Genomic DNA, 57,671 nt, shown 5'->3' on the forward strand with positions numbered 1-57,671 from the left:
TGACCGTGAGATTTACGAAACCTACATCATCAATAAATTCAGAGCGAAATACAATGTAGACAAAGTGTTATTCACATAATATGGCAAAAAGGAGCAATAAGCGCTTGTCCATGAAGGACATCGTTTATTGCTCCTTTTTGCCTTAGGACAACCGGATGGAGCCCGTGCCCTCAATTCTCAACCACACTTCGCATGAGCAGTGCCTTCGCAGCGCTGCGTACATAAGCCGTGTCTTCAAGCTCGCGTTGAACGCTGTCCACCCATGCCTCATTCTGGATTAAGCTTGAAGCTTGAACCCCGTACCACTGTTCAACATCGCTCCGCGAAACCTTATAGGATGTCCCCATAAAATAAAAGTGGATGACTTCGAGGTTATCGATAAGGGCAAAACCGGCAGTCGCATTATAGATAAGCGCCCGATTCAGAAGCTCTGCTTTGATGCTCTCCTCTGTTGTTCTGTAGTGAAGCTCTGCCGTTAATAAGTCCGGGTACAGCTGGAAGGTAAATCTGATGTCGCTTAGAGGCAAGGATTGAAAGAGGTTCGCTAAATTACCGGCATTGCCCATATATTTATTCTTGAATCGCTTAGCAGATTCGATGTCATGTGTTAATGGATCCTGCTGAGCGGCGATATAGTTCAGCTCGTCTTGTTCTATCTTAGGCAGAATAACGCCATGCACGAGCCCAAACAAAATCATCCCGGCTGCCAGCAGCGCAAGGATGGCTTTATTTCTCGCTTTCATTGTGCATCACCTGCTTCATATTTGGGAGCAAGCCTCAAGGAAGCGTGGATCAGCAGCGGGATAATGATAGAGATAAAGGGCAAAGCATATCGAACGCCTACGATTGCGAATTGATAAGGGCCTGAGAGTGTCACCGGTCTTGAAAACCACAGGTTGCTTCCAAATTGGAGGGCTGTCGTATTAAGGGTCATAAGGATGACAAACAAACTCCACAGCAGCCAAGCCAGCCTCCTCAACCGGAGGGCACCCTTATAATGATAAGTCGTCAAGATACCGTGGGTAACCCATTTTTTATTGAATTGAAGGATGAGGAACAGTAGGCCGGCGATGATGACGATTACGAGCAGAAGGGTGTTCAGCACGATCCCTTTACCAAGCATTGCAAGTGGAATGGTGATGACCCAAGCAACCAGAACGTATAACAATGCAATTTGCAGCAATTCAAGGCTGTAAGGGAGCAATCGGATTCTTTTGCGGCCGTCCATCAGAAAATCCACATGATCTATACTTGCGATGGACTTACGGATCGCTTCTGTGTGCGGCATGCCAGTGGATATAAGATCAGCAGCCTTAGCTTCCAGATTGCTCAAGATCTCCTCCTTTAGCTCCGCAATTTGCTTCGTCTGCTTGTAACCCCTGAATAGCTGGTCCACATGACTATGTAACTGGCTCATGATGGCTCCTCCTGTTTCTCAATTAATCTGCCGATTAATTCACGGGCGGTGGTCCAATCGGCAAGATTACTATGATAGGCGTCAATGCCCGCGGGCGTCACCTTATAATACTTCCGTCTGCCGCCCTGGCTCTCATCGCCCCAATAAGACTGAATGAGCTTCTGGGCTTCTAGCCTCTTCAAGCTTGTATAGAGGGAAGGTTCCTTTAATTCATATCGACCGCTGCTCTTCTTGGATATGGCTTTAATGATTTCGTAGCCATAATTGTCCCCGTCGCATAATACACGAAGAATGATGGTATCGATATTGCCTCGTATCAAATCGCTGCTGATACTGCTTTCCTTCATGAATGGTTCACCCCGTCTATACATTATCACGAGTATTACTATGTATGTCAATGTACTATTGATGACATATTAATAAATCGCGAGCCGACGGTCTGCTTATTATTGTGAATTTTATATAGGAATAAGGAGGATGGCTGTTGCCGGCGCTCTATTATTCACGAAATGGAAGCTATAGTCACCTTGCTTTACCTCTATAATTTTGGGACAATAACAGCAGGATAATTGCTTCGGCCCATTCAAACGATGTGGAATGCAGGTTGAAGTTTTGAAAAGAGGATATGCGACATGAATAGACAATCCATCTATGGATTAACCTTTGATCAGCTGGCGGCATGGCTGCTGGAGCACGGGCATCGAAAGTTCCGGGCCTCGCAGGTTTGGGATTGGCTGTACCGGAAGCGGGTAACCGACTTCTCCGAAATGGTGGATGTCAATCCGGCATGTATTCAACTGCTGGCCGACCATTATGTCATCCAGACCTTGACCGAGCACGTCAAGCAAGAATCGACGGACGGAACGATCAAATTCTTGTTCAAGCTGACCGATGGGAATCTCATTGAAACGGTATTAATGAGACATAAATACGGCTTATCGGTCTGTGTCACAACTCAAGTAGGCTGCAATATCGGGTGCAGCTTCTGTGCGAGCGGGTTGTTAACGAAGAGCCGCGATCTATCCAGTGGTGAAATTGTCGAGCAAATTATGAAGGTTCAGCTTCATCTGGACCAAGCGCAACAGGGCGAGAAGGTCAGCCATGTGGTCGTGATGGGAATTGGCGAGCCGTTCGATAACTTTGACAACCTGGTCGATTTTCTGCGCGTGATTATCGATCACAAGGGACTCGCTATTGGATCCAGACATATCACGGTATCAACCAGCGGAATTCCGGACAAAATCCGAGCCTTCGCAGATACCCGGCTGCAGATTAATCTGGCGGTCTCCATACATGCGCCTAATAATGAGCTTCGTGAGCGGATTATGAAAATTAACCGTGCCTTTCCAATCGAGAAATTGATGCCGGCTATCGATTACTACCTCGAGAATACGAATCGCCGAATTACAATGAGCTATATTTTGCTCAGGAACGTCAATGATCAACGCGAGCATGCTCTTGAGCTTGCTGAGCTAATCGGTACTCAGCGTCTCGCCAATGTGAATCTAATCCCGTACAATCCGGTAGATGAGCTCGATCAATATCAGCGGAGCGATCAGGATACCGTGAGCGCATTCTACGATACGCTGAAGAAGCAGGGGATTAGCTGCAGTGTTCGTCTGGAGCACGGAACAGATATCGATGCTGCTTGCGGTCAGCTGCGAAGCAAGCAAATCAAGAAGTCGGCGATGTGAATCAGGAAGACCAACGTTAAGCCGGATAAAAAAGGGTACCGTCAACAGCTTGAATCGCTGTTAGCGGTACCCTTTCTCGTTAGCATGCTTAGGCTGTAATATAAAGTGTGAACTCCGGTCCGTCTTTAACAGGCTCTTGGGCCATCGTATAGCCATGCTTAACGACTTCCTCCGGTACATTGCGGAAGGCTGCCGCGCAGTCGGAGATGACTTGAAGCAGCTGGCCTTTCTTCATATCGCGCAAGGTTTCCAGTGTATAAATGACCGGATAAGGACAAGATTCTCCTCTAAGATCTAACGTGTAATCAACCGACATGTTTGACGTCCCCTTTCTTGAATCCAACTCCGAATCTGTACTTTCTCTGCCAGAATACCGCAATCGCAAATCCTGCCCCCAGCAGTGCAAGCGTCGCGATCAGCGCACCTGCCGGCCCCATCACTTCAATGAGATTAACAGGCGAACCGCTCTTCACGAGAAGGTTATAGACGCCCATGTGATCCCATGCATAGGCAAGGACAGTGGCGCCAATGATGTTGCCGATGAATACCGGCAGGAAGACGACCTGTCCTTCCATCAGCCGGTACATCATGCCAGTCTCGCAGCCGGCAGCCATGACGATCCCAATACCAAACAGAATACCGCCGACAAACGTACTAGGAGCGGCGATTTTCGTAATCGGGTCCAGGCCGTATGCCAAAATAATAATCAAGGTGATAACCGAGCTTAAGGCCATCCCAAAGGTGATCGCTTTCGTCATCAAGGCCCGGCCACTGATCCATAGATCACGGAACGCAGAGGTGAAACAGATCTGCCCTCTTTCAATCAGAATGCCGAAGGCTGCCCCGAATATAGCGGCTACGCCGAGCATGGTCTTGCCTGACAGGAAGAAATATAGGATGAGAGCTGCATAGGCCACTGCGAGCACAGCCCCTATATAAGGCTGGATTTTTCTGCGCTCTTGGATCTGGGGAGCGGTATTCCCCTTCCGTAGAACGGGCTTGCCTTTCCACCATCTGGTGCTCACGACTTTGACGCCCAGATACGTACCGATTGCTGTCGCAACAATGAATATCCAGGCATGAAATGAAAATTGCGGTACGCCTGTGAAGAAGGCGGCGAGGTTGCAGCCGAGCGCCAATCGAGCGCCGAACCCGGCGATGATTCCGCCAATGAACCCTTGAATCAACCGGCGTTTTTGCTTGGGCACTCTTATTTTGAAATTGTTGGCGAGCAGAATAGTAATCAGTGCGCCGATAAACATTCCCCATACGATCCAGCCATCTGTTCGAGTGAACGTAGATCCATCCATGTGGATCAATTTAAAATAAGCCCAATCGGAGATATCGACTCCGAAGAGCTGTAGAATATGCCCGCCAAGACGCGTGAACTCACCTGTCACCGCCCATACGGTTTTGGTAATTCCAAAGTATAGCGCACTTAGAATGCCCGCAATACCGATTGCGACATAAGGGCTCCAATACTGATTAAACACTTTATTCCAAATCAGTTTCATTCAAACGTGATCCTCTCCGTAGCAATTCTCATCGATCTCTCATTCCTATGTGCCCACGTTGTCCGTATGTTTATCGATTAGATGAGTGCCATCTTATTTTACTACATGCGGATAAAATGAGGGGAGATTGTTTTTATTTTTTTGCAGTTCCCTTGAATGGGGTATAATGGAGGGATGCATGCAGCGAATGGGTTGTATAAGCATCTATCCCTATGAGTATGTAAAATAGCATAAAGTAGAAGAGGTATTCGATGAGCGAGAAACGGTTTGGAGATTATACATTAAGTGAGGACATCGTAAGAGCGCTGGATAGCTTAGGATATGCGTCGCCTACGGAGGTTCAACGCGAGGTGCTTCCGGTCGCGCTGGACAAGCGCGATCTTGTCGTGAAGTCGCAGACGGGCAGCGGCAAGACGGCTGCATTCGGCATTCCGATCTGCGATCAGATCGATTGGAATGAAAATAAACCGCAAGCGCTGATCCTGACGCCAACGCGGGAGCTAGCTCTTCAAGTGAAAGAGGATATAACCAATATCGGACGCTATAAGCGGATTAAAGCGACCGCCCTTTATGGAAAGCAGCCCTTTGCCCTGCAAACGACGGAGTTGAAGCAGAAGACTCATGTTATTGTAGGCACGCCGGGACGTGTGCTTGACCATATCAAGCGAGGCACGCTTACGTTGAAGCGCTTGAAATACCTCGTTATTGATGAAGCGGATGAAATGTTGAATATGGGCTTTATCGAGCAAGTGGAAGCCATCATACAGGAGCTGCCGACCGATCGCATCACCATGCTGTTCTCGGCGACCTTGCCCAAGGACATCGAGAACCTAAGCCTTACCTACATGAAGGATCCCGTCCATATTGAGATAAAGGCAGCAGGAATGACGACGGACCGTATCGAGCATTCGCTCATTGAAGTAAAAGAAGCGAATAAATTTTCGCTTCTGCGAGATGTCACCATCGTGGAGCAGCCCGACAGCTGTATCATTTTTTGCCGGACGCAGGAGCAGGTGAATCAGGTGTTTGTGAAATTAGCCGAATTGGAATATTCCTGTGACAGGCTGCACGGAGGCATGGAGCAGGACAATCGATTCGAAGTCATGAAGGCTTTCCGCAGAGGCCAATTCCGTTACTTGGTTGCGACGGATGTAGCGGCAAGAGGGATTGATATCGAGAATATTACGCATGTGATTAATTATGATCTGCCCTTAGAGAAGGAAAGCTACGTACACCGTACAGGGAGAACAGGCCGCGCGGGCAGAGCGGGAAAAGCCATCACATTCGCAACTCCCCATGAGGGCAAATTTGTAGCGGAGATTGAACAATATATCGGGTTTACCATCCCTGTTGCAGAAGCACCGTCCAAAGAGCTGGTGGCTCAGAGTCAAGCCGCCTTCGAGGAGAAATCGGATGCGCAAGCCATCTTCAAGAAGGATAAGAATGCAGAGCTGAACAAAGAAATTATGAAGCTGTACTTCAACGGGGGCAAGAAAAAGAAGCTGCGCGCCGTGGATTTTGTCGGTACGATTGCCAAGATTGAAGGGGTGACGGTGGAGGACATCGGCATTATTGCGATTCAAGATAATGTTTCGTATGTAGATATCTTGAATGGGAAGGGCCAGCTTGTACTGCAAGCGATGAAGAATACAACCGTTAAAGGGAAATTGCTCAAGGTGTATAAGGCCAACCAACAATAGGTTCGTATCGTCTGTGTGATTCGTCGTTAATGAAAGCCATTATAACAGAGGAGATGACATGTTGCTGACAATCAAGGAATACACCGTTGAATCCATTCGGGATCCATACGGCATATTATCGGGTCAACGATATGAATTTAGGTTTGATCTGGACGTTCCCGAGGAGGACGAGCTGTACGTGGAGAACGGCGTATATGTGAAAACGGTCTTTATGGTGGATGGGGAGCAGTCGCGGATTCTCTCCTATCATTTCTATGAGGCTTCGACCGATCGATATCTCGACTTTGATATGGAACCGGAAGAAGAAGAGGCGTTAGCTGCTTTTTGTAAAGAGCATTTGGCGGAGGATTAAAAATAGTAGAAAAAGAGCCGCTCGAATGATGGATCATTCGGTCGGCTCTTTGGCTGTAAGAACTTATTAAGGAATCACTACATCTGAAACTGTAGCTTCAACTTCTTTTACAACGCTTTTGAAGCCAGCATTGTTAGTTACAACGATCTGGGCTACATAAGTTGCAGGCGTAGTCCAGTCGATGTCTACGTAGTTCATGTCTCCGTCTACACCGTGGTGAGCTTGCTTAACTAGAGTACCTAGTTGAGCATTCGCTGGAATCACATTGAGGTAAGTGCTATTTGGATCGTTCCCTTTGGAATAGTTAGTATTTGTAACCATATCGTACAAATAACCATCCCATGACTTGTCCTTGATTAGATCCAAATCAGTAGTCGTATTCAACAGTGGCTGCAAACCCGAGCCGGTTTTTTTGAAATATTTGATCACTACATTCGCTTGGGTAGCAAAGTCGATTTCTTCATTGGCGCTGAATAGCAATGTTAGCCCTTGGTCGTCTACTGACAGAGATGCATTGCTAATAACTGGACCTGGTACCGCAGCTTCAACTTCTTCAACAACACTTTCGTGACCCGCATTGTCGGTTACGATGATTTGGGCTACATAGGTAGCGGCTGTATGCCAGTCAATGGTGACGTAATCCATATCAGTAGAGTCGGTGTGATATCCTTGCTTTACCAACGTTCCCAGCTTGGTTTCTGCCGGAATAATATTGAGATATTGACTGTTCAACTTGAGACCTTTGGAATAATTTTTACCAGTCTCCATTCCGTACAAGTAGCCGTCCCAATCTTTGTTCTTCACGAGGGCACCGCCTGCAATCGAATTGCTGATCGGGTGCAGATCATCGTTAGCATCCTTCGTGAAATACTTGATTTCCACATTTGCGTCGGTATCGAAATCAATTGACTCATTGATGTCGAATTGAAGCAGCAATCCTGTTTCTGGGGATACGGATAACGTTGCATTGTTAATGACAGGAGCAACTTCGTCATCAATAACCGGAACCGTAGCCGTAACTTCCTTCACTGCACTTCTGTTGCCGACATTATCGGTTACGACGATTTGAGCAACATAAGTAGCAGGTGCATTCCAGTCAATGGTTACATAGTCCATGTCTCCATCCACACCATGATGTCCTTGTTTAACCAATGAACCCAATTTTGTGTTTGCTGAAATGACATTTTGATTGGCGGCAATGTTCGCGGTCCCTTTGGAATAGCTAACGCCATTTTCCATACCGTACAAGTAACCGTCCCATGTTTTGTTCTTAACAAGATCCGTTCCAGCAGTCTTATTCTTGAGTGGCAATAGACCTGCGTGGGTTTGTTGGAAATATTTGATTTCTACATTGGCACTTGTACCAAGGTCGATTTGTTCATTGAAGCTGAAAAGTAACGTTAGTCCTTGGTTGTCCACAGTCATTTCAGCGTCATTGCTAATAACAGGAGCCTGTTGATCAGTTGGTGGCGTGGTTGTACCGCCGCCGCCGCCCCAGCCACCGCCACCTGTTACTGGTGGAGTAGTAGGAGTTGCACCTTCAAGTTTCGAAGGCTTCGTTTCAAAGGTCGTATCTTTAGCCAATTCGCTCAGAGTAGCGGAATCAATGGTGCCTGCACCTAGGAATTTCGCTGCTGCTTCAAGAATTAGGCTAATAATTTTAGCTTCTTTGCTAAGGTTTACAGATACTCCCTCGGCAGAAGCAGCTACCGTTGCTTTATCTACGCTGCCGCTAGGAATGTCGACTTTGATTTGAGCGCCAACAATATTCAGGCTTTCAAACGAACCGATCAAAGTTACGAGGGAATCCTTCGGAAGCAGCTTGGACAATTCAACTGCTGTAAAACCGGTTCCGGTGAGGTCGGCTTCTTCAAGCGTTGCAGGTGATTGAACAACCACACTAGCGATGGTCGTTGTACCTTCTGCTACGATTCGAACCGTACCGGTTGCTTTGTCGACAATAACCGTAAGGAGGATGGAGTCTTCGAAGTGGATACTGTTCGCTCCGCCGCCTTTAACGGTGGTGTTGCCCTTAACCGTTACATTCTTCAAGAAGGCATCGCCTTCGCCAATCCCTTTATCCAGTACCAGGTCACCGTTGATAACCGTATTCTGCAAGGTTACGCCTGCTGCAGTAATGGTTACATTGCCGTTGATGACTTGGCTGCCTGTTTCTGGACCATACGTGCCTTCTTTATCGAAGGTTGTGGTCGTCACTCTTAATTTGCCGGCGTTATCCAAAACGACCAATGCTTCAGCGCGAGTCGCCGAATGAGTCGGATTAAAGGCTTGGTTGTATCCGCTCATGATCTTGTTCTCTGCAACTGCCGCAACGGCTGGCTTGCTCCAAGCTGCAATAGTTGCTTCATCCTTGAAGCTGCTCGTGTAGGAGCTCGATGCTTTAAGGTTAAGCAGCTTGGTAACGATAGCCGCGATTTGTTCACGAGTGATCTCGTCATTCGGACCGAATGTGTTGTTCGTATAGCCCGTAATATAACCGGCTTTCACTGCAATTTGCACTTCGCTGTAAGACCAGTTGCTTTCCTTCATGTCGGTGAAGGTAACTTCTGTCTTCTCTGTAAAACCAAAAGAACGGTTAACAAGCGCAACAAATTCTGCACGGGAGATCGTTTTGTTCGGTTTGAACGTGCCATCCTCGAATCCTTTAACGAAACCTTGCTCCAGCCAGCTGTTAATTTGGTTCTCTGCCCAGTGTCCCTTAATATCTGAAGCGGCAGCTGCCCCAAAGGCTGTGCCAATGGAAGAGAGTACCAAGCCTACAGCGAGCAGCAAGCTCAGTACTCTGCGATTTGTTTTCTTAATAGACATTTGTTCCTCCTCATGATTCTCAATAGTAATGGTCTTCTGAATAAGGATAATGTAGTTCCGCAATCGAAAAAATGGTTCATAGATTAACGGTATGTATCGCCTCCTGCATGGACACAGTCCATTTTGCCTAGTGAATATCCATATAGTAAATATGACCCATGTCATAGGAGATGGGTCACCCTATCAATCTAGCACTATTTTACAAATAAGGCAATTGTTTTTGGAGATTTCGTAGAATTAATTCGAAGTCAAATCGCAGAATCGACATTATTCAACCAAAAAACACCAAGTTAGTTTCACAGCTAATTTATATATACTAAATAAAGAGGAGGGAAAGACGCGATGATTCACTTATTGCCTTTGATGCTGGAGCGGGTCGGTCTTCTATTGATCGTCGTCTTTTTGCTCTCCAGGCTGAGAACCTTTCGGAAAATTATTCATAATGAACATGGGTATAAAGAAAAGCTGCTGTTAATTGCCGTATTCGGTGTCTTCGGGATCATTAGTAACTATACCGGCATAGAAGTATACGACGGTCAAATATTGTCGCAGGTTTGGCAGACGGATGTCGATTATGGCAGCGCGATAGCCAATACGAGGGTGCTTGGTGTTGTGCTCGGCGGCTTGCTCGGCGGCCCCCTTGTCGGCACAGGCGCCGGTCTGATTGCGGGGATCCACCGATTCACGCTGGGTGGGTATACAGCCGTTGCATGCGGCTTCTCGACGATATTTGCAGGAATTGCTACCGGCTATATCGGTAACTACCTGCGGAGGAATGGGATCAATACGCCTTGGCGGGCGGTCGCCATCGGTATCATTATGGAGTGCATCCAGATGGGAATCATACTCCTCGTGGCCAAGCCGTTCGATGCAGCACTAGAGCTCGTTCGAGTCATCGGCATGCCGATGATTCTCATCAACGGCTTCGGAACGCTGCTATTCATGCTGATCATTCAATCCATTGTGCAGGAAGAAGAACGGACACGTGCGCTGCAGAGGCATAAAGCGCTGCAGATCGCGGATCAGACGCTCCCTTTCTTCCGGCAAGGCTTAAACCCGGACTCATGCCGGGAGGTGGCTGCCATTATTCTGAGAGGGACTCATGCCGATGCGATCTCGATTACAGACCGGCATCGGGTATTGGCGCATATTGGCGCAGGCTCCGACCATCATATTCCGATGCAGAGCCTCTCTACCCAATTGACGAAGAATGTGCTCGAGCAAGGGCGTATTCTGAAGGCCAAGTCGAGAGCGGAGATCCAATGCTTCGACCCTAATTGCGTCTTACAGGCAGCCGTTGTGCTCCCGCTTAAGGTTCACCGGAAGACGGTTGGAACCTTAAAGCTCTATTTTACGAATGCCAGTCATATGAATCAGGTCGAGCAGGAGCTCGCGGAGGGTCTGGGTAACTTATTCTCGACCCAGCTGGAATTAGCTGAAGCCGAGCTGCAGAGCAAGCTCCTGAAGGATGCGGAGATTAAGGCGCTGCAGGCTCAAATCCATCCTCATTTCTTATTTAATGCCTTCAATACGATTTCGGCGCTTTGCCGAACCGACCCGGAGCAAGCGAGGAAGCTGCTGCTGCAGATGAGTGTATTTTTTCGCAGCAATCTACAGGGCGCGCGTCAAATACTCATTCCGCTGCATAAGGAACTGGAGCATTTAGAAGCCTATTTATCATTGGAGAAGGCACGTTTCCCAGGCAAATACAAGGTCAGTCTCCATATCGAGCCTTCTCTGGAGAAAGTCATGATTCCGCCGTTCACGCTCCAGCCGCTTGTCGAAAACGCCGTTCGGCACGCGTTTACGAAATCGGGTGCCAAGCGCCAAGGGCATATAACGGTCCGCGCCTATCAAGAGGGAGAGCATATGGTGCTCATTACCGAGGATAATGGAAACGGAATCCCTCCAGAGTTAATCGGGCCTCTGGGAAAACAAGCGGTATTGTCCAAAGAAGGTACAGGAACCGCCCTCTATAATATTTGCAAACGAATTGAAGAAATCTATGGCGGTGAGGCTGGTTTTGAGATTGAAAGCGAGTGGATGGTTGGTACCAAGGTAGTGATTAAATTGCCATTGAAGCATAGTTGGGGGGAGCAGCATGTTGAAAGCCTACATCGTGGATGACGAGATGCTGGCTAGAGATGAATTGACGTATATTTTGCGCCGCACGAAACGGGTAGAGGTCGTGGGTGAGGCGGAGTGCATTGAGCAGGCAATCGCACAGATTCATGAATTGCAGCCCGATGTCGTCTTCTTAGATATTCAGCTGGCGGAAGACAACGGTCTTGAATTGGCGCGTCAGCTCTTAGAAACGGCCAATCGGCCAGAGATTGTCTTTGCGACGGCTTATGACGAATATGCGTTGAAGGCATTCGAGCTGAATGCCATTGATTATATTCTGAAGCCCTTCGACGAGAGCCGCATCCATCAAACGGTGGAGAAGCTGATCAAGCTGCATGAGGCCAGAGACAGCAAGCTGCCCGCCCACCCGAAATCCGCTCCGGTGGAACGACCCGAGAAATTGGCGATAAACGTCGAAGAACGCATTCTATTGGTGCAAGTAAGTAAAATTCTGTATATCAGCTCGGAGGAAGGGAAAACTGTAATCGTTGCGGACGATCATCAGCAGTATAAAGTGAACGAACCGCTCGTCACGTTCGAGCAGAAGCTGCAGCACACGTCGATAGTTCGCGTTCATCGCGCTTTTCTCGTGAATGTGGACGGTATCGTTGAGATTCAGCCTTGGTTTCATTCCACCTATAATTTAATTATGAAGGATGGGTCCAAGGTACCCGTCAGCCGAACATATATGAAGGAGCTGAAGCAGCTTATCGGGTTCTAGAGGATTTTCACTTTCCCCATCAACTGCATTCCAGCCCCGGTTTACGGTCTTTCACTCTCCAACTTTGGCGTCTTGTCCTGAAAACGGCCGATTGTTGATTACATCGCGTATGATGGAAAAACAGTAAAGACACCTGGGGAGGTCATAAATAATGAATGCGGTTTCAATCGTTATTGGATCGATTTGTATTCTTATGATTGCGTACCGGATATACGGTACGTTCATGGCGGCAAAAGTATTGAAGCTCAACGACTCCTCGCCGACACCGGCGCATACATTGAACGATGGTAAGGATTATGTTCCAACGAACAAGTGGGTCACTTTCGGCCATCACTTCGCTGCCATCGCGGCGGCGGGTCCGCTCGTCGGTCCGATTCTGGCTGCGCAATTCGGTTATTTGCCGGGCCTGCTCTGGCTGTTGATCGGGGCCGTTATCGGGGGTGCCGTGCATGATGCCGTTGTCTTGTTCGCTTCGATGCGAAAGAACGGAAAATCCTTATCCGAGGTTGCCAAGGACGAGCTTGGACCGGTTGCAGGCTTCTGTACCGGCCTTGCCATGCTGTTCATCATTACGATTACGATGGCAGGTTTGTCGATGGTTGTCCTGCATGCCTTGGAGAATAACCCTTGGGGAACGTTCGCCGTCGGAATAACCATTCCGATCGCAATGGGTGTAGGTCTTTTCTATAAGAAGACCGGCAATTTGAAGCTGGCGTCAACGATCGGATTTATTCTTCTCATGGTCGGCGTCTTCATGGGTCCGTCCATTCAAGATACGGTTATTGGCGAGTGGTTGTCGTTTGATACCCATACACTCGCGATTATATTGCCTGTCTATGCGTTCTTTGCGGCGGCACTGCCCGTCTGGCTGCTGCTTGCGCCGCGTGACTATCTGAGCAGCTTTATGAAGATCGGCGTATTTATCGCCCTTATTATCGGGGTTTTCATTATTAATCCGGCGATTCCATTCCCGGCCGTTACCGAGTTCATTCACGGGGGCGGACCGATACTGCCGGGTCCTGTCTGGCCGTTCATCTCCATTACGATCGCCTGCGGAGCCATCTCCGGGTTCCACGCCTTCGTCGGATCCGGTACGACGCCGAAGATGATCAACCGCTGGAGCGACATTAAAGCAATCGGCTTCGGTGCCATGCTGGTGGAATGCTTGGTTGGGATCATGGCCCTTATTGCCGCTACTGCTCTGCAGCCGGCCGATTATTTCGCCATCAACTCGACTCCGGAGGTTTTCAAAACCTTAGGCATGAATGTGGTCAACCTGCCGCAGCTCAGTGAGGAGATTGGTCTGAACTTGGAGGGGAGAACAGGCGGAGCCGTCACTTTGGCCGTCGGGATGACCTATATTTTCACGAAAATTCCATGGTTCAGCAATCTGGCGCCTTACTTCTTCCAGTTCGTTATCATGTTCGAAGCTGTGTTCATTCTAACGGCTATCGATGCAGGTACGCGGGTTTCCCGTTACCTTATTCAGGATTTCTTCGGTGAGCTGTACAAGCCGCTGAAGCGGGTAGATTGGGTACCCGGCACGATCTTCGCAAGTGCGCTTGCCTGCTTCTTATGGGGCTACCTGCTGTTCTCGGGCGATATCGGCTCCGTATGGGCATTGTTCGGCGTGTCGAACCAATTGATGGCTTCCATCGGGCTGATCATCGGCGCAACCGTCATTCTGAAAATTGCCGACAAACGCCGCTATATGCTCACCTGTCTCATTCCGCTCGCTTATCTGTTCGTTACGGTCAATTATGCGGGTTATTGGATGGTCAAGAACGTCTACCTTAATCCGGAAGCTTCCGGATACAGCGTCTTGAATGCATCGCTATCCATTATTATGCTTGTGCTGGGCGTGATCATCATGGTCGCAGCGATCAAAAAGTGGATCGAGCTCTTTAACTCTCCGCGTGCTAAGCTGGAGGCCGTGTCCTCTTAGACAGAAGAACATCTAAACTCAACGGATTTTCTCACTGGATTAATTCTCTCACTGGTTTGTTCTCTCGCGTGAATATGCAACCCATTCCAACCACTCCATAACAGGAGTGGTTTTTTTCTATTGGATTTGGATGCGAAGGGCAGCCAGCCATAAAATAGATTTTGACATCCTGTTCGCTATATGTTCTTATTGGTAGACTGGTGCGGATAAAATGTAAGCATACTGTAAATGAAGAGATTAATTGGAGGATTGGGAAAGTGGAAGTAACCTTGCAACAAGGCAATCATCGTGAAAGTGATCGTGAAAGTAAGAGTAAGCAATACAAAGTATTACCGATCATGATTTCGCTCTTGATTAGCGGATTTATCGGTATGTTCAGTGAAACGGCATTGAATATCGCAATCAGCGATCTGATGCAGGTGCTGCATATTACAGCTCCAACCGCACAATGGCTGACGACCGGCTATTTGCTGACATTGGGTATCCTCGTCCCGGTATCGGGTCTGCTTCTGCAGTGGTTCACGACAAGGCAGCTGTTTATTGCATCACTGTCCTTCTCGATTGTAGGCACGCTAGTTGCCGCAATGGCGCCGAGCTTCGAGGTGCTGCTTATCGCGCGCGTATTCCAGGCGGCTGGAACGGGTCTGCTGCTGCCGCTTATGTTCAATACAATTCTGATCATCTTTCCTCCGGACAAAAGAGGAGCGGCAATGGGGATCATCGGTCTTGTCATCATGTTCGCCCCTGCGATCGGGCCGACTATCGCCGGCTTGTTGATCGAGCATCTGACCTGGCATTGGATTTTCTGGCTGTCGCTGCCGTTTCTATTGCTGGCCTTGGTGTTCGGCATCCTGTTCATGCAGAATGTCTCTACCCTCACGAAGCCGAGAATCGACATGCTGTCGATTCTGCTGTCCACTGTTGGCTTCGGCGGCATCGTATTCGGATTCAGCAAAGCGGGCGAAGGAACGGAAGGCTGGGGCAATCCCATCGTGATTGCCGCCATCGCCATAGGTCTAATCTCGTTATTGATCTTCTCTTTGCGTCAGCTAAGAATGAAGCAGCCGATGATGAACCTGCGCGTGTTCAAATATCCCATGTTCGTAATCGGCCTGCTTATGGTGTTCTTCTGTATGATGATCATTCTATCCTCTATGCTGATCTTACCGCTCTACCTGCAGAATGGCATGGGATTGTCTGCCTTTACGGCAGGGCTGCTGCTGCTGCCCGGCGGCATTCTCAACGGGTTCATGTCACCGCTCATGGGCTCCCTGTTCGATAAATATGGACCGAGATGGCTCGTCATTCCCGGCTTGGTTCTTGTGGCCGCCGCACTATGGTTCTTATCCGGCATTACAACGGCATCCACGCTGGCATTGATCATTTCGCTTCACTCCTGCATGATGGTCGGCATATCCATGGTTTGGATGCCGGCGCAGACGAACGGGCTTAACCAGCTTCCGCCGGATCTCTACCCAGACGGAACGGCTGTCATGAACACCCTTCAACAGGTAGCGGGAGCGATCGGTACTGCTGTTGCGGTCAGTATCTTGTCGAATGGAATGAGCGATTACCTGGGCAGCTCCGCCAATCCGCTCGATCCGGCCGAGGTGACCAGCGCGATGACGATCGGTTCGCAGAACGCCTTTTTGTTCGCGATGATCGTAACGCTGGCCGGACTTGCCGTTGCCTTCTTTATCCGGCGCGTTATCGTGAGCAAGTCTGCCAGCCGGGCATCGATGCACTGAGGTCAGGCAATTAACACGCACGTCATAGACAAACGATAATGTGGCGCGAGAACGATCCTTTTCTCGCGACCGCATGGTCTGCAATCGTGAATCCGGCACTTGTCAGCATCTCGTCCATCGGTTCATTCGCGATTACGACCACCTTGCTTGCAATTCGGCGTGCATGCTGGAGAATGGAGAACTGCCCCTCGGATGTAATTCTTGAGAAATGATTGTAGGGCATGTCGATAATGGCGGCATCGTAAGTCTCCGTGATATCGGCAATAGATCCCAAGGCAACCTCACAATCATACCCGAAGTGGGCAATGTTCTCGCGCGCTCCACGGGCGATGAACGGATTGATATCACGTCCGACAATGTCGATGCCCATCGAGAGGGCCTCCACCAGCACCGTTCCGATGCCGCAGCAGGGGTCAATCGCCTTGACGCCGTCCGGATGGGGCACTGCAATATTAGCGGCGGCTCTGGCTACACGCGTAGGAAGCGCAATGGAATAACTGCGCGGCTTCTTCTGATGCTGCAGCCAGACCGTTTTGCTTTTGCGATAGTTCCCGAAATACCATCTCCCGCCCAAGGTTACAATGCCGAATACATAATCCGGTTTACGGACGTCGGCCTCCCCGTTAATATGCCAGCCCAGCTCGCGCTCAATGACACGCGCTTCATCGAACTCGATCTTCTGGGACGGCTCCAAATCATTCGTCTTTACATAGATGACTTTGAACGTCATGTCATGCGTCTGGATCTGATCGACCTGTTCCACGATTTCCGCGACACTATCCCCTTCATAAATCACTTCAATCCGCTCCCGGATAAACGGACTTCGGCTGGGATCAATTCCGATCTTACTTCTAAAGAGGTTTGGTGGAGCATCTGCTCCGAAGAAGGAGCGCATCTCCAACTGGCACAAGGAAATCTCTTCATCAGGACTTGCATACGTGTATATGAATGAAGGACGCTGATCATGTTTATATTCCAATGTCGTACCCGCCTTTGTATCTTATAAAATTTCAGTATGTCTCAAACCATATACGTAAAAGACTAGAAAAGCAATTATCGATCATGTGCAGTTCCATTCTTACCTCAAAAGTTTGACAGGTCAAAGAAAGTGAATGCGGTTACAATAAGAGAAGAAGAATAGGCCCGTTGGAGGGGGATGAATGGCGCCTGCACCGGAGCATGAAACGAAAGGATGTAGCCCGTGAAAATTGTCATTGCACCGGATTCATTCAAGGGGAGTCTGTCGGCGGTTGGAGTAGGGAGTGCAATAGAAAGAGGAATCAAGCGGGCTTCGCATAATAGCGTGACTAAAGTGATCCCGATGGCCGATGGGGGCGAAGGCACGGTCGATTGCTTAGTTCATGCCACCAAGGGACGGATGGTTCAAGTGCCTGTCAGCAACCCGCTGGGGCGTGAGATCGATGCTGGATTCGGCATCCTGGGAGATGGGACGACCTGCGTAATCGAAATGGCAATGGCCTCCGGGCTGTACCTGATTGATGCGCATGAACGGAATCCGTTGCATACAACGACCTATGGCGTGGGCCAGCTCATCAAGGCTGCGCTCGATCAAGGCTGCCGCAAATTCATTCTTGGCGTAGGAGGAAGTGCAACGAATGACGGAGGAGCGGGCATGCTGCAGGCTTTGGGGGTCAGGCTGCTCGATGAGCATGGTGAAACGGTCGGCTTCGGCGGAGGGGAATTGTGCAGAATAGCGGAGATCCAGATCGAGGCACTTGATCCGCGAATAGCGGATTGCGAAATCGCCGTCGCTTGCGACGTGGACAATCCTTATGTGGGTCCTAAGGGAGCTTCAGCGGTATTTGGGCCTCAGAAGGGCGCTACGCCGCCCATGGTCGAGCAGCTTGACCAGGGCTTGCGCCACTTTGCCGATCTCATTGAACGGACCTTGGGAATCGCGATTCATGATATACCCGGAACGGGGGCCGCGGGTGGTTTGTCTGGAGGGATTATGGCCTTCTTGAACGGAAAGCTGGAATCCGGCGTATCGGTTGTCGCAAGGGTAATGGAGCTGGAATCAGCGGTTCAAGATGCGGATCTGGTCATTACGGGGGAGGGACAGGTGGATTATCAAACGGCTTCCGGCAAGACGCCCTACGGTGTCGCGCAGGTCGCGAAGAAGCATCGCGTGCCGGTCATCGTCATCGCGGGCTCCGTCGGGGAAGGAATCGACACGCTATACGAGCATGGGGTCTCGGCAGTCGTCAGTATTGTGAACCGGCCGATGACGCTTGATGACGCGATGGTTAGGGCGGAAAAGCTGCTCGAAGAGGCCGCTGAGCAAATCATTCGCATCTATCAGCTTCATTAGGAGGCATTACCTAAAGCAGAACGTCCTTCCCCGCTTATCCACGGCGGGTATAGGACGTTCTGTAATTTGGTCGTTTAACGTTCGGTCATTTTGTTCAGATCCGTCGTCAGCTTGTCCAGATGCAGAAAGCTCTCTACGATTGCTTGAATGCTGCTATCTTGGATATTCATGTTATCGGCCATTTCTTTAATGGAAGCCAGGTTCTCTTCGGTAATTCCCGCGATCGTGATGATCTCATCCGTTATCTTGGTGTATTGGTGGTGCAGATCATCGGCGGAGCGCTGTACTTGATCGGATTGCTCTTCCACTATGCTTGAATTGGCAGCGAGCATTCGCATGGCTTCCGCAACCTGCTTGGCCGCATAGCTGCTTTCTATGACGTTCTGCTGGCCAAGTGTAATCTGCTCGGAAGCCTGGTCGGTCTTCGTTCGAATGGTTTCTAAGATTGTGCCGATTTCTTCGGTTGACTGCCGGGAAGACTCGGCCAGCTTGCGAATCTCACTTGATACGACTGCGAAGCCTTTGCCGTGTTCGCCTGCGCGAGCTGCTTCGATCGCCGCATTAAGGGCAAGCAGATTCGTTTGTGTAGATATATGGTTAATCGTCGCAACAATATCGCTAATCCGTTTGTTCTGCTCATTCAGCTCATTCATCAGCGCCACGGATGCGTCGATTGAGACGTGAACGGAATCCATTTGCTTCTCCAGGGATGCCGCCTCCGTGCTCCCCTTGCTGGTGAGGGTGACAGAGCTTTCCGATAATGACTTCATTTCAGTGGAACGGCTAGCGAGCGACTCCACCGCTTGTTCAATAATCCGAATCGATTCGCTGATATCGGAAATACTGGCCGTCTGCGTCTCCGTACTCGACGAAATCTCCGAGAATGCGGAGGTGACCTCAACGGATATCGTGCTTGTCGAGGTGATGTTCTGCTTAAGCTTCGAGCTGAAATCGTTCAGGAGCTGGAGTGAAGCCGTCACGTTCTCAACAATCGCCTGCGAGTGATTGCGTTCAGCCGTGGCGGTTTCCCGCTGCGCATTCGCTTCCGCTTGGATGCGCTCGCTGAATCTGGCGGAGGCAAGCAGCGGAATCGCGATCATCGCCAAGTACATCAGGATGGTAAGGGGGGCATTATCGCCGAACATCTCGGTCTTATAGGGACTCGCAAACAAATACAAGGTCAGACCGACGCCCAGGAAGCTGGAGAATGCGATGGCCCGGAAATTATTGTAAAGCATCATGATGGCAAGATTCACGAATACGAGGAAATAGGTCGTTAAGACGGGTCCGGTCATGATCAATAGCAAGGTGAGAACCGTTACGATGGAGGCGATAAAATACATCACATATTCGGCCAGCCATCGTTTATAAGTTAATATTGTCGCAGCTCCACAAGTAATCATGCCTACAATAATCAGAACGACTATCGAGCTTTGGGACGCATCCGTCAGCAGATCGACGACAATTCCCAGCACTAACATTCCCCAGATAATGTTGACTAACAATTTGTTTCTACGATGCAATGTGTCTGCCTGCTTCACGTATAAAGTCCACCTTCCAACTAGTTCTTATGTCACATGAAAATAATACCACGTCATGCATGTTGTGCAAGTCATATCCGACTAAAGTTGGTTATCAATCATAATGATTTATCGGTCCTTCTTGCGCTATGATGAAGAGGCGGTCATGAACCGCGCGGAAGAATCCAGATCAGCATGCATGGAACCAAAGGACATTTGAACATGTCCAATCAAACAGCAGGAGGCTTAAGGAGTCTGATGAATCCATTCACGCTTCGAGTCATTGAAATCATAAAGGCCATACCGGAAGGATCCGTCATGACCTACGGACAAATTGCCGCATTGGCGGGCAGTCCGCGGGGAGCCAGACAGGTGGTGCGGATCCTGCATGCGATGAGCAAGGCGCATAAGCTCCCTTGGCATAGGGTCGTTAACGTCAAAGGGGAAATCGCGATTCAAGAGGAGGAGTCCCGGTTGAAGCAGATTCTCTATTTGAACAGCGAAGGGGTGATTGCAGACGAGGAGGGGCGGATTGAGCTAGCCAGATACCAGTTCATTCCCGGGTCTTCTGAGTAGAGGGGAGTAGACACATTCCATCCAACTGCAGGCAGGGAAATTCAACGGCCGGTTGAGCATGTTGAGCACGGCTCCATGCCGCAATTGTCCCCTGCATCTTATACTATAGCCGAGGGAAGGAATCGGAACCGTTTCGAACCCGACCACTCAACAAGATCATGAAAAGGGGTGCTGCAGATGTCTATAATGCAGGAGGCAGGTAAGCGGATCGCTCTGCTTCGGTATCGCAAAGGATTGACGCAGGAGCAGTTAGGGCAGCAGTTGAACGTGTCCGGCCAAGCGGTATCGAAGTGGGAGAACGGGGATTCGCTGCCCGATACAAAACTATTAGTACATCTCGCGCGAACGTTAGAGTGTACAATTGATCATTTGCTGGGCGCGGATCGCAATGGCGGAATCAACCGACTTCTGCCGACAATCGAGGCTGAAATGAGGGGCATGGCGCCCAGCCAGAGAATGGATATGGCGTTCAGAATGTGCCATATGATCGATGAAGCGTCCTATGCTCATGTGAAGTCTGCAAGGACGGAGAAGGACGTATTCGAGCAGGATCTCCCGTTTGTACATGCCGGTCCTGAAGGAATCACGGTCTGGTGGAAAGGAAAGCTGCACTGCAGTGTTACCGTTGAGGCATTAAAAGAAACGGAGAGCATCTGGAAGGACGGTCATCTGCCATTCGATCTTTTTCCCGCACAGTGGAATGCCTTACTGCCTGTACTTCTTTCGCAGAAGAACTATTTCAATGCCAATGTGCCGATCGCGGCAGCCGCACCTCAGGAAGATGACTCGATCAAGGATCATGCTGCCTCAACCGTCGGTGAATGGATGAACGCAGGGTTGTTAGAGCAAGTAAGGGGCGGATACAAGATGGGCATACAAGCAGAAGTGCTGCTTCGGCTGCTCGCCGTTCATCTTCATGCGGTCGGCAAGCCCGGCTGCATCTCCCATACATCGGCTTAGGCAGTATGGCGTACCATATGGTACAATAGCATACGATCACAATATAGGAGATGAACAACCGATGAGCGAGCAGATCAATGAGCAAGAGATGGTTCAATATATAGCCGGCAAGACAAAAGCAAGCGCGGCAAGCATCCAGCTGGTGCTGAAGCATGAATTGAGCTTCATCAACAACGCGAAAGCGGACGCAAAGGGCGAGATCGATATCGACAGCGACGAGCTCGTCGATTATGTGCTGAGCAGACCGGACGTCAAGCTGGACGAGCTGACCGTCGAGACGATCCTGGATGCCGAGATGGAATATCTGATGGATAAGGGACTGGCAGGTTACGTGGATTAAACGCCAGAGCCGTTATACCGCAGAAAGCCGGAAGCAGATGCTTCCGGCTTTCTCTATAGTTTAAACCAAATATCAGGACTCTTTAACTGCTTCGGCGAGCAGTTGATAAGACCGAAGACGGGCCTGATGATCATAGATTTGAGCAGTCACAATGAGTTCATCCGCCTGCGTCTCTTGAAGGACCTGCTTCAAGCGCGAGCGAACGGTATCCTTGCTGCCGGCAGCGGAATAGCTGTGCTTACCCTGGACCAATGCTTGCTCCTGGGGGCTCCACAGTCCGTCCATGCTTGGCACGGGGGGATTAAGCTTGCCGGGCCGGCCGCGAATGAGGTTCAGGAACTGCTGCTGCTGGGAGGTTGCCAGCATTCGCGCCTCTTCATCCGTGTCCGCCACAACGACGTTCAGGCCAACCATGGCATAAGGCTGGTCCAGTACTTCCGAAGGGCGGAAGCTATTGCGATACAGCTCGAGAGCTGGCAGCAGGTACTCCGGCGCAAAGTGGCTGGCGAATGAGAAGGGAAGACCGAGCATCCCAGCCAGCTGAGCACTGAATCCGCTGGATCCGAGCAGCCAAATCGGAATATGGAGACCCTCGCCGGGAGTGGCTCGAAGCCCGGTGACACCCGATTCGCTTGCCGGCTTCAGATAGGAACGCAGCTCGCTTAACTGTTCCGGGAAATTCTGGCCGTCGCTGTCAAGGCCGCGGCGAAGTGCTCGAGCAGTCAGTTGATCAGAGCCGGGAGCTCTTCCCAACCCCAAGTCGATCCGTCCCGGATACATCGATTCCAATGTGCCGAACTGCTCGGCAATGACCAGCGGAGCATGGTTGGGCAGCATGATCCCGCCGGATCCTACGCGGATCCGCTGTGTACCGGCTGCAACATAGCCAATCACGACAGAGGTAGCCGAGCTCGCTATCCCCGGCATATTGTGATGCTCGGCTAGCCAAAAACGATTATAGCCTAATTTCTCCACGTGACGGGCTAGATCCAGCGTATTCCGGAAGGAATCGGCGGGCGTCCCGCCCTCGATAACGGGAGCAAGGTCCAAGACGGATAAGGGGATCTCATGAAGCTCCTTGATTGGTTTCGATTGTTCGTTAGCCATCTACTATACCTCCTTAGTACGCGCCTGAAGGTTATTGCGGGTTCGTCGACCAAATACCGGCTGTTTTAATAAACACGCGCTGCGGCAGCTTCAAGGTGGCCAGAATCAGATCCGACACATCCTCCGGCTGCATCATGCGATCCTCGGTGCCGATCGAAAGCCCTGCATTAACCGCCAGTTCCGTATTGACGGTGCTCGGTGTAAGTGCGGTGACGCGGATATTGAATTTGCGGACCTCTTGAAGAACGGATTCCGTTAGACCGAGAACGCCGAACTTGGAGGCGCAGTAGGCGGAGCCGGTAGCAAATCCCCGTTCGCCGGCGGTGGAGGCTACATTAATAATGCTCCCGCTGTTCTGTTCGATCATCGTTGGCAGTACGGCGCGAGTGACATAATACGTTCCCATAAGGTTTGTTTGAATGATCTGCTCCCATTGGCCTGGCTCCATGTCGATTAGCGTGCCAAACTGAGCAATGCCGGCATTGTTCAGCAGAATATCGATGGATCCGAGCTTGGTGGCTAGTGTATGGATGGCGGTATCGACTTCCTCTTTATTCGATACATCGGCCGAAGCATAATAAACGTTGATTCCGTATGTGTTCGTCAGATCCGTCTGAAGGGCTTCCAGATCGGCGCTGCTTCTGGCAAGCAGACCAAGATTGACACCTTCCTTGGCTAGAGCGATCGCTGCTGCTTTCCCTATGCCCTTGCCGGCTCCGGTTATAATGGCTGTCTTATTCCTCAGTTCCATGAACATCTCTCCTATCGATATCTCTAGATCCATCCTGACGTATTGTTCCCCTAGAGCTAGAACATTTACCCTTGCGATAAGAGCTTCAATTAGGGTGAATGCATTCATTATCGTGCTGTAATAAGTATAGTAACACCAAAAGAGGAAGTCAACCGTACACGTTTTGGTTACAGTTATAAGAGAGGGGAAAACCCCGGGATAGCCAAGAAAAATTTATTGACAGAAAATTCTAACGATTATAAACTGGAAAGAAATTTAGATCAAATATGCGATGAAGAGGACATATCGGTCCTACGTAAGCTGTGCAGAGAGCTGCAGGTTGGTGCGAAGCAGACAGCGGCGGGATCCGAACAATCACCTCGGAGCAGGTCCTCGAAATCAGAAGTAGACGGACCCGGAATCCTGCCGTTACATGAGGAGCATCATCGATGGATGATGGCAGAGCGGGTATACGAATGGATGTACGCCAATGAGGGTGGTAACGCGGATCTAATCCGTCCTTTGTGAATGGGATGGATTTTTTTGCGTTCTTTTTTATGTTGAGGAGGGAAAGCATGTTAGAGAAACTGGTTCCACATGACACTGTATTTGCACAAGGCCCGTTCATGAGCCACGAAGCCCGGTATAATCTGATTCATCTTATTGGCGAGAGGCAGGAGGGAGCAACCTGCTTTAAAACGGTAGATGGGAGGATGATCTATGCGCAATCGCATGGGCATCCGGCATGGCTGTGGTTGTCTGACGATGTTCGAAGCGAGGAGAGATGCATGATCATGAAGGAACTCGCACATCGTATTCAAAGAACCGTTCTGCCGGGTATAACAGGAGATCCCAAGACGGTAAAGATGTTTGCAGAGATCTACTCGGAGGCTAGCGGCCTTCCTTATCATACTCGCATGATGATGGAAGCTTATGTCTGCCCAGAGGTGAACAGACCTGTTGGTGTGCAAGGGAGCCTTCGTCTTGCATCGAGACAGGATATAGAAGTTATCGCAGCGTTTCTCGCGGGCTTCTCGGAAGGGGCTTATGGTGTGGTTGTGGATCCAGCCAGCCAAGTACCAGCGGCAGAGCAGATGGTTGAAGCAGGGGGGTTATATGTGTGGATGGTTCCAGGGAAGCCTGTGTCGATGGCGAATATCGCGCATCGTTCACCGCGGCATGCACGCATTAATGCAGTGTATACCCCGCCTGAGGAGCGCCATAAGGGATTCGCAAGCGCGCTTGTAGCCGAAATGTGCGCCGTCGTGATGAGAGAGAACCTCGAGCCTATGCTGTATGAAGACTTGATGAATCCCGCCTCCAATAAGGTATATAAAAACATCGGTTTCGTGGAATGCGGAACGATTGCAGCTATCGGATTCGGGCAGAGCTAAATAGGTGTTCTTTAACAGTTAGTGGAGCTTGACTCGCGATGCAAGGGTGAGTAAGATAGAAGTGTAATTAGTTCAATGATATTAACTATTTCAAGATTTAAATGATTAACAAATCGATTACCGTTAGAGGTGATGTACGCTGGATAAGAAGGATCGGTTGTCCTTGATGGTTTCCAGCCAGATGACACAGTTTGTGGTCGGTTATTCCAAAATCTTAGAGAACGATTTGACTCCACCTCAGTATTTGATTATTCAGATCCTTGCCGTGGAAGAGAAACAGAATTGTTCCGAGCTTGCGATCGCACTCGATATTACGCTGTCGGCTGTCACGAATTTAACGAATAAGCTGGTTTCCAAAGGGTATATTGAACGGATGACTTCAGAAACCGACCGGAGAAACGTGTACCTGCGCATTACGGATAAGGGCAGGGACGTCGAGAATCGAATGTTAGACAAGTATAAAGAGATGACTGAGATTCTGTGGGAAGGCTTCACAGATGAAGAGATGGATTTGCTGCTTGCATCCTACGAGAAAATGTTAAGCAATATTCAGAAGCAAAACTAACAGGGAACAGGACGGCAGTTATTCTGCCGGACTGTGGACCCGCTAATGGAGGTTTCATCATGAGATTAGCAAACAAAGTGGCCATTGTTACAGGTGCAGCCGGCGGTATGGGTAAAGCGGACGCGGTTCTTTTTGCAAAAGAAGGAGCGAAGGTTGTTATTACGGACCTTCAAGAGGAGAAGCTGAACGAAGCCGTTCAAGAGATCGTAGACAATGGCGGCGAAGCGATTGGCATCAAGCATAATGTGACTTCAGAGGAAGATTGGATCCGTGTAGTGGAAGAAACCATCTCCCGTTTCGGGAAGATTGACATTCTCGTCAATAATGCCGGTATTTCGAATGCAACGCCGATGCTGGAGATGACGGTAGAGCAATGGGACAAGACGATGTCAATCAACGTGACAGGCACCTTCCTGGGGCAAAAGCATGTCATTCCGCACATGATTAACAATGGCGGGGGCTCCATTGTCAACATCTCATCCATTGCCGGATTGACCGGCGGCAGCGGCGCGGGCGCGTATACCGCCAGCAAAGGAGCTGTCCGTCTGCTGACCAAGGCGACGGCGGTCGATTTCGCGAAGCATAATATCCGCGTGAATTCGGTGCATCCGGGCTATATCAAGACACCAATGACCGTTGAATTGATGGCCGATGAAAAAATGAAGGCATGGTTCCTCTCCCAATCCCCGCTGCCGCGTCTTGGCGAAGCAGAGGATATCGCGAAGGGTGTCTTGTTCCTGGCTTCCGATGAGTCTTCCTATATTACGGGAATTGAGCTTCCAATTGACGGAGGCTACTACGCGAAATAAGCGGCGGCATATATCCGGTTAATTGATTGAGCCGGACTAGATAAATACACGGATCCAAGCAGATGATTCCAACTACCATAGAGGAGCGTGTTCTGATATGTCTGAATCCAAGCAGATTGCCATCGTTACCGGAGCCGGGAGCGGGATCGGAAGGGCGAGCAGTCTGAAGCTGGCCGAGAATGGCGCGGCAGTCGTACTGGTCGATTTCAACAAGGAGACCGGTGAAGAAACGCTGCAGCTGATTAAAGAGCGCGGCGGAGACGGAATTTTCGTACAAGCTAACGTAGCCAACAGTGAAGAGGTCCAGAATTACGTCAATAAGGCAGTGGAGGCCTATGGGAAGATCGACTTCTTCTTCAATAACGCCGGCATTGTCCAGAAGTTTGCCAGATTGGCCGATATAGACGAATCCGAATTCGATCGGCTGATGTCGATCAATATCAAAGGCGTCTTTCTCGGGATGAAATACGTTCTACAGGTGATGGACAAGCAAGGAAACGGGCATATTCTGAATACCGCTTCGACGGCGGGCATCCGCAGTGAGCACAGTGCCAGTGTGTACTCGGCGACGAAGCATGCCGTAGTCGGGTTAACCAAATCGGCGGCGCTGGAATATGTCGGCAAGGGAATCCGCGTCAATGCGATTTGCCCGGGAGCGGTGCAAACGGCACTGACAGAGGGCGTGGCAAAATCGTTCGCATCAGGCGGTTATGTGCCGGAGGAAATTTCGAAGGTCAGAATGGGACGTCCGGCCCAGCCCGACGAAATTGCGGGCGTCGTTGCATTCATGGCCTCGCAGGCATCCAGCTACATGACAGGCTCCTTGGTCACGGTGGACGGCGGCTTGACGCTGTAATAATTGAATTCATTGATCACTGGGAAGCCGTATCTCGATTAGGTGAAATAAATCCTAATCAGATGCGGCTTTTTGTATAGGAGGTGAGCGGCTATCGGGGGTGCTACCCAGATGCGCTGGCGAGGAAAACAAGCTGGAACCAAAAAAAGTGGTTGTAATGTTACTACATTATGATTATATTATAAATAAACATACAAAGTGGAAGCCAGCAGATGATTCCGCGGAGGTGTTTGGATGTGAAGAGTTGGAGAGGACGCTGCAGTATCCTGAGTAGAGCGGCTTGGCGGCATGCTGTTGAAAGCGCATACTGGACTGTTTATTGAAATGAGGCGGCTCATTCATCCCATAAGGATTGCTCCTGAACCTCATAATGTTATATCATCAATACAAATGCATGATTACGAGGATGGTATAACGGCTGGCTTTAGGAACCATTCAGAAAGGGAAAGCAACTTATGAACAAAAATATATCGGCTTTTCAAAAGCGTGCGGTCGACTTCAACAGCGGTATTCCCTTACACCTGCAAATTAGGGATATTATTCGTTATGAGGCGTTGCATGACGATCTGGGTGATGCTAATGGAAAGATGCCGACGGAGCACGAGCTGATCAAGCGGTTCGGCGTCAGCCGGGTAACGGTTCGCAATGCCCTTCAAAGCTTGGTTGAAGAGGGATTGCTGGTTCGAGAGAGAGGACGCGGGACGTTCATTAAGACGAATCAGGCTGAGCAGTGGGTCGGTCAGCTGATGGGCTTTACTGAAACGATCAAGGAAGCGGGCTTTGTGCCGGGAGCTAAGATTCTCAGTCAAGGGATGACCAATAAGCTTCCCTCGGAGGTCAAGTCCAGTCTCAATCTTCGCGCAGCGTGGGAGCTGAGGCGTCTTCGTTTGGCAGATGATACGCCGATTGCAATCGAACATGCGTATTTCCCGCCGGAGATCGGGATTGAGCTGGAGAAATACGATCTGTTAACGGTTGCGATGTACAAGCTTCTAGAAGAAGACCTGCAGATTCCGCTGAAGGAAGCCAAGCAAATGATTAGCGCGGTAAACGCCGGTGCGGAGGAATCGGAGAAGCTGGAAGTCGAAGCCGACGAGGCGCTGCTGTATATCGAGCGGGTCACGTTCTCGCATGACCAAACGCCGGTCGAATTTCTGAAGGCGGTGTACCGCCCGGATTATTTTCAATATTTGGTCCAATTATCGCGAAGAAGCCGATTATAACCGAATTGAAATCGAAAGCGAACTCATCATCAACTCACAACCGGGTGGCTGCGGATGCGCTTGTGACGAAGCCTCTGCTAGTGACGCATCGGCTTTCGATTTCAATTCTGCAGCATTTCCCGCCGCCAATAATTGTTATGACAATATAACTAATAATAGAACAATTATTAAGTTATGCATGATTTTGGAAACAGTCCTAGCAGAGAAGGAGAGAACGCGGCAATGACTAACAAACAGAACGTTATTCTTATCTTAAATGACGATATGGGATATTCCGACATCGGCTGCTACGGCGGCGAAGTGGAAACTCCGAACCTCGACAAGCTTGCAGAGGGCGGCATTCGGCTAACCCAGTTTTATAATACGGCAAGATGCAGTCCCTCCCGAGCATCGCTGTTAACCGGCCTTCACCCTCATCAGACGGGGATCGGTATTCTCACTTACGATACGGGACTCGAGGGTTATCCCGGCGACCTGAACAAAGAATGCGTGACGATTGCTGAGGTGTTGAAAGAGAGCGGTTACAGAACGTATATGAGCGGTAAATGGCATATAGCCAAGAGCTTGCTCGAGCCGTCGGACAATTGGCCGATGCAGCGCGGATTCGATGAATTCTACGGTACGATTATTGGTGCGGGCAGCTTCTACAACCCGAACACATTGACGCGCGGCAATGAAAATATTGAGAAGGAAGCGATTGAAGACGACCAGTTCTTCTATACCGATGCGATTAGCGATCAGGCGGTTTCCTTCATTCACAGCCATGCGGAAGAGCATCCGGACAAGCCATTCTTCCAATATGTCGCATACACAGCGCCACATTGGCCGCTTCATGCACATGAGGAGGATATCGCGAAGTATAAGGGCCGGTTCGATAAAGGCTGGGATAAGCTAAGAGAGGAACGGCTGTCGCGCATGGTCGAGAAAGGCATTCTAAATCCGTCTTGGAAGCTGAGCGAGCGGGATGCGGATGAACCGGAATGGGAGTCCGCGGAGAATAAAGAATGGCTCCTCCGCTGCATGGAGGTTTACGCCGCACAAATCGACCGCATGGACCAGGGGATAGGGCGAATCATCCGCTCCTTGGAAGAGACGGGGCAGCTTGAGGACACAGTTATTATTTTCTTATCCGACAATGGCGCCTGCGCGGAGGATATTCCGCCGAACGTACGGGGTGAGGATTTGGCCAACGAGCTTCTTATTGCCAAGCTGCATACCCGTAAGGGTGAGGATGTTACATTCGGCAACCACCCGGATCTGATGCCGGGAGCGGAGAATACGTACCAAAGTTACGGTAAGGCTTGGGCGAACCTGTCCAACACCCCTTTCCGCCTTTATAAACACTGGGTCCATGAAGGAGGAATCGCAACGCCGTTCATTGTGCACTGGCCTAAGGGCGTACAGGAAAAGAATGCGATCCGGCATACCCCTGCACAGCTGCCGGATGTTATGGCGACGATTCTGGATATAACCGGGGCAGCTTATCCGGACAGCTACAAGGGGCATTCGATTCTGCCACTAGAGGGCAGCAGTATGGTTCCGGTATTGACTGGTGATGCAACGGATCGCGGGCCGCTGTACTTCGAGCATGAAGGGAATGCATGTATCCGTGAAGGGAATTGGAAGCTGGTGCGTAACTATCCGGGTCCTTGGGAACTCTACGATATGGAAGAGGACCGTACAGAATTGAACAATCTGGCGTCCGACAACCCTGAACGCGTCAAGGAAATGAGCGATAAGTATGAGGCATGGGCACAGCGGTCTCGCGTTGTACCTAGGGAAAAGATATTGGAGATCATGAAGCAGTCCGAGACTGTCGCTTTCTGGGAAGAAGATAAATAAGGGCTGGCGGCAGGAAGCTATTAAGCGGTGAAGGCTTGTACGTTGCGGCAGAGGATTTCTGCCGCATATGCCTTGTCTTCCCTAGCGGGCTTCCCGGCCACGAGCATTGAAAGCGGTTTCGATTAGTAGAGAGAGAAATTCGGGCTAATTGGAGTAACAAGAGGGGTAAGCATACAATTACTCACTTACAGGGGGATTGAACATGAGTCAAGTATCCATGAAAAGAGTTGCCGGTGCCAGCTTTATTGGGGCATTGGTAGAGTGGTACGATTTCTTCCTTTATGGAACGGCCGCCGCACTTATCTTTAACAAATTATTTTTTCCGAACCTTGACCCGTTGATGGGTACGCTTGTCGCTTTCGCTACGTTCGGCGCCGGGTTCGTTGCAAGACCGATTGGCGGTCTCATATTTGGACATTACGGAGATAAGATCGGCCGCAAAACGATTCTCATCCTTACCCTGCTGTTAATGGGCGGAGCGACATTCCTGATCGGTGTTCTGCCCACCTACAATTCCATCGGAATTTGGGCGCCCATCATCCTCGTTACGCTGCGTCTTCTCCAAGGCCTGGGGATCGGCGGAGAGTACGGTGGCGCTGCGCTGCTGACGATTGAGCATTCGCCGAGGGAGAAGAGGGGGTTCTGGGGCGGAGTCGTGCAATCCGCGACATCCGGCGGTCTTCTGCTTGCCTCCGGCGTGTTCAGCTTAACGACATTGCTCTCTGAAGAACAATTTATGTCGTGGGGCTGGCGGCTTCCGTTCTTGTTTAGTATCGTCCTGCTTGGCGTAGGAACGTTCATTCGATTGAAAATTTCCGAAACACCCGCATTCCAGGAAGTGAAGGATAACAATGAAGTCGCGAAATTCCCAGTCATGGAGCTGTTTCGTAAATATCCCAAGAATGTGCTCGTGAGCATGGGCGCGCGTGTTGCGGAATCCGTGTCCGCGAATGTCACGAATGCGTTTGCTATCACCTATGTAACGACGAAGCTTGGGCTTCCCAAGCAAGAAGCGCTGACAGGGATTCTTATTGCTGCTGCTGTCGCCATTATTATTAGTCCGTTATTCGGCGGCTTGTCGGACCGGATCGGACGGCGCCCAGTCTACTTGGGCGGAGCGATATTCCTGGCCTTGTTCACGTTCCCATACTTCTTTATGCTCAATACGGGATCGACTACAATCGTCTGGCTGGCGCTCATTATTGGTTATGCATTCGGCTCGACTTTAATGCTGAGCGTCCAATCGGTGTACTTAACCGAGATGTTCGGCGTCCGGGTGAGATACAGCGCCTTGTCGGTCGTGTATCAGGTTTCTTCGATTCTCGGCGGCTTCACCCCGCTGATTGCCACCTACTTGCTTGATCGCAATGGCGGCAATCCGTGGTATGTAGCAACGTTCATGTTCATAACGGCTCTCATTACCATTGCCTCGGTTTACTTCTCGAAGGAAACCTTCAAGAAAGACGTGGCGGAGCAAGAAGCGCTGTCTTCATAATGAGAGGATTGCTTTTGCTTAAATGAATGCTCCCTTCCTGAAGGGGCAGATGAAGAAGCTCGAACAGCCTGTAACAGAAGCTGTTTGAGCTTCTTTATCGTTTGCTGCCGCAAAGAAGGGAAGAAGCGGTTGATGAACTGCGTAGGCGGAATACGTGCTTGACATATACAAACAAATGAAGTATCTTAATATTAAGAAATAACAAAAAGAGCGATCGATGTGATCGGGAAAGGGGAGAGCTGGGATGGGATTTTCCAGAAATGAGTCATTGGATCTCTTCATCGCCTTGTCTAGAGCCAGTCAATGGGTCAATGCTCATGCGGATCGGGATATCCGGGGGCATGGCTTGAACCGGACCGAATTCGGCGTTCTCGAGCTGCTGTACCATAAGGGAGCGCAGCCCATTCAGCAGATCGGCGGAAAAGTGCTGATGAGCAGCGGGAATATCACGTATGTCGTCGATAAGCTCGAGCAGAAGAATTTCGTGAAGCGCAGAGCTTCCACTGAGGACCGGCGTCTCATCTTCGCGGAGATTACCGAGCAGGGCAAACAATTCATTGAAGATGTGTTTCCTGGACATACTGAAATTATCGAGAAGGCCGTAGAAGGGCTTTCGGCGGAAGAGCAGCTGGCCGCAGCGAAGCTGTTAAAGAAGCTTGGCAAATACGCTCAGGACAGCTTCAAGTAGTTATATTCGTATAAGGGATTAACTGCTTTTAATTCCTATCATATATCTTAAATTTAAGAAGCTTAATTTTGACTTATGAAAAGGAGAGGATCAGGATGAACCAACAGACAGCTGGTATTCACCACATTACAGCGTTTGTACGGAATGCGCAGGACAATGTTGATTTTTATGCGGGGGTATTGGGTCTCCGACTGGTCAAGAAAACGATCAATTTTGACGCACCAGAAGTATACCATCTTTACTTTGGCGACCAAATCGGAAGCCCGGGCACGATCATCACCTTCTTTCCGTGGGCAGATTCGCGGAAGGGAACCATTGGCGGCGGTCAAGTTGGCATTACCACTTATGTGGTTCCTGCGGGCACGCTAGACTTCTGGGAGGAGAGGCTGGGGCGCCTGAATGTTCCGGTTACGAAGACGACTCGATTCTCGGAGAGCTATTTGCAATTTACCGATACAGACGGATTGCAGCTCGAGCTGGTAGCACGCGAGGAGGGCGCCGCAAGCGAGTGGTCATTCGGCGGCGTTCCTGCAGACAAGGCGATTAAGGGCTTCGGCGGCGCTGTGCTCTACAGTACGGCGCCTGCGCATACCGGAAATCTGCTCGAGCGGGTGATGGGCCTGCAGAAGATCGGTCAGGAGGGGGATTATACCCGTTACCGAGCGACAGGCGATCTGGGGAATATCATTGATGTGAATATAACCCCTATGCCGTACGGTGCAGGTGGAGCGGGTACGGTTCATCATATTGCATGGCGTGCCAAAGATCATGAGGAGCACGAGCTCTGGAGAAGCCATATTGCGGAGAACGGCTTCTCCCCTACGCCGATCATCGATAGACAATATTTCAACGCGATTTATTTCAGGGAGGCTGGCGGGATTCTGTTCGAGATTGCAACGGATCCACCGGGGTTCGCACGCGACGAGCATCAAGATGAGCTGGGCGAAAAATTAATGCTTCCGGAGTGGTTTGAACCAAGCCGCCGCACAATCGAAGCGAACCTCGTTCCGATTGAAGTACGCGTACTAGAGGGGGATAAATAAATGAAACATATCTACCTTGAAGGGACGGATTCAAGCGCTCCAGTACTTGTACTCTTCCATGGAACGGGAGGAACGGAGCGCGACCTGCTGCCGCTGGCGGAGCAGATTTCTCCAGCCTCGCCGGTACTCAGCGTGAGAGGCAATGTGCTGGAGAACGGAATGCCGCGGTTCTTTCGCCGCTTGGCAGAGGGCGTCTTCGACGAGGAGGATCTGATCTTCCGGACGAAGGAATTGAACGGCTTTCTTGATCAGGCAGCATCGGAATACGGGTTCGACCGCAGTAATCTCATAGCCGTCGGTTATTCCAACGGGGCCAATATTGCAGCAAGCCTGTTGTTTCATGATAAGGACGCGCTGCGGGGTGCAATTCTACATCATCCGATGGTGCCGCTTCGCGGAGTGGCGCTGCCCGATCTATCGGGAGTCCACTGTTATATTGGCGCCGGAACGAATGACCCCATATGCGCTCCTGAAGAAACGGAGGAGCTGGCGAAGCTGCTTATGGGTGCAGGCGCATCTGTTGAAGTAGGTTGGGAAGCCATGGGTCATCGGCTAACCAGCTCAGAGGTGGCAGCCGCAGCGGCATGGTATCGAAATCAGGAATGGACTGCGCGCTAACGCAGCGAATTCGTATCGCCGGGCAGCGGTTACCCGAGGGTTAATCGTGATGAACGAAGAAACCAGCCTTGTCGTATATGCGACAGGGCTGGTTTCTAAGTTTTTAGGGCTTAATCAGAGTGAGGCTCAGAAGGGAGTTAGCCAACACATCTTTCTTATTAAGCGGTAACAGCTGCAGCAGTGCAGTTCAAGCGATTAAAGAATCCCTTCTTTTTTCAAAAAATCAAGAATCTCAGATGGTATTAAGCTTTTCAGATCAGACAACTCCTGTTTAATTACAGGCTGCTGGGCTATCTTTTCAACCATCTCCACGAGCTGCTTGACCGTAAGCATATACGATGGATCAACTGCTTCCAACAACGCTTTTTTATCCATGGCTAGTCCCTCCTTCATATGATTTATATTAATATATAATCTATGAATGATATGCGTGGACAAACATATAGAATAGATGAGCCCGATTTTGAATTTTGCCACCTTTTACTGTCCCGGAACAGAGTTTACAATCTTGTTTTAGATATATTGGCAGTCGTGGTATTATGATTTATTAATGGCATCACAACGCTTGGTAATCTTCAAGTGTAGTCGCCGAATCATCCTTGTTAAGGTAGGGAAGGAACACTGAATAAGACATGCGAATGCAAATTACTCCAAAAATCGGCCTTGCCGGCGTGCAATGGATGTTTTTTATACTCACGAATACGATTGTCGTACCGCTTACCATCGGCAAGGCTTTCCACCTGCCCTCCGGTCAAATCGCGTACGCTCTGCAAATTTCATTCATTCTAACGGGCATCGTCTGCATGCTGCAGGCCTTAATCGGACACCGTTACGCAATTATGGATGGCCCGGCTGGACTTTGGTGGGGAATTACGCTCAGTCTTGCGGCATCGGGGGCGTCCGGAGGAACGAGCCTTGCTGCCATTGGGGGCGGATTGGCTGTAGGTTATATGCTCGCTGGATTGATGATGGTCGTCTTAGGATGGCTGGGTTTCGTCAAAATTTTGATGAAGCTGTTTAATCCCATCGTAATTAGCGTTTCCTTGTTTCTATTGACGGTTCAATTGATGATGAATTTCTTCACGGGTATGCTGGGCATTCAGGAGAACGGGCAGCTGAGCCCGTCCGTGGCTGCACTTTCAATCGGCATCGCACTTTTTGTCGGCATTGTTTATTTGAAGGGGCGCGGCTGGATCGGAAATTTTGCCATGCTTTTTGGCATTATGCTCGGTTGGTTCGTATATGAACTGTGCTTTCCGGGATCCGGCGGAGGTGAGCCGCATGCTGCAGGGGCGGGGATGTTGAAGCTGTTCCCTTGGGGAGCGCCCAGAATTGATTATGGCATTCTCCTCACCTCCTTCATAGTCGGGTTAATTAACATGTCCAACACCATAACCGCTTTGAGTGCTGCGGAGAAGCTGTACGGGCAGACGACAACAGAAGGGCAGTACCGCCGATCCTTCTTAATCACGGGGCTGTTCACCATGATTGCGCCTGTGTTTGGGATCATTCCATTCGGGACGTTCGCCTCCTCGCTTGGACTGCTGGAGAGTACCAAGATATTGCATAGAGAAGCGCTTGTCATTGGCGGTGGATTATTTCTGGTGCTCGGCCTTATACCCCCGCTTGGCCACTGGTTCTCGAATTTGCCTCTAAGCGTCGGAAGCGCGGTGCTTTTCGTGGCTTATTTGCAAATGTTCGGTACAGCGGTTCGTACCATTAAAGGGAGAACCTTTGATTCGAAAAGCATCTATCGTCTCGCCCTGCCCATACTGCTGGGAATCAGCATCATGTCGATCTCTCCGCTTGTGTTCGCCGGCTTGCCTGCCTATATTCGTCCACTGGCGGGCAATGGTTTGGTTATCGGAATCATTGTGTCTATTCTCTTGGAGACATGTGTGAACTGGACCCGTTTAGAAGGGCAGGCTAGAGAACGACAATAACGTGATTGGGTCATACTCGGTAAGGTGGTGCCGCGCCAGCCAAGGACAGGGCAACGGGAATATGCAAAGCCCAGGCGGTGCAGCATATGTTAGTGAAAAAACGGCCTGATGTCGCTCGCGATTATTGCCTTGTAATCGAGCACTTTCTGCTATAATCGGAATTGGGTGAATGCCAATGCAAGGCTTTCATATTTGGACAGCTTGTTGTGGGGGAGTCAACCTGCGGTTTTTCGAAAGGCGGTGTTATCCGACCAGCACTTCTCCCGGGTACTGGATTATATCCATGGCCATTACACGGAGCAGATGAGTGTCGATAAGCTATCTTCAATCGCACTGCAAAGCCGCTACCATTTTATACGGACGTTTAGGACATTGACAGGCCTGACACCGTATCAATACGTGCTGCAGCTGCGCATCGAGAAAGCAAAGGATCAGCTTGGGAGTACGGCCACCACGGTGGAGGAGATCAGCTACAATCTGGGATTCTCCAGCGCCAGCCAGTTTTACCGGGCATTCTTGAAGTCGACGGGATGACACCGGAGACATTCCGGAGCATCATCAGATGAAGAAAATATGAGGGAGGTAACAACCGATGAATGTTCATTTTCTAGGCACGGCCGCTTTCGAAGGAATTCCGTCCTTATTCTGTCAATGCGATACGTGCAAGCAAGCTCAGGCGAAGGGCGGAAAAAACATCCGCACGCGTACCTCCGTTATGATCGACGGCGAGCTCAAGATCGATTTTCCACCGGATACCTGCCATCATGCGATACGCGATAATATCGATATGGATAAAGTGAAGGACTTGATCTTCACGCACTCGCATTCTGATCATCTGTATGCGGAGGACATGCTGATTCGGATGTCGGGATATGCGAAATCGGGGGATCGCCCCATTCATGTATATGGACATGATCTGCCTATTCGCAGCTGCATCGATAAGCTGGGCATGCAGCAGGATAAATACCGGTTCCACGTCATACGGCCGTTTGAGCCGGTACAGACGCAAACCGCAACCATCGTGCCGCTGATCGCGGATCATGATCGAACCGAGACCTGCTTGGTGTATTATATCGAGAAGGATGGCAAGACGATCTTCTACGGCCATGACAGCGGCTGGTTCCCGGAGCAAACCTGGGAGTGGCTGAAGGGGAAGAAGCTGGATTTGGCTATTCTGGAATGCACCACAGGCAGAGTGGGCGGCCGCATCAACCATATGAACGTGGATTGCGTGCTTGAGACGAAGGAGTGGCTGATCGCTAACGACATTATGAATCCGGGCGGCAAGTTCGCCGTAACCCATTTCTCGCACAACGCACATCTGCTGCATGAGGATTTGATGGAGATCTTCGAACCGAACGGCATTACGGTCGCTTACGATGGCATGCGATTAGAGCTGTAATTGCTTAATTACATACTTTGGATATGATTTATGGGCATCCTGCAGAGGATGCCCTTATTTTGCGTATTGAATGTAAGGCCCGGCGCAGCACCCCACTGAATAACAAATAGCACCCTCAGCCGAATCATGCGTAGAATACGGGTTTCTGGGCAGAATATGGCCATACCATGAAACGAATGGATAGATGGGGTGCTGCCATGATTCAGTTCAAACAAGTCACGAAAAAATATAACGACGGTACGATGGCGTTAAAGGGGATCGACCTGGAAATTAAGGCAGGCGAGCTAGTTACCTTGATCGGACCGAGCGGCTGCGGCAAAACGACAACCATGAAAATGATCAATCGGCTGGCTGAGCCTACATCCGGTCAAATTTTAGTCGACGGCAAGGACATTTCCCAAATGAATCCCGTCCTCCTGCGAAGAAATATAGGCTATGTCATTCAGCAAATCGGCCTATTCCCGCACATGAAAATTAAGGATAACATCGCGGTTGTGCCAAGACTCAAGAAGATGGATAAGAACGACTACGAAAAAAGAATCGACGAATTGATGGATATGGTCGGTCTGAATCCCGATCAATATCGGGACCGGTATCCCGCTGAATTAAGCGGGGGCCAGCAGCAGCGAATTGGCGTCATACGGGCGATGGCCGCAGAACCCTCGATTATTCTTATGGACGAGCCATTCAGTGCGCTTGATCCAATCAGCCGGGAGCAGCTGCAGGATGAGCTGGTCCGTCTCCAAGAAGAGGTGAAGAAGACCATCGTATTCGTATCCCATGACATGGACGAAGCGCTCAAGATCGCCGATCGTATTGTCCTGATGAAGGATGGGGAGATTGTTCAAGCGGATACCCCGGATCGGATCTTGAGGCGTCCGAAGAATGACTTTGTACGCACGTTTATTGGCGAGAATCGGCTTCACGAGTCCGAGAATCTCATGGTGGAGGACGTCATGATTCACAATCCGGTAACGGTCTTCCTATCGCGCGGCTTGGCGCATGGAGCGAAGCTGATGAAGCATTACCGCGTGAACAGCTTGCTTGTGACGGATAAATACCGCAATCTCAAGGGAATCGTGACCAAAGAGATGCTTGAAGAACACTATCATCAAGAAGACTTGTCGCTGCAGGAAATTATGAAATCGGATATCCCGTCCGTACCTGTCGGGACAGGGGTAAGCGAGGCCGTAGATATTATGAAGCAGCAAGGTCTCAGCAGTCTCCCCATTGTCCATAGCAATGGGCATTTAGCGGGACTTGTGACCAATTCCAGTCTAATCGACGCGCTGTTGAAGCAGATCTAACAGGGGAGGCCGCCATGAATCTTTGGGATGTATTCGTGAATAGACAAGACGATATTATTCGCGCCACGATGGAACATATTCAAATATCGTTCATCGCACTGGTCATTGCGATCGTCATATCGATCCCGACCGGGCTTGCGCTCACCCGCTTTCCAAGATTGGCCGCTCCTATCATCGGAGTAGCCTCGCTATTCCAGACGATTCCAAGCTTAGCCTTGCTGGGCTTTATGATTCCTCTGCTCGGCATTGGGATGGTTCCCGCTATTGTAGCCTTAACGGTATACGCCTTGCTGCCGATCATGAGGAATACCTACACCGGCATCATGAATGTAGACAAACCGATTAAAGAAGCCGGTACCGGGATGGGAATGACCAGTCTGCAGGTCATGACCAAGATCGAGCTGCCCTTGGCCTTGAATGTTATTATGGCGGGGATCCGGACGGCGACCGTCATGCTTATCGGGGTAGCTACCTTGGCCTCGCTCATCGGGGCTGGCGGACTGGGTGACTTGATCTTCAGAGGCATTTCGACGGTCAATACGGAATTGATTCTGGCGGGTACGATCCCCGCCGCGCTGCTTGCGCTGCTATTTGATTTCATGCTCGAGCGGATGGAGCGGGCCGTAACCCCAAAGGGCATACGCACGCGAACAAGAAAGACGAACAAGGTTGTACGGGGGCTGGAAATCGTGATCGGTGCGGCGTTGATCGTGCTGATCGCTGCCGGTATCCTCTCGAAGGTTGGGGGGATTGGCTCGGATTCGATCGTTGTGGGCGGGAAGAACTTCACCGAGCAGGATATTCTGGTCCATATGATGGCGTCCTTAATCGAGGCCAAGACCGATTTGAAGGTCATTCGCAAGCCGTTTCTAGGTGGGTCCTCCGTAACGCACAGTGCTCTGGTTAGCGGCGATATCGATATGTATCCGGAGTATACCGGAACGGGATGGACCTCTGTGCTGAAGGAAAAACCGATCAGCGGTGATCCGGAGATTACCTATCAGAAGGTAAAGGCCGCATATGAGGAGAAATTTAGCGTGGCCTGGTTAAAGCCGATCGGCTTTAATAACACGTACACAATATCCATGAGAAGGGATAGTGCGGAGAAGCTGGGGATCGAAACGCTTACCCAGCTTGCCCGGCAATCGCCTAATTTAATTTTAGGAGCGACCCATGAATTTCTGGAGCGTCCGGACGGGTATATCGGATTGCAGAAGACATACGGAATGAAGTTTAAACAGACCAAGGGGCTGGATGCCGGATTGACCTACAGCGCGGTCAAGGAAGGGACCACGGATGCGAATGACGCCTTTGGCACAGATGGAAGAATCCAAGCGTTTAACTTGAAAGTGATTGCGGATGACAAGCATTACTTTCCGCCCTATTATGCAGCGCCTATTGTTCGGATGGATACGCTAAAGGCATATCCAGAGCTGGAGGAGGTCCTGAACCTATTAGCCGGTAAAATCAATGATCAAGCGATGTCCGTCTTGAATGGAAAGGTTGATCTTGAAGGGAAGCAGGCCCGCGAAGTAGCGGAGGAGTGGCTGAAGGCCGAGGGGCTGATCTAGAGCGTAACTCATGAGAGACAGGCCGTTCAACCGGCTCGGGTATATCGGTTGAACGGCCTGTTTTGTTTGGCTATCTATTTATGGGGCAGGGGGGATTTGGAATTCGCCATTTACATTGACCAACTGCCACAGCATCCTTTAATATTAACATCAATGGAGAATATAGCTTGCGATTCACCCGTTGTATAGATCATTAAGGCGGTTTTTCCACAATTCATATTGGAATCCAGCGGATTATCCCGATCATTAGTCCAATGGTGAAAATAATAGGAGAGTGGTTGAGTGGTCCATGAAGAAGCATGATCAAGATTATATGAAGCTGCAGAATAGGCGAACGGTATTCGGAATCATTAAGCAGCAGCATCCGATCTCGCGAGCCGCCATCGCCAAACAAACAGGAATGAGTCCGACAACGGTTAGCCGTATCGTCGGAGAGCTGACGGAGCTGGGGTACTTGGTGGAATCCGAACAGGTGGCCGCTGCCGGCCTTGGCAGAAAATCAACCTTGATCGGATTGGCGGATGGCTCGGTATTGTCGATCGGTATTGAGCTGGACCGCCATTTCATGAGTATCGGTATTCTCGATCTGCAGGGTAACGTCATCTGTTCCGATAAGCGTGTCCGACCGGCAGAAGAAGACCTGGAGGAGACGCTCAGGCGTATAGGTGCAGCGATTGAGGAGCTGGTGCGGCATCATGCCATTGATCGTACCCGAGTCGTCGGGATTGGAATCGGTCTGCCCGGCATTGTAAACAATGATAAGGGCGGCGTTGTCTTCTCCGTACAGCTTGGCTGGAAGAATGTTCCCTTGGCCGAGAGACTGAAGGAGCTGACCGGCTATGAGGTGGCGGTCGATAACGAGCTCAAGGTAAGGGCGCTCGCAGAGCATCTGAAGGGTGCCGCTATTGGATCTCGCCGGACTGCGCTGCTCGGCTTCGGCAACGGAGTCGGCTCTGCGCTCATCCTTGAAGGGGAAGTTTACCGGGGGGATATGAACAGTGCGGGCGAAATTGGCCATACAACCGTCGATCCGAACGGAATGATGTGCGAATGCGGTAAAGCCGGATGCTTGCAAACCTATATTACGATTCGTTCCCTGTTGTCTGAAGCAAACCAAATCCGTCCGATTCAGACGATCGAGGAGGTCTTTGAGGCGAGACAGGCGGGAGAACGATGGGCCATTCATCTTATTGATCGGGCTCTTGATTATATGGCTATCGCAATCAATAATCTGGTATGCATGTACAACCCGGACAGCGTGATCTTAAGCGGGGAGCTCCCAGACAGGTTTCCCGGCATTCATGAGGAAATTGAAGCGCGCTGCTCTTCGCATTTCGTATGGGAGCCGCTTCGCGGTTCGTTCCGCTTTCATCACTCGGAGCTGAGCGAGTGGGGCGTTGTGATCGGTTCGGGTCTGCTTTCGCAGAATCGTTTCTTTCAGTTATAGCAGATGCTTCCGAAGCGAGTTTTGTTTTACGTCGCTCCTTCGGAAGCGATTGAAATATCCACAAAACTTTCAGCAGATGCTTCCGAAGCGAGTTTTGTTTTATATCACTCCTTCGGAAGCGAAATAATACCCCACAAAACTTTTAGGAGGATGCACAATGGGATTTACGACATTAGTAGAAGAATACCGGGGCGGTACGCTTGAGAATGTTCATTACGGTGCAATCACGGTAGTGGATGAGAAGGGCAAGGTTCTGTACAAGGCAGGGGATCCGGATCACATGACCTTCCTAAGGTCTGCCGCGAAGCCATTCCAGGCTATTCCGGTTATGAAGCGGCGTGTTGATGAGGTCTATGGATTGAGCGGCCAGGAAGCGGCATTGTTCGCGGCATCCCACAGGGGAGAAGCCTTTCACATTGATGCGCTGGATTCCATTCTGCGCAAGACGGGCATTCAGGAGGAAGGGCTCCATTGCTGCGCGACGTATCCGCTGAACGAAGATGCGAAGGCGGAACGGCATCGGGATCATGAGCCTAAGCGCAAGATTTTCCATAATTGCTCGGGCAAGCACTCCGGACTCATAGCACTCAGCAAGCATATGGGCTGGGATGAGAAGACGTATTACAAGCCGGAGCATCCTGTGCAGAAGGAAATTCTGGAGGCGCTCGCGTACATCGCGGAGGTTCCTGAAGCCTCCATTCCGCAAGGAATCGATGGATGCGGCTTGCCGATCTTCGCACTGCCCTTAAACAAGATCGCGCTTGCTTATCTGAAGCTCGCCTGCCCGGATCTGATTGACGATGCCGCAACCCGCGATGCAGCCGCCAGAATGGCACGTCTCATGAACGAATACCCGGATATGATCGCGGACACGCAGTTCGTCTGTTCGGCGCTGCTGAAGGACCCCAATCTGGCTGCCAAAGGCGGGGCGAAGGGTGTATATGGCATCGGTCTGCGCAAAGAGCGCATCGGTATTTCATTGAAAGTATCCGATGGCTCCGAGCAGGTATGGCCGTGTATCATCGCCTCGATTCTGGAGCATATCGGGTATGACAACAAGGATACCATCAATCGTCTGTATGCGCTCGTACCCAATACGATCGTTAACGACGGAGGTACGGTAGTTGGCGAAAGACGTGCGGTATTTACCCTCGAAGCTTAAGAAAGAGCACAACGCAGCAGAGACTTACGTCCGCCGCTGCTATTATCATGGAGTGGAAGCGGGAGGTTGTCGAATATGATTCTAGAGGTTATCGCTACTTGTGTGGAGGACGCACGGGCGGCTGAGGAGAATGGTGCGGATCGTATCGAATTAATAACTGCCATTACGGAAGGCGGACTGACCCCGGGCATCGGAATGGTTGAGCAGGTTGTTCAAGCGGTGAAGATCCCCGTGAACGTCATGGTCAGACCGCATAGCCGCTCCTTCGTCTACGGCAAACACGATATCGATACCATGGCTGCCGAAGTGAAGGCGATTGCCGCAGCGGGTGCGGCCGGCGTTGTTCTAGGCGCGCTAACGGCGGATGGGGAGATTGACGAGCAGGCGCTTGAGACGCTGCTGCCTCTGGCTGAAAATCTGAATGTGACCTTCCACCGCGCCTTCGACGAGCTGGTGGATCAAATTGCAGGCTTGCGGACGCTTGCGCGTTATCCGTCCATTACCCGCGTTCTGACCTCCGGCGGCCTAGGCCCGGCTCCAGAGGCGGCGCCTGCTATCCGTAAGCTGGTCGAGGAAGCGGAAGCGTGCGGAGGCTTGCTGCGCATTCTAGCCGGTAATGGTCTGACCCCGGAGAGCATCGTATCGTTCATTGAACAGACCGGGGTATCCGAGGTGCACTTCGGTTCCGCTATCCGTATCGGACGGTCTGGATTAGCGCCAATCGACGCTGCACAGCTCCGGGCATTGGCAGATATGCTTCATGGACATAGCAAGTAGCCATTCATTATAGAGTAAACCGATAGAAGAAGGCATCATGCGCACTTGGCATGATGCCTTCTTCCTTGTTATTGTTACGGATCAAGCCTCAGCTTTCTGTTCGAAGAGCTTAACGATTTCTATGACGACCTTAGTCGCCTTGATCATATTATCCACGGACACGTATTCGAACCTGCCGTGGTAGTTCTCGCCGCCGGTGAATAGATTAGGCGTAGGCAATCCCATGTAGGAAAGCTGCGAACCGTCGGTACCGCCCCTGATCGGTTGAACGACCGGTGCTATCCCTAGATTCTCCATCGCTTGGTAGGCAATGTCGACCACTTCGCGGACCGGTTCGATCTTCTCCCGCATGTTGTAATATTGGTCTTTGATATCGAGATCGATGCGTTCTTTCCCGTAGATCTCTCTCAGCTCGTCCACTATGGCAGCCAGACGCGCTTTACGGGCCTGAAAGCCTGCTTGATCGAAATCGCGGATAATATAGTGCAGCTTCGTCTGCTCCACGTCGCCATCAATGGATAGGAGATGGTAGAAGCCTTCGTAGTTCTCGGTTCGCTCCGGGCACTCCTCCGCAGGCAGTCTGGAATGCAGCTCCATGGCTATCTTGGCGGAATGGATCATCTTGTCCTTGGCGGTACCGGGGTGTACGTTCTTGCCCTTGCACGTAATTCGCGCCGAAGCGGCGTTAAAGCTCTCATACTGCAGCTCACCAAGCGGTCCTCCGTCTACGGTATACGCATACTTGGCATTAAAGGCGGCAACGTCGAATCGATGGGGACCTCTTCCGATTTCTTCATCAGGCGTGAAAGCAACCCGTACTTTGCCATGCTTAATCTCCGGATGTTGAATCAAATACACCATTGCGGTCATGATTTCGGTAATGCCTGCCTTGTTGTCGGCGCCGAGCAGCGTCGTACCGTCGGTCGTAATCAAGGTATGGCCCTTGTAGGTCGCAAGCTCCGGAAAGTCCTTGGGGGAGAGTACGATTTGCATCGCTTCATTCAAGAGGATATCATGGCCGTCGTAATCGCTGACGATCTGCGGCTTGACGCCTGTTCCCGTAAAATCGGTTGCCGTGTCCACATGGGCCAAGAAGCCGATGGTGGGCACCTGCTTATCCGTGTTAGAGGGGAGGGTAGCCATCACATAGCCGTTGGCATCCAAGCTTACCTCTTCCATGCCGATCGTGCGCAGCTCGTCAGCCAGCATCTTGGCCAGGGTAAGCTGCCCCGGTGTGGAGGGGCATGTTTCACTGCTGTCATTCGACTGTGTATCCACCTGTGCATACGAAATAAATCGCTCCATAATCTCTTTGTTCATCGCTCATTCATCTCCTTGGGTACATTGTAAACCAATCGATCCAGCTTTGAAAATCGCATGGCCTGCTGCCAATAATTATCTGTCAAATATGCGGATGGACACTTGCTCCCGAATGGCTAAGATGGTATGATTACAAGGAATAAAGGGGAGTAGCTGTACAGCAACGTCGTCATTACGAGGGACTCCCTCCGGCTTTGTTGGCAACTCGTTTGTTAGCGAGACCTTTACTGTTAAGTACAGGTCTGTTGTTTTTTAATGACCTTTACCTAACGGTAAAGGTCATTTTTTGTTGGTTGGAAAGGGGTGCTTTTCAGCAGAATTGGGCCGTTGGGATAATTTAGACCAAGTTAGGGACAACTAAAAGAAATCATTGATTATACAAAGGAGCGGAATAAGATGGAACTCTTCAGTCCGGAATTTTGGTCGGCGTTATTAGCCATTGTCGTCATTGACTTGGTATTAGCCGGCGACAACGCAATTGTCATTGGTTTATCTGCCAGAAACTTGCCTAAAGAGCATCAGAAGAAAGTCATTCTGTTCGGAACCATCGGCGCTATTGCGATTCGTTCCTTATTGACGCTGGTTGTGGTTTGGTTATTGAAGATCCCGGGACTACTCCTCGTGGGTGGCTTGCTCCTCGTCTGGATCGCATATAAGCTGCTTGTCGAAGAGAAGAACCATGATGTCAAATCGGCAGTTAACTTATGGGCGGCAGTAAGAACCATTGTCGTGGCCGACACCGTCATGGGTCTGGATAATGTACTTGCTGTTGCAGGGGCTGCGCACGGTGACTTCCTGCTCGTTGTCATCGGTTTGCTCATTAGCGTACCGATTGTGGTATGGGGCAGTACGCTCATATTAAAATGGGTGGAACGCTTCCCGATCATTATTTATATCGGTTCCGGCGTATTGGCATGGACGGCCTCCAAGATGATCGTGGATGAGCCCTTCATGAAGTCGTTCTTCGAAGAAAACGTCTTACTGAAGTGGGGAATCAGCATCGTTCTAGTCGTTGGCGTATTGCTGATGGGCCGAATGAAGAAACAGAAGCAAGTGGCGCAGAAGGCGTAAGGCTATTGAATAAATCTAGAACTGCGTGAGGGCTATGATTAAGTAGGCCAATCGCTGCCAATAAATAAACAGACCTCCAAACCTTGGCTTAAGCATGGGATTGGAGGTCTGTTTCATGTCTGATATAGCGGTATACCCTATGAACGGCGGCGGGGTCATTAGGGTGAGTAACTATTCGTTAGATCCTCTGTAATCTTCTACGAGGAGATCCATTGCACCGGTGTCCGGATGCATGACGAAGCCGTGGACTTGAATGTCTGCGGGGATAAGCGGGTGGTTGCGTATAATATTAATGCTGTGCATGACGCCTTCTTCCGGGCTTTGGAACCCGCGAAGGAATCGTTCCATTCGTATACCCGAATGCTCCAAGGTCGATAGTGTTGTGTCGGAGACGCCGCGGTCTCTAAATTTATTGACCATCGCCTTCGTATCCAGATTGGTCATACCGCAGCCGTGATGGCCAATGACGAGTACTTCGGTTGCTCCCAGCTCGTAGATGGCAACCAGAATACTGCGCATAGCACTGCCGAAGGGCTGCGTGAGAATGGCGCCGGCATTCTTAATGATCTTGGCATCGCCGTTGCGCAGATTCAACGCACGGGGCAGAAGCTCAACCAGACGGGTATCCATGCAGGTTAGAATCACGAGCTTCTTATCGGGAAACTTATCGGTTAAATAGGACTCGTACTGCTTTTCTTCGACGAATTGCTTGTTAAAGGTCATTAAATGCGAAACCACTGACAAAGGTCATTCCTCCCCAAAGATCTGTCTACCCCCATAATCTCTCTATAGGATATCCATTATTAATGATACATTGAAGGATTGTCAAATAAAGTCGCAGGGATTGATTTCGTGCTCGAATCAAACCGGGGGCTTGCCAGGCAATCTTTCTTTAGTAAAATATTATAACATTTTATAACAAAACTGCACCATACAGATATTGGAGAAAGGGTAAATGAACAAGGAGAATCACTCCATAATGTTCACCGATTCCTTTGTCGAATTTGAGCAAAAATGGCTTTCGTACTATGATGAGAGAAAGGCTTCTAACGGAAGGAAGGATCGAGATGACGCGAATCGCGGATATTCCAACATCACGAACGGCCAACTTTTTTCGATTTCAACGGGATCCGCTCGGGTTTCTGCTCGATGCGCTGCACATGGGAGATGTCGTATCTCTGCGAACGAGCTCGTTCCGTCCGACCTTCATCGTGAATTCGCCGGAATTCGTGCAGGAGATTCTCGTTCACCAGGAGGAGCGCTTCCGTAAAGGAAGAAGCTCGAATGTGCTGCGCAGAACCGTCGGCGATGGATTGCTGACTTCCGAGGATCACACTCACCGGGAACAGAAAAAATATTTGAAGCCGGTGTTCTATAAGGAACGTCTCCAAGCCTATGCCGATATTGTGGTCGATGAGACCAATCGGCTTGCGGCTGTGCTGGAGGATGGGGTGCCGATCCCGATGCACGATGTGATGATGCGGTTGACCCTGGGCATTATCGCAAGAAGCATGTTCAATACGGAGCTGGATGCAGATAAGGCTGAGCTTGCCGCGGCTGTGGATGATACGATCAAGCAATCGGCCAAAACGATTTTCTCCCCCATTATTCTTCCATTCACCGTGCCTACGCCCGGGAATGTTACGCATAAACGGGCAATACGAACGCTGGAGACGATGATCTATGACGCGATTGCATCTGCCAAGAGAGAGCCGGAGCGTTATGCGGACAGCCTGCTTGGGCTGCTGCTGGATACGGTGGATGAGCATGGTCAGCCCATCCCCGATCATGAAATTCGCGATCAGATGATGACGATGCTGCTCGCCGGGCATGAGACGACAGCCAATGCACTGGTCTGGTCGTGGTACTCGCTGGACCGGGAACCGGAGGTAGCCGGGCGGCTGCATCACGAGCTCGATCAAACCGGGAAACAAGCGGGAGCGCAAGCAGGCGCGTTCGAACGATTCCGCACGTTATCCTATACGAAGCAAGTCATTCAGGAGACGCTGAGGCTGTACCCGCCGGCCTGGGCGATTCTTCGCGAGGCGGAGCAGGAATTGACGATGCTGGGGGATGTCTTCCCGGCCAAGAGCAGCTTTCTGATTAGTCCATATGCGATCCACCGCAACGATCATGTCTTTGGGGACGCAGCTGCGTTCCGGCCGGAACGGTTCGATGACGGACCGGGGCAGTGGCCGCGCTTCGCTTACTTTCCGTTCGGCGGCGGATCAAGGGGGTGCATCGGCACGCAATTCGCGATGATCGAGGCGGTGCTCATTATGGCGGTGCTCGGCGAGCACTTCCGCTTTGTGTCCGTAGAGGGTCAATCCGAGGCGGAGCCGGAGCCGCTCGTGTCGCTGCGAATCAAGAACGGCCGCTGGATGGTTCCGCATCGGCGGTGAACCTAGCATAGGACGGGATGTTTGCGGATTTTGATGCATGGACAGCATTACGTATTTATTAAGTCAATTCTCAGGTCACCCAGGAACATCTGGCTGGCCTATTTGTTGTGTTGCAGCGGGACGATGGAACGGTGGAATAGTCGGATTCAAGCTGTTAACGTATATCAAATCGGGCTGCTTGGGATTGACAGGAACGATCTTTATTTGCTATTCCTTTAGGATATACTTCATTGCTCGAATTTTGTCGAACGTAGCACATAGAGGCTTTTGGGAGGTTTTGACGATGTACGAAATCGTAGTTGCGGAAGACGAGCATTGGCTGCGCAGCGAATTGACGGAGATGATTGAGCGGATTGGCGGCGGATTCACGGTTGTCGGGGAGGCGGTCGACGGGGAGGATGCCTGGAATATGCTGCATGAGCTCTGGCCCTCCATTCTCATCACGGATATCCGAATGCCCCGTAAAGACGGGATGGAGCTGCTGCGCGAGGTGGACGAAGCAGGCCTGCCGATCGTCTCGCTTATTATTAGCGGTTACGATGAATTTGCCTATGCCCGTCAAGCGGTCCGTTACGGCGTGTCGGAATATTTGCTGAAGCCGGTTATGCAGGAAGAGCTGAAGGAAGCTCTGCTGCGATCACTGGATCGCTTGGCGTTGTTCAAGGAGATGAACAGCTGCTTCAAAGTCATCAACATCTTTCTTGATCGGCTGCCGGAGATGGACGCGAATGGACGAAGTACGGCGCTGGAAAATGTCATTCAGGAGATTTGGAAGACGCAGAGAGCGTTTCCGAAGTCGCGCAAATCCTCTTTCTCCGTCTTCGAGAGCAAGCTGACGGCGCTAATTCAAGGGCTGGACGCGGACTTTATGCCGCCGGAGTCTCCCGATTGGAGCACCAAGGAGCAGACGATCCTGTATTTCCGCATGCTCTTGGAGTCATGGTCCTTCAAGTCGCGCGCGGTGTCCGGCCAAGAAGTCCGGCAGGTGATCCGGAAGGCATGCGATTATATGGAGAGCCACTACATGCAACCGCTTACGCTGGTGAAGGTTGCGGGTCAGGCTAACTTGAGCCCGTCCTACTTCGGCCATCTGTTCAAGCAGTTCACGGGGCAGTCCTTTATCAGTTACCTGAACGGGGTTCGTATTCAGAAGGCCAAATCGCTGCTTATGGAAGCGGACATCAAAGTGTATGAAGCGGCGGAAATGGTCGGGTTCATCTCGCTGCCGCATTTCAACCGCATGTTCAAGACAATTACCGGCATGACGCCCAATGACTATCGTAAAGGAATGGGATTCTGACTTGAAAATACAACTTCTGCATTCCATTAAATCCAGGATGACGCTCGCGTTTCTGCTCGTCAACCTGCTATCCCTCGTGCTTGCGCTGTCGATTGCCAGCCATCTGTTCAACAACGTGGCAGCCAAAGACTTTATGCGCCTATCGGGCGATGCGGCGTCGCGATTCAACTATGACATTGATTTCTATATCAAGCGCTTGATGCAATCGACGGCGGGCTTCATGGCCAGCAAGGACGTTCAGGCTTATCTCAAGCAAGAGAAGTCTACGCCGGAAGAAACGGAAGCGATCGAGAACGAGCTGCAGAAGTTTGCGGCGACCGATCGGCCGGAAATCGCCGGCATGTTTCTGATGTCCAAGCAAAGCAACATGATTTCGATCTTCAGCTATTATTATTCGCGTACGGGATTTTATTCCAACGAGCCGTGGTTCTCGCTTCCATTTCGTTCCGAGCCGCAAATTATTCCGACGCATTACACCAATTATCCGAATCAAAGCAAATATGCGGTCGTCTCCGTGGTCATTCCGATCTTCGACATCGACTCGATCGAAATCATCGGCAGATTAGTGGTCGACGTCATTCCGAAGCAGGTGATCGAAACATTCGGCGAAGCCGGTCTGGGAGAGAGAGGCTACCCGCTTGTCGTATCCTCCGATGATATCGTGGTGTATCACCCGGACGACACCTATGTCGGCAAGCCGCGATCGGCGACGCCGTTGTCATCTTTTCAGCTCCAGAAGGGAGCCGATGAAGCATACAAGCAGGAATGGAACGGCGAATCCTGGTATGTGTCCGTCAACCAATCCAATCGCATGAACTGGAACATCGTGTCGATCGTGCCTACCTCCCAGATGGAGGAAGGGCTAAAGGCTGTGCGCAATGCGATATACGTTTCCTTCCTCGTGGTCTCGCTGATCATTATGGCGGTCGTCCCGCTGCTGACGCATCAATTCGTCAAACGGGTTGTCAGGTTGAAAAATATGATGGCGATGGTCGCCATGGGGGATCTGAAGGTCCGGGCGAAGCTGGAGAAACGGCAAGACGAGTTCCAATATCTCTATCTCGGGTTCAATAACATGGTGTCCCGCTTGCAGCAGCTGATGGGCGAGGTGTACGAGCTGCAGATGAAGGAAATGCGCCTGGAGCTGCGGCAGAAGGAAGCGTTAATCCGCGCGCTGCAGAATCAGATCAACCCCCATCTGCTCTATAACACGCTGGGTATTATCAAGAGCATGGCTTACTTCGAGAACGTACCGAAGATCGAGCTGATCGCCCGCAATCTCGCCGATGTGTACCGCTATACCGCGAGGTTCGAGCAAGCGGAAGTGACGCTGCGGGAAGAGCTGGACATCATGACCAAATATTTTGAGATCATTCACCTGCGTTTCCCGATCAACTTCAGCCGGTCCGTCTTCGTTAACGATCGATTTCACGATTGTCTCTGCATGAAACTGACGCTGCAGCCGATTGTGGAAAATGCGGTGAAATACGCGATTGAGCCAAATGGCGGGGCTGGCGCCATTATCGTGAGCGCCTATGGCGATGAGGGGGATTTGGTCATCGAAATCGCCGATAACGGCAAAGGCATCCCCGCGCCGCAGCTAGAGGAGATTCATCTGATGCTGACGGAGGCGGCCTCCATGCGCAGCGCCGATGCCGTTCCGAACCCGCACAGCTCGCTCGGGCTGGCCAATGTTCACGCCCGCTTGGTGCTTAAATACGGCGAGAGATATGGCATCCGGATCGACTCCTTCATCGGCAAAGGGACGGTCGTATCGGTTCGAATTCCGATGCGGCCGGCCGATTCGGATCAACTTCGTGGAAATGAGTCGGAAATCGTGAAATCGGACAAGGCGTCCTGAGATCTCCTTTTCTATACTAGAGAAGAAGCAGACATCGACTCAAGGGGGAAGTAAGCGTGAAGAAGGCATCATTGATATTGCTTGCCGTCGCTTTGTTCTTGGTAGGCGTCATCGGCTGCGGGAATCAAGCAGACGATGGAGAGAAACAGACGAATGAGCCGGCCGGGCAATCGAGCACGGTGAAAGATGACATGTCGGAGAAGCTGGACATCACGATGATGGTCAGCACCGCGGCTGGCGGCGGGTGGTCGGACGATCATCCGATGGTGAAGCTTCTGAATGAGAAGTTCAACATCAATTTGAAGTTTCAATGGGTACCGGGCGACAGCTATAACGAAAAGCTGAACGTGCTGGCGGCTTCGAACAATTTTCCGGATTTGTTTCAGATTTGGGACGCTTCGATGTACAGCAAGTGGATGAACAAAGGGGTCTTCCTCGACTTGCAGCCGCTCCTGAAGGACTATCCGAATATCGTGGGCAACGTGACGGATGAGGCGCTGCGGATGATGAATCCGAAGGACAAGGTATACGGGCTGCCGATGTACGCACCGGCCTTCCGCAGCAATCTATCCATCCGGAAGGACTGGCTGGATAAGCTGAACCTGACAATGCCGACGACGGTAGACGAATTCTACAACGTGGCCAAGGCGTTCGCGGAGCAGGATCCGGATGGCAACGGTAAGAAAGATACGATCGGATTCAGCTTGTCCGTGGGCACGAATCAAATCGTCGGCATCGATTACTTGAAGGGTGCGTTCGGTCTGGCGAACAACTGGGCGCTGGTGGACGGTAAGCTCGTGCCGCAGCAGGTGCAGGCGGCAGAGTGGAAAGCGCTGGCAGAGTTCCTGCGCAAGGCATATGCGGAAGGCGTGCTGGATAAGGACTTTGCTGTGAACAAGGATCGCGATCCGTGGAACAAGCTGGAGGCGAATACGAACGGTATCGCCGAGGTTAACCCGAATGAAGTGTATAAGCAATCGCTGCCAACCCTGCAGAAGCTGGCACCGTCAGCGGATATCGTGCAATTGGACCCGCCTAAAGGGCCGACGGGATTGCAATTCGCCAATACGATCACGAGCACGACCAAGATTGTTCTGAACGGCAAGCTCGAGGAGAAGAAGCAGCAGCGCGTGCTGAAGGTGCTGGATTATATCTTCTCGGATGAAGGCTTCATTCTGACGAAGAACGGAATCGAAGGCATCCATTATCAGAAGGACGGAGACAAGTACGTGAAACTGGATGCGTTCGATGCGGACCGTCCGCAAATTTTGTCCACCTGGTTCATCCGCCGTTTCGATCCGGGCATCCAAATCCGGTTGTGGGATGATAAAGCCTATTCGGACAAAGTCATGGCGTGGTTCAGCAACACGGAGAAATATCGTTGGACCGATCCGGCTGCGGGTCTCGTCTCCGAAACAACCTCTAAGCTCGGCGCCCAGATCGACCAGAAGCTGGTCGCGGCGATTGTGAAGGTGATCGTGGGAAGCGAGCCGGTGGATTCGATCGACAAAGCGATTGAAGCGTGGAAAGCTGCCGGAGGCGACAAGATTATTGAGGAAACGAACGCGATTTACGCAGAACTGAATTAAGGCGTTGAGTCGGAGGGCCCGCCAAGAGCGAGGCCCTCCGAGTTATGAAAGGGGGATCGGAATGTCCGATACTAAGAAGCTCCTTCGCAGGGGAATCCCGCTTTACCTCATGATCGCCCCCGGTCTTCTCTACTTCCTGCTGTTTCGCTACCTGCCGATGGGCGGGATCGTCATCGCTTTTCAAAATTACGATCCGTTTGACGGCTTTCGGCATAGCGAGTGGGTCGGACTGGAGCATTTCGCGCGGTTGTTCGGTGAAGAGGATTTCTGGAAATTAATGCGGAATACGCTCATTCTGAGCGCAATGAACCTGTTTTTGTTCTTCCCTGCACCGATCGTACTCGCGCTTCTGCTTAATGAAGTTCGGGTGAGAGCGTTCCGGAAGACGGTACAAACCATCACCTACATGCCTCACTTCCTGTCTTGGGTCGTCGTTGTCGGTATTTCCGTGCTGCTCTTCGCAACGCAGGAAGGCGCGATCAACAAGCTGTTCATCTCCCTCGGATGGGAGAGACTTGAAATTCTGACCGATCCCGATTATTTCCGCCCGCTCTATACCGTGATGAACATATGGAAGGAATCGGGCTGGAGCGCGATTATTTTCCTGGCGGCGCTGGCTTCCGTTGATCCCACGCTGTATGAAGCGGCGGTTATGGACGGGGCAAGCCGCTGGAAGCAAATGATGCACGTCAGTCTGCCGGCCTTGAAGAACGTGATTCTGATTATGTTTATTCTGCGGCTCGGTCAAACGATGGACACCGGCTTCGAGCAAGTATTGCTCATGCAGAACACCCTGAATATGGAGGTCTCGGACGTATTCGATACCTATGTGTACCGGGTGGGTATATTATCGGCCGAATACAGCTACACGACGGCTGTCGGCCTGTTTAAATCCGTTGTCGGTCTGGCGCTTATTATCGGAGCGAACAGCTTCGCCAAACGCAAGGGAGAAGAGGGTGTCTACTGATGAAAACGACGGGAACCGACCGTTTCTTTGTCGCAGCGGTCTATACGGTACTGGCCGTCTGCACATTGGCGGTATCGCTGCCTTTCTTATATGTCGTACTGGTTTCTTTCGCCACGAAGCATGAAGTGCTCTCGCGCGGATTCTTCCTGTTTCCGTATGAATGGACGCTGAATTCGTATCAATTTCTGTTTCGCGAGCATAACTTCCTGAAGGCCTTTCAAAATTCGCTCTGGATTACATTCATCGGAACGATCATCAATATTATTCTAACCAGTCTGATGGCTTACGCACTTGCCAAGAGGTGGCTGATCGGGAGGAAAACCATTAACATGCTGGTGCTCTTCACGATGCTGTTCAACGGAGGGATCATTCCGACCTACCTGATCGTGAACAGTCTTCACCTGCTGGACAGCTACTGGTCCCTCTGGCTGACGGCGGCGATCGCTCCTTTCCACCTCATTGTCATGCGAAGCTTCTTCCAGAGCTTTCCCGTGGAATTGGAGGAGTCTTCACGCATTGACGGCTGCGGGGAATTGCGGCTGTTCTGGAATATCGTCGTTCCGCTGTCAATGCCGGCTATCGCCACCTTCACGCTGTTCTACATGGTGCAGAACTGGAATACGTTCTTCAATGCGCTCATTTATATCAACGATTCCGACAAATGGCCCCTTCAAGTATACTTGAGACAAATGTTGATCGAATCGGCCGATTCATCCATGTCCCTCGACATCGAAGGGTTCGAATACGGCCCACCGGTGAAGATGGCGACGGTCGTTGTGACCGCGGTGCCGCTTCTCGTCGTGTATCCGTTCCTGCAGAAGTATTTCAATCAAGGGATGCTGCTTGGCTCCGTGAAGGGCTAATGCAGCCGAAGTCTGCCGCCGTTCGACGACTATAAGGAGAGGTGCTGATGAAATGAGCAACTCGAGCGAAATGAGTCAAGCAAGCCTGTCGGATTCTGCGAGTCAAACGTCTGCCCATAAGAGACCGAACGTGGTGTTTATCATCTCCGACGATCATCGTTACGAAGCGATCGGTTCAAACGGCAACCCCATTGTCCATACGCCCGTTCTGGACGCGTTGGCCGGGGAGGGAGCGTCCAGCTGCGGCACGCATATATTCGGCGGATTGACAGGGGCTGTATGCGCACCGAGCCGTGCATGCGTGAATACCGGTCAGTCGATATTCAAATCGATGATCGGCAGCGATGTATCCGTGTGGGAGCATTCCGTTGTCATCCGGTCGGATGTCCGGCTTATGCCGCAGACCCTCAAGGAAGAAGGCTACCGTACGCATGCCATCGGCAAGTGGCATAATGACAAGGCCAGCTTCGCACGCAGCTTCGAAGGCGGGGATAAGCTGTTCTTCTACGGTATGAGCGACCACGACCGGGTTCCGGTCCAGGATTTCGATCCGGACGGCGTCTATCCGAAGGAGGAACGGCCATTCTGCCTCTATATGGCCTACACAGCGCCTCATGATCCGCGAACCGCGCCGGAGCCATATGCTGCGATGTACGATCCGGAAGCTATTCCGCTCCCCGTTAATTTCTTGACCGCGCATCCGTTCGACAACGGAGAGATGGACGTTCGGGACGAGCGGTTGGCGCATATTCCACGGGATGAAGCGGAGATACGCCGGCATATCGCGGACTACTACGCGATGATCACCCATCTGGATGCCCAGATCGGCCGGGTCGTCGAAGCGTTGAAGGACCAGGGTGTCTATGAAGATACGATTATTGTATATACGGCTGACCATGGGTTGTCGGTGGGTCAGCATGGGCTGATGGGCAAGCAGAATATGTACGACCATAGTGTGCGTATCCCGTTCATTATGAGAGGGCCGGGCGTGCCCACGGGTAAGCGGGTACGGTCATTATCCAGCAATATCGATATCTTTCCGACAGTTGCTGAGCTATGCAGTGTTCCTGTGCCCGCGGAGGTGGATGGCGTCAGCCTGATGCCGCTCATCCGCGGAGCAGGAGCGGGTCGCGGCGTGGTGTGCACGGTGTATCGTGACGTGCAGCGAATGGCGAAGGACGAGCGGTGGAAGCTGATCCGGCATTATCGGTCGCCAGTCACGAATACGGGCACGGACTGCATTCAATTATTCGATCTTGATGAAGATCCTTGGGAAACCAACGACGTTTCGAACGTTCCGGAGAATGAACCGCACATCAGGCGACTGGCCCGTGAGCTGGAGGATTGGATGGCTGAGAGCGGGGATTTCATGCAGGGAACTCCAGTATTGATGAAATAGCGACAACAAGCATGAGGAGAGGATATTCTGATGGCACAACAAGATCGGCAGACGAAGCGCAGACCGAACATCCTATTCATCCAGACGGATCAGCAGCGTGTCGATACGATGGCGGCTTACGGGGGAACCGTTTGCCAGACGCCTCATTTGAACCAACTGGCCGAAGAAAGCATCGTGTTCAACAATGCCTACACGAGCTGCCCGGTATGTACACCGGCACGGGCTTCGATGCAGACAGGCCTGTATCCTTTCAAGCATGGGATGCAGACGAACGGATATGGCCTGGGAAGCATCGTTCAAGAGCTGCCTGATACAGCAAGGCTTCTGAGCCGTCAGTTGGGGGAGCAGGAATATAATATCGGCTATACGGGCAAATGGCATCTGGGAACGAAAACGGACGAGGAACGCCATCTGAGCGCCAATCTGTCGTATATCCAGTTCCCGGAAATCGCAGCGGGCATTCGGACGCTTCCGACGGACGTCGGGTATGAAGGGGACGACTTCGGCGGCCATGGGCTGGGTGGTATGGTCTATCCGGAATTTAAGCAATATTTGCAGGAGAACGGTCTGGAGTGGAAGCTGGAGAACAAGATCTCCGGTCATTTCGAGGGCCATTACGCGGCCGAGCTGACATCGCCGGAGGAGGGAACGGTCGAATATTATTTGGTCGATCGGGCCATTCATCATATAGACCGGTTTCGAGAACGCGAGGAGCCTTTCTTCTTCTCGCTCAACTTCTGGGGACCGCACGAGCCCTATATCGCACCGACTCGCTTTCTGAATCTATACCGTGATCAAGCGTTGGAGCCATGGCCGAATTTCCGCGACGATGGTGAAGGGAAGCCGTCCATACACCGGATCAAGATGAGCAATACGAAGAATTGGGACGATTTCGTACCATATATCCGGCATTATTATGCTTTTATGAGCAGTATTGACGAACAGATCGGACGGCTGATCGCCTATTTGAAGGAGCATGATCTGTACGACGATACGGTCATTATCTTTACGGCGGATCACGGTGAGTCTCTGGGCATCCATGGAGGGCTGTGCGACAAGTCGTATTTTATGTACGAAGAGACATGCAAGATCCCGCTGGTGGTCAAGCCTGCAGGGCAGAGCCCGTCGAAGCGCAGAGACGATCGTTT

General features: G+C 51.0%; 52 protein-coding genes and 1 other annotated feature (2 of these 53 running past the window's edge). Of the genes, 39 read left to right on the forward strand and 13 right to left on the reverse strand.

Annotation, left to right across the window (positions count from 1 at the left end; translation table 11 throughout):
- Nucleotides 1–79 carry the 3' end of a nucleotide excision repair endonuclease gene (locus tag NNL21_RS21930; RefSeq protein WP_204820310.1) on the forward strand. It extends 278 nt beyond the left edge of the window, so 79 of the gene's 357 nt are visible here — the last part of the coding sequence; the start codon falls outside the window, past its left edge; the stop codon is at nt 77–79.
- A 91-nt stretch (nt 80–170) separates the two neighbouring features.
- Here the strand turns inward: NNL21_RS21930 and NNL21_RS21935 are convergent, their stop codons facing one another.
- From NNL21_RS21935 to NNL21_RS21945, 3 genes are read right to left on the reverse strand one after another with little or no spacing between them, the layout of a single operon-like run.
- A complete protein-coding gene (locus NNL21_RS21935) occupies nt 171–743 on the reverse strand; it encodes a DUF4825 domain-containing protein (protein WP_204820309.1) in 573 nt (190 codons plus the stop codon).
- Nucleotides 740–1,417, reverse strand: coding sequence for a permease prefix domain 1-containing protein (locus tag NNL21_RS21940; protein ID WP_204820308.1), 678 nt, complete (start codon nt 1,415–1,417; stop codon nt 740–742). Before NNL21_RS21940 ends, NNL21_RS21935 begins: the two co-directional genes overlap by 4 nt.
- Nucleotides 1,414–1,764, reverse strand: a complete 351-nt coding sequence (locus NNL21_RS21945) for a PadR family transcriptional regulator (RefSeq protein WP_204820307.1) — start codon at nt 1,762–1,764, stop codon at nt 1,414–1,416. The genes NNL21_RS21940 and NNL21_RS21945 overlap by 4 nt, the downstream gene beginning before the upstream one ends.
- A 285-nt stretch (nt 1,765–2,049) precedes the next feature.
- Here NNL21_RS21945 and rlmN point away from each other — a divergent pair, with 285 nt between their 5' ends.
- On the forward strand, nt 2,050–3,111 hold the full coding sequence (rlmN, locus tag NNL21_RS21950) for a dual-specificity RNA methyltransferase RlmN (RefSeq protein WP_204820306.1): 1,062 nt from the start codon (nt 2,050–2,052) through the stop codon (nt 3,109–3,111).
- Between the two features lie 88 nt (nt 3,112–3,199).
- Here rlmN and yedF read toward each other — a convergent pair whose 3' ends face one another.
- Together yedF and yedE are read right to left on the reverse strand one after the other, a co-directional pair.
- Nucleotides 3,200–3,427 (reverse strand): sulfurtransferase-like selenium metabolism protein YedF, encoded by a 228-nt coding sequence (yedF, locus tag NNL21_RS21955; RefSeq protein WP_204820305.1) that lies wholly within the window; start codon nt 3,425–3,427, stop codon nt 3,200–3,202.
- Entirely contained in the window at nt 3,417–4,625 is a 1,209-nt protein-coding gene (gene yedE, locus NNL21_RS21960) for a selenium metabolism membrane protein YedE/FdhT (protein WP_204820304.1), read from the reverse strand. Before yedE ends, yedF begins: the two co-directional genes overlap by 11 nt.
- 251 nt (nt 4,626–4,876) lie before the next feature.
- Here yedE and NNL21_RS21965 point away from each other — a divergent pair, with 251 nt between their 5' ends.
- On the forward strand, nt 4,877–6,325 hold the full coding sequence (locus NNL21_RS21965) for a DEAD/DEAH box helicase (RefSeq protein ID WP_204820303.1): 1,449 nt from the start codon (nt 4,877–4,879) through the stop codon (nt 6,323–6,325).
- 61 nt (nt 6,326–6,386) lie between these two features.
- Nucleotides 6,387–6,677: a DUF6509 family protein gene (locus NNL21_RS21970; protein ID WP_204820446.1), complete on the forward strand. Its 291-nt coding sequence runs from the start codon at nt 6,387–6,389 to the stop codon at nt 6,675–6,677.
- 66 nt (nt 6,678–6,743) lie between these two features.
- On the opposite strand, the gene NNL21_RS21975 is transcribed toward NNL21_RS21970, so the two are convergent.
- On the reverse strand, nt 6,744–9,506 hold the full coding sequence (locus NNL21_RS21975) for an S-layer homology domain-containing protein (protein WP_204820302.1): 2,763 nt from the start codon (nt 9,504–9,506) through the stop codon (nt 6,744–6,746).
- Nucleotides 9,507–9,848: 342 nt separating this feature from the next.
- Here NNL21_RS21975 and NNL21_RS21980 point away from each other — a divergent pair, with 342 nt between their 5' ends.
- The 4 genes from NNL21_RS21980 to NNL21_RS21995 all read left to right on the forward strand — a co-directional run bounded on the left by NNL21_RS21980 (nt 9,849) and on the right by NNL21_RS21995 (nt 16,044).
- Entirely contained in the window at nt 9,849–11,633 is a 1,785-nt protein-coding gene (locus NNL21_RS21980) for a sensor histidine kinase (protein ID WP_256555391.1), read from the forward strand.
- Nucleotides 11,608–12,351, forward strand: a complete 744-nt coding sequence (locus NNL21_RS21985) for a LytR/AlgR family response regulator transcription factor (protein WP_204820300.1) — start codon at nt 11,608–11,610, stop codon at nt 12,349–12,351. Before NNL21_RS21980 ends, NNL21_RS21985 begins: the two co-directional genes overlap by 26 nt.
- Before the next feature lie 151 nt (nt 12,352–12,502).
- A complete protein-coding gene (cstA, locus tag NNL21_RS21990; protein ID WP_204820299.1) occupies nt 12,503–14,296 on the forward strand; it encodes a carbon starvation protein CstA in 1,794 nt (597 codons plus the stop codon).
- A 338-nt stretch (nt 14,297–14,634) separates the two neighbouring features.
- Nucleotides 14,635–16,044, forward strand: a complete 1,410-nt coding sequence (locus NNL21_RS21995) for a DHA2 family efflux MFS transporter permease subunit (protein ID WP_204820445.1) — start codon at nt 14,635–14,637, stop codon at nt 16,042–16,044.
- A gap of 22 nt (nt 16,045–16,066) precedes the next feature.
- Here the strand turns inward: NNL21_RS21995 and NNL21_RS22000 are convergent, their stop codons facing one another.
- Complete coding sequence (locus tag NNL21_RS22000; protein WP_256555394.1) at nt 16,067–17,023, reverse strand: TRM11 family SAM-dependent methyltransferase; 957 nt, start codon at nt 17,021–17,023, stop codon at nt 16,067–16,069.
- A 222-nt stretch (nt 17,024–17,245) separates the two neighbouring features.
- Here NNL21_RS22000 and NNL21_RS22005 point away from each other — a divergent pair, with 222 nt between their 5' ends.
- Complete coding sequence (locus NNL21_RS22005) at nt 17,246–18,376, forward strand: glycerate kinase (protein ID WP_204820298.1); 1,131 nt, start codon at nt 17,246–17,248, stop codon at nt 18,374–18,376.
- 74 nt (nt 18,377–18,450) lie between these two features.
- Here the strand turns inward: NNL21_RS22005 and NNL21_RS22010 are convergent, their stop codons facing one another.
- The gene (locus NNL21_RS22010; protein ID WP_204820297.1) at nt 18,451–19,917 is read right to left on the reverse strand and encodes a methyl-accepting chemotaxis protein; all 1,467 of its coding nucleotides are present in this window, start codon (nt 19,915–19,917) and stop codon (nt 18,451–18,453) included.
- Between the two features lie 237 nt (nt 19,918–20,154).
- On the opposite strand from NNL21_RS22010, the gene NNL21_RS22015 reads away from it, so the two are divergent.
- The 3 genes from NNL21_RS22015 to NNL21_RS22025 all read left to right on the forward strand — a co-directional run bounded on the left by NNL21_RS22015 (nt 20,155) and on the right by NNL21_RS22025 (nt 21,772).
- Nucleotides 20,155–20,472, forward strand: coding sequence for an MGMT family protein (locus tag NNL21_RS22015; RefSeq protein WP_204820443.1), 318 nt, complete (start codon nt 20,155–20,157; stop codon nt 20,470–20,472).
- 177 nt (nt 20,473–20,649) lie between these two features.
- Nucleotides 20,650–21,432, forward strand: a complete 783-nt coding sequence (locus tag NNL21_RS22020) for a helix-turn-helix domain-containing protein (protein WP_256555395.1) — start codon at nt 20,650–20,652, stop codon at nt 21,430–21,432.
- Nucleotides 21,433–21,493: 61 nt separating this feature from the next.
- Nucleotides 21,494–21,772 carry a hypothetical protein gene (locus NNL21_RS22025; RefSeq protein ID WP_204820296.1) on the forward strand — a complete coding sequence of 93 codons (279 nt, stop codon included), beginning with the start codon at nt 21,494–21,496 and terminating at the stop codon, nt 21,770–21,772.
- A gap of 72 nt (nt 21,773–21,844) precedes the next feature.
- On the opposite strand, the gene NNL21_RS22030 is transcribed toward NNL21_RS22025, so the two are convergent.
- Nucleotides 21,845–22,879 carry an LLM class flavin-dependent oxidoreductase gene (locus NNL21_RS22030; protein WP_204820295.1) on the reverse strand — a complete coding sequence of 345 codons (1,035 nt, stop codon included), beginning with the start codon at nt 22,877–22,879 and terminating at the stop codon, nt 21,845–21,847.
- Nucleotides 22,880–22,910: 31 nt separating this feature from the next.
- Nucleotides 22,911–23,630: a 3-ketoacyl-ACP reductase gene (locus NNL21_RS22035; RefSeq protein ID WP_204820294.1), complete on the reverse strand. Its 720-nt coding sequence runs from the start codon at nt 23,628–23,630 to the stop codon at nt 22,911–22,913.
- Nucleotides 23,631–23,892: 262 nt separating this feature from the next.
- Nucleotides 23,893–24,135: a binding site (T-box leader), on the forward strand.
- Nucleotides 24,136–24,184: 49 nt separating this feature from the next.
- Between NNL21_RS22035 and NNL21_RS22040 the strand changes: the two genes are divergently transcribed.
- The 10 genes from NNL21_RS22040 (at nt 24,185) to NNL21_RS22085 (ending at nt 34,142) form a co-directional block, all read left to right on the forward strand.
- Nucleotides 24,185–25,003, forward strand: a complete 819-nt coding sequence (locus tag NNL21_RS22040) for a GNAT family N-acetyltransferase (RefSeq protein ID WP_204820293.1) — start codon at nt 24,185–24,187, stop codon at nt 25,001–25,003.
- A gap of 166 nt (nt 25,004–25,169) precedes the next feature.
- The gene (locus tag NNL21_RS22045) at nt 25,170–25,568 is read left to right on the forward strand and encodes a MarR family transcriptional regulator (RefSeq protein ID WP_204820441.1); all 399 of its coding nucleotides are present in this window, start codon (nt 25,170–25,172) and stop codon (nt 25,566–25,568) included.
- Nucleotides 25,569–25,624: 56 nt separating this feature from the next.
- A complete protein-coding gene (locus tag NNL21_RS22050) occupies nt 25,625–26,377 on the forward strand; it encodes an SDR family NAD(P)-dependent oxidoreductase (RefSeq protein ID WP_204820440.1) in 753 nt (250 codons plus the stop codon).
- Nucleotides 26,378–26,474: 97 nt separating this feature from the next.
- Entirely contained in the window at nt 26,475–27,233 is a 759-nt protein-coding gene (locus NNL21_RS22055) for an SDR family NAD(P)-dependent oxidoreductase (protein WP_204820292.1), read from the forward strand.
- A gap of 455 nt (nt 27,234–27,688) precedes the next feature.
- On the forward strand, nt 27,689–28,456 hold the full coding sequence (locus NNL21_RS22060) for a GntR family transcriptional regulator (RefSeq protein ID WP_204820291.1): 768 nt from the start codon (nt 27,689–27,691) through the stop codon (nt 28,454–28,456).
- Nucleotides 28,457–28,678: 222 nt separating this feature from the next.
- A complete protein-coding gene (locus NNL21_RS22065) occupies nt 28,679–30,298 on the forward strand; it encodes an arylsulfatase (RefSeq protein ID WP_204820290.1) in 1,620 nt (539 codons plus the stop codon).
- A gap of 202 nt (nt 30,299–30,500) precedes the next feature.
- Nucleotides 30,501–31,793, forward strand: a complete 1,293-nt coding sequence (locus NNL21_RS22070; protein ID WP_204820289.1) for an MFS transporter — start codon at nt 30,501–30,503, stop codon at nt 31,791–31,793.
- 244 nt (nt 31,794–32,037) lie between these two features.
- Nucleotides 32,038–32,481, forward strand: coding sequence for a MarR family winged helix-turn-helix transcriptional regulator (locus NNL21_RS22075; RefSeq protein WP_204820288.1), 444 nt, complete (start codon nt 32,038–32,040; stop codon nt 32,479–32,481).
- Between the two features lie 95 nt (nt 32,482–32,576).
- The gene (locus tag NNL21_RS22080) at nt 32,577–33,524 is read left to right on the forward strand and encodes a ring-cleaving dioxygenase (protein WP_204820287.1); all 948 of its coding nucleotides are present in this window, start codon (nt 32,577–32,579) and stop codon (nt 33,522–33,524) included.
- Complete coding sequence (locus NNL21_RS22085; RefSeq protein WP_204820286.1) at nt 33,525–34,142, forward strand: alpha/beta hydrolase; 618 nt, start codon at nt 33,525–33,527, stop codon at nt 34,140–34,142.
- A 195-nt stretch (nt 34,143–34,337) separates the two neighbouring features.
- Here the strand turns inward: NNL21_RS22085 and NNL21_RS22090 are convergent, their stop codons facing one another.
- Complete coding sequence (locus tag NNL21_RS22090) at nt 34,338–34,517, reverse strand: hypothetical protein (protein WP_204820285.1); 180 nt, start codon at nt 34,515–34,517, stop codon at nt 34,338–34,340.
- A 257-nt stretch (nt 34,518–34,774) separates the two neighbouring features.
- Here NNL21_RS22090 and NNL21_RS22095 point away from each other — a divergent pair, with 257 nt between their 5' ends.
- The 8 genes from NNL21_RS22095 to NNL21_RS22130 all read left to right on the forward strand — a co-directional run bounded on the left by NNL21_RS22095 (nt 34,775) and on the right by NNL21_RS22130 (nt 43,751).
- Nucleotides 34,775–36,085 carry a uracil/xanthine transporter gene (locus NNL21_RS22095; RefSeq protein WP_204820284.1) on the forward strand — a complete coding sequence of 437 codons (1,311 nt, stop codon included), beginning with the start codon at nt 34,775–34,777 and terminating at the stop codon, nt 36,083–36,085.
- 192 nt (nt 36,086–36,277) lie between these two features.
- Nucleotides 36,278–36,619, forward strand: coding sequence for a helix-turn-helix domain-containing protein (locus NNL21_RS22100; protein WP_256555396.1), 342 nt, complete (start codon nt 36,278–36,280; stop codon nt 36,617–36,619).
- Between the two features lie 58 nt (nt 36,620–36,677).
- On the forward strand, nt 36,678–37,487 hold the full coding sequence (locus NNL21_RS22105; RefSeq protein WP_204820283.1) for an MBL fold metallo-hydrolase: 810 nt from the start codon (nt 36,678–36,680) through the stop codon (nt 37,485–37,487).
- A gap of 197 nt (nt 37,488–37,684) precedes the next feature.
- Nucleotides 37,685–38,794, forward strand: coding sequence for an ABC transporter ATP-binding protein (locus tag NNL21_RS22110; RefSeq protein WP_204820282.1), 1,110 nt, complete (start codon nt 37,685–37,687; stop codon nt 38,792–38,794).
- A gap of 14 nt (nt 38,795–38,808) precedes the next feature.
- Nucleotides 38,809–40,365: a glycine betaine ABC transporter substrate-binding protein gene (locus NNL21_RS22115; RefSeq protein WP_204820281.1), complete on the forward strand. Its 1,557-nt coding sequence runs from the start codon at nt 38,809–38,811 to the stop codon at nt 40,363–40,365.
- 289 nt (nt 40,366–40,654) lie between these two features.
- The gene (locus tag NNL21_RS22120) at nt 40,655–41,812 is read left to right on the forward strand and encodes an ROK family transcriptional regulator (RefSeq protein ID WP_204820280.1); all 1,158 of its coding nucleotides are present in this window, start codon (nt 40,655–40,657) and stop codon (nt 41,810–41,812) included.
- A 157-nt stretch (nt 41,813–41,969) separates the two neighbouring features.
- Complete coding sequence (locus tag NNL21_RS22125) at nt 41,970–42,974, forward strand: asparaginase (RefSeq protein ID WP_204820279.1); 1,005 nt, start codon at nt 41,970–41,972, stop codon at nt 42,972–42,974.
- 75 nt (nt 42,975–43,049) lie between these two features.
- Nucleotides 43,050–43,751 carry a copper homeostasis protein CutC gene (locus NNL21_RS22130; protein ID WP_204820278.1) on the forward strand — a complete coding sequence of 234 codons (702 nt, stop codon included), beginning with the start codon at nt 43,050–43,052 and terminating at the stop codon, nt 43,749–43,751.
- 81 nt (nt 43,752–43,832) lie between these two features.
- Here NNL21_RS22130 and pepT read toward each other — a convergent pair whose 3' ends face one another.
- Nucleotides 43,833–45,071, reverse strand: a complete 1,239-nt coding sequence (gene pepT / locus NNL21_RS22135; protein ID WP_204820277.1) for a peptidase T — start codon at nt 45,069–45,071, stop codon at nt 43,833–43,835.
- A 396-nt stretch (nt 45,072–45,467) separates the two neighbouring features.
- Between pepT and NNL21_RS22140 the strand changes: the two genes are divergently transcribed.
- Entirely contained in the window at nt 45,468–46,142 is a 675-nt protein-coding gene (locus NNL21_RS22140; protein WP_204820276.1) for a TerC family protein, read from the forward strand.
- A 171-nt stretch (nt 46,143–46,313) separates the two neighbouring features.
- Here the strand turns inward: NNL21_RS22140 and NNL21_RS22145 are convergent, their stop codons facing one another.
- A complete protein-coding gene (locus tag NNL21_RS22145) occupies nt 46,314–46,886 on the reverse strand; it encodes a beta-class carbonic anhydrase (RefSeq protein WP_204820275.1) in 573 nt (190 codons plus the stop codon).
- Between the two features lie 323 nt (nt 46,887–47,209).
- Here NNL21_RS22145 and NNL21_RS22150 point away from each other — a divergent pair, with 323 nt between their 5' ends.
- From NNL21_RS22150 to NNL21_RS22185, 8 genes are all read left to right on the forward strand, one after another.
- Complete coding sequence (locus NNL21_RS22150) at nt 47,210–48,544, forward strand: cytochrome P450 (RefSeq protein WP_204820274.1); 1,335 nt, start codon at nt 47,210–47,212, stop codon at nt 48,542–48,544.
- A 283-nt stretch (nt 48,545–48,827) separates the two neighbouring features.
- A complete protein-coding gene (locus tag NNL21_RS22155; RefSeq protein ID WP_204820273.1) occupies nt 48,828–49,844 on the forward strand; it encodes a response regulator transcription factor in 1,017 nt (338 codons plus the stop codon).
- Nucleotide 49,845: 1 nt separating this feature from the next.
- Entirely contained in the window at nt 49,846–51,705 is a 1,860-nt protein-coding gene (locus tag NNL21_RS22160; RefSeq protein WP_204820272.1) for a sensor histidine kinase, read from the forward strand.
- A gap of 56 nt (nt 51,706–51,761) precedes the next feature.
- Nucleotides 51,762–53,294, forward strand: a complete 1,533-nt coding sequence (locus NNL21_RS22165; protein ID WP_204820271.1) for an extracellular solute-binding protein — start codon at nt 51,762–51,764, stop codon at nt 53,292–53,294.
- Nucleotides 53,295–53,355: 61 nt separating this feature from the next.
- Nucleotides 53,356–54,261: an ABC transporter permease gene (locus tag NNL21_RS22170; protein ID WP_204820270.1), complete on the forward strand. Its 906-nt coding sequence runs from the start codon at nt 53,356–53,358 to the stop codon at nt 54,259–54,261.
- Nucleotides 54,261–55,124: a carbohydrate ABC transporter permease gene (locus NNL21_RS22175; RefSeq protein ID WP_204820269.1), complete on the forward strand. Its 864-nt coding sequence runs from the start codon at nt 54,261–54,263 to the stop codon at nt 55,122–55,124. The genes NNL21_RS22170 and NNL21_RS22175 overlap by 1 nt, the downstream gene beginning before the upstream one ends.
- A 52-nt stretch (nt 55,125–55,176) precedes the next feature.
- Complete coding sequence (locus NNL21_RS22180; RefSeq protein ID WP_256555397.1) at nt 55,177–56,523, forward strand: sulfatase family protein; 1,347 nt, start codon at nt 55,177–55,179, stop codon at nt 56,521–56,523.
- 30 nt (nt 56,524–56,553) lie between these two features.
- On the forward strand, nt 56,554–57,671 hold the 5' portion of the coding sequence (locus tag NNL21_RS22185) for a sulfatase family protein (protein WP_204820268.1). The gene runs 397 nt beyond the window's last position; only the first 1,118 of its 1,515 coding nucleotides appear in the window; it begins with the start codon at nt 56,554–56,556; the stop codon falls past the right edge of the window.

The organism is Paenibacillus mendelii (genome assembly GCF_024498075.1).
In the GTDB taxonomy this organism is placed as follows: Bacteria; Bacillota; Bacilli; order Paenibacillales; family Paenibacillaceae; genus Paenibacillus_Z; species Paenibacillus_Z mendelii.

Excerpts from the sequence above, each read along its gene's own strand:
- NNL21_RS22115 (WP_204820281.1), top strand. The coding sequence starts at position 38,809 with ATGAATCTTTGGGATGTATTCGTGAATAGACAAGACGATATTATTCGC.
- NNL21_RS21965 (WP_204820303.1), top strand. The coding sequence starts at position 4,877 with ATGAGCGAGAAACGGTTTGGAGATTATACATTAAGTGAGGACATCGTA.
- NNL21_RS22175 (WP_204820269.1), top strand. The coding sequence starts at position 54,261 with ATGAAAACGACGGGAACCGACCGTTTCTTTGTCGCAGCGGTCTATACG.
- NNL21_RS22055 (WP_204820292.1), top strand. The coding sequence starts at position 26,475 with ATGTCTGAATCCAAGCAGATTGCCATCGTTACCGGAGCCGGGAGCGGG.
- NNL21_RS22155 (WP_204820273.1), top strand. The coding sequence starts at position 48,828 with ATGTACGAAATCGTAGTTGCGGAAGACGAGCATTGGCTGCGCAGCGAA.
- NNL21_RS22105 (WP_204820283.1), top strand. The coding sequence starts at position 36,678 with ATGAATGTTCATTTTCTAGGCACGGCCGCTTTCGAAGGAATTCCGTCC.
- NNL21_RS22085 (WP_204820286.1), top strand. The coding sequence starts at position 33,525 with ATGAAACATATCTACCTTGAAGGGACGGATTCAAGCGCTCCAGTACTT.
- NNL21_RS22030 (WP_204820295.1), bottom strand. The coding sequence starts at position 22,879 with ATGGCTAACGAACAATCGAAACCAATCAAGGAGCTTCATGAGATCCCC.
- NNL21_RS22060 (WP_204820291.1), top strand. The coding sequence starts at position 27,689 with ATGAACAAAAATATATCGGCTTTTCAAAAGCGTGCGGTCGACTTCAAC.
- NNL21_RS21945 (WP_204820307.1), bottom strand. The coding sequence starts at position 1,764 with ATGAAGGAAAGCAGTATCAGCAGCGATTTGATACGAGGCAATATCGAT.
- NNL21_RS21980 (WP_256555391.1), top strand. The coding sequence starts at position 9,849 with ATGATTCACTTATTGCCTTTGATGCTGGAGCGGGTCGGTCTTCTATTG.
- NNL21_RS22020 (WP_256555395.1), top strand. The coding sequence starts at position 20,650 with ATGTCTATAATGCAGGAGGCAGGTAAGCGGATCGCTCTGCTTCGGTAT.
- NNL21_RS21935 (WP_204820309.1), bottom strand. The coding sequence starts at position 743 with ATGAAAGCGAGAAATAAAGCCATCCTTGCGCTGCTGGCAGCCGGGATG.
- NNL21_RS22095 (WP_204820284.1), top strand. The coding sequence starts at position 34,775 with ATGCGAATGCAAATTACTCCAAAAATCGGCCTTGCCGGCGTGCAATGG.
- NNL21_RS22120 (WP_204820280.1), top strand. The coding sequence starts at position 40,655 with ATGAAGAAGCATGATCAAGATTATATGAAGCTGCAGAATAGGCGAACG.
- NNL21_RS22075 (WP_204820288.1), top strand. The coding sequence starts at position 32,038 with ATGGGATTTTCCAGAAATGAGTCATTGGATCTCTTCATCGCCTTGTCT.
- NNL21_RS21995 (WP_204820445.1), top strand. The coding sequence starts at position 14,635 with ATGATTTCGCTCTTGATTAGCGGATTTATCGGTATGTTCAGTGAAACG.
- NNL21_RS21975 (WP_204820302.1), bottom strand. The coding sequence starts at position 9,506 with ATGTCTATTAAGAAAACAAATCGCAGAGTACTGAGCTTGCTGCTCGCT.
- NNL21_RS22140 (WP_204820276.1), top strand. The coding sequence starts at position 45,468 with ATGGAACTCTTCAGTCCGGAATTTTGGTCGGCGTTATTAGCCATTGTC.
- NNL21_RS21985 (WP_204820300.1), top strand. The coding sequence starts at position 11,608 with ATGTTGAAAGCCTACATCGTGGATGACGAGATGCTGGCTAGAGATGAA.
- NNL21_RS22040 (WP_204820293.1), top strand. The coding sequence starts at position 24,185 with ATGTTAGAGAAACTGGTTCCACATGACACTGTATTTGCACAAGGCCCG.
- NNL21_RS22125 (WP_204820279.1), top strand. The coding sequence starts at position 41,970 with ATGGGATTTACGACATTAGTAGAAGAATACCGGGGCGGTACGCTTGAG.
- NNL21_RS22150 (WP_204820274.1), top strand. The coding sequence starts at position 47,210 with ATGACGCGAATCGCGGATATTCCAACATCACGAACGGCCAACTTTTTT.
- NNL21_RS22070 (WP_204820289.1), top strand. The coding sequence starts at position 30,501 with ATGAGTCAAGTATCCATGAAAAGAGTTGCCGGTGCCAGCTTTATTGGG.
- NNL21_RS22045 (WP_204820441.1), top strand. The coding sequence starts at position 25,170 with ATGGTTTCCAGCCAGATGACACAGTTTGTGGTCGGTTATTCCAAAATC.
- NNL21_RS22170 (WP_204820270.1), top strand. The coding sequence starts at position 53,356 with ATGTCCGATACTAAGAAGCTCCTTCGCAGGGGAATCCCGCTTTACCTC.
- NNL21_RS22035 (WP_204820294.1), bottom strand. The coding sequence starts at position 23,630 with ATGGAACTGAGGAATAAGACAGCCATTATAACCGGAGCCGGCAAGGGC.
- NNL21_RS21940 (WP_204820308.1), bottom strand. The coding sequence starts at position 1,417 with ATGAGCCAGTTACATAGTCATGTGGACCAGCTATTCAGGGGTTACAAG.
- cstA (WP_204820299.1), top strand. The coding sequence starts at position 12,503 with ATGAATGCGGTTTCAATCGTTATTGGATCGATTTGTATTCTTATGATT.
- rlmN (WP_204820306.1), top strand. The coding sequence starts at position 2,050 with ATGAATAGACAATCCATCTATGGATTAACCTTTGATCAGCTGGCGGCA.
- NNL21_RS22080 (WP_204820287.1), top strand. The coding sequence starts at position 32,577 with ATGAACCAACAGACAGCTGGTATTCACCACATTACAGCGTTTGTACGG.
- yedE (WP_204820304.1), bottom strand. The coding sequence starts at position 4,625 with ATGAAACTGATTTGGAATAAAGTGTTTAATCAGTATTGGAGCCCTTAT.
- NNL21_RS22065 (WP_204820290.1), top strand. The coding sequence starts at position 28,679 with ATGACTAACAAACAGAACGTTATTCTTATCTTAAATGACGATATGGGA.
- NNL21_RS22180 (WP_256555397.1), top strand. The coding sequence starts at position 55,177 with ATGAGCAACTCGAGCGAAATGAGTCAAGCAAGCCTGTCGGATTCTGCG.
- yedF (WP_204820305.1), bottom strand. The coding sequence starts at position 3,427 with ATGTCGGTTGATTACACGTTAGATCTTAGAGGAGAATCTTGTCCTTAT.
- NNL21_RS22130 (WP_204820278.1), top strand. The coding sequence starts at position 43,050 with ATGATTCTAGAGGTTATCGCTACTTGTGTGGAGGACGCACGGGCGGCT.
- NNL21_RS22110 (WP_204820282.1), top strand. The coding sequence starts at position 37,685 with ATGATTCAGTTCAAACAAGTCACGAAAAAATATAACGACGGTACGATG.
- pepT (WP_204820277.1), bottom strand. The coding sequence starts at position 45,071 with ATGAACAAAGAGATTATGGAGCGATTTATTTCGTATGCACAGGTGGAT.
- NNL21_RS22090 (WP_204820285.1), bottom strand. The coding sequence starts at position 34,517 with ATGGATAAAAAAGCGTTGTTGGAAGCAGTTGATCCATCGTATATGCTT.
- NNL21_RS22025 (WP_204820296.1), top strand. The coding sequence starts at position 21,494 with ATGAGCGAGCAGATCAATGAGCAAGAGATGGTTCAATATATAGCCGGC.
- NNL21_RS22015 (WP_204820443.1), top strand. The coding sequence starts at position 20,155 with ATGAATCCATTCACGCTTCGAGTCATTGAAATCATAAAGGCCATACCG.